General features: G+C 43.9%; 50 protein-coding genes and 2 tRNA genes. 9 read left to right on the forward strand and 43 right to left on the reverse strand.

Annotated features, from left to right (window positions below; translation table 11 throughout):
* Positions 1 to 577 precede the first annotated feature (577 nt).
* The 27 genes from OCV77_RS06625 to OCV77_RS06755 all read right to left on the reverse strand — a co-directional run bounded on the left by OCV77_RS06625 (position 578) and on the right by OCV77_RS06755 (position 26,143).
* Positions 578 to 665: transfer RNA gene (locus tag OCV77_RS06625), tRNA-Ser, on the reverse strand.
* Positions 666 to 852: 187 nt separating this feature from the next.
* Positions 853 to 1,536, reverse strand: coding sequence for an MgtC/SapB family protein (locus OCV77_RS06630; protein ID WP_262574167.1), 684 nt, complete (start codon positions 1,534 to 1,536; stop codon positions 853 to 855).
* A gap of 39 nt (positions 1,537 to 1,575) precedes the next feature.
* A complete protein-coding gene (locus tag OCV77_RS06635) occupies positions 1,576 to 2,652 on the reverse strand; it encodes an ABC transporter ATP-binding protein (RefSeq protein WP_118799491.1) in 1,077 nt (358 codons plus the stop codon).
* 1 nt (position 2,653) lies between these two features.
* The gene (locus tag OCV77_RS06640; RefSeq protein ID WP_118799492.1) at positions 2,654 to 4,366 is read right to left on the reverse strand and encodes an ABC transporter permease; all 1,713 of its coding nucleotides are present in this window, start codon (positions 4,364 to 4,366) and stop codon (positions 2,654 to 2,656) included.
* 65 nt (positions 4,367 to 4,431) lie between these two features.
* Complete coding sequence (locus tag OCV77_RS06645) at positions 4,432 to 5,637, reverse strand: ABC transporter substrate-binding protein (protein WP_262574170.1); 1,206 nt, start codon at positions 5,635 to 5,637, stop codon at positions 4,432 to 4,434.
* 154 nt (positions 5,638 to 5,791) lie between these two features.
* The gene (locus tag OCV77_RS06650; protein ID WP_262574172.1) at positions 5,792 to 6,544 is read right to left on the reverse strand and encodes a response regulator transcription factor; all 753 of its coding nucleotides are present in this window, start codon (positions 6,542 to 6,544) and stop codon (positions 5,792 to 5,794) included.
* Positions 6,537 to 8,306 (reverse strand): cache domain-containing sensor histidine kinase, encoded by a 1,770-nt coding sequence (locus OCV77_RS06655; protein WP_262574173.1) that lies wholly within the window; start codon positions 8,304 to 8,306, stop codon positions 6,537 to 6,539. The genes OCV77_RS06650 and OCV77_RS06655 overlap by 8 nt, the downstream gene beginning before the upstream one ends.
* 2 nt (positions 8,307 to 8,308) lie before the next feature.
* A complete protein-coding gene (locus OCV77_RS06660; RefSeq protein WP_118799500.1) occupies positions 8,309 to 8,860 on the reverse strand; it encodes a Fe-S-containing hydro-lyase in 552 nt (183 codons plus the stop codon).
* Between the two features lie 20 nt (positions 8,861 to 8,880).
* A complete protein-coding gene (locus tag OCV77_RS06665) occupies positions 8,881 to 9,723 on the reverse strand; it encodes a fumarate hydratase (RefSeq protein ID WP_331488788.1) in 843 nt (280 codons plus the stop codon).
* Positions 9,724 to 9,777: 54 nt separating this feature from the next.
* Entirely contained in the window at positions 9,778 to 10,188 is a 411-nt protein-coding gene (locus OCV77_RS06670; protein ID WP_262574174.1) for an HIT family protein, read from the reverse strand.
* A 65-nt stretch (positions 10,189 to 10,253) separates the two neighbouring features.
* A complete protein-coding gene (locus OCV77_RS06675) occupies positions 10,254 to 11,261 on the reverse strand; it encodes an SCP2 sterol-binding domain-containing protein (RefSeq protein ID WP_262574176.1) in 1,008 nt (335 codons plus the stop codon).
* A gap of 77 nt (positions 11,262 to 11,338) precedes the next feature.
* A complete protein-coding gene (locus OCV77_RS06680) occupies positions 11,339 to 11,830 on the reverse strand; it encodes an FHA domain-containing protein (RefSeq protein WP_262574177.1) in 492 nt (163 codons plus the stop codon).
* Between the two features lie 75 nt (positions 11,831 to 11,905).
* The gene (locus OCV77_RS06685; protein ID WP_262574179.1) at positions 11,906 to 12,628 is read right to left on the reverse strand and encodes a DUF6382 domain-containing protein; all 723 of its coding nucleotides are present in this window, start codon (positions 12,626 to 12,628) and stop codon (positions 11,906 to 11,908) included.
* Positions 12,625 to 13,056 carry a hypothetical protein gene (locus OCV77_RS06690; RefSeq protein WP_118799510.1) on the reverse strand — a complete coding sequence of 144 codons (432 nt, stop codon included), beginning with the start codon at positions 13,054 to 13,056 and terminating at the stop codon, positions 12,625 to 12,627. Before OCV77_RS06690 ends, OCV77_RS06685 begins: the two co-directional genes overlap by 4 nt.
* A complete protein-coding gene (locus tag OCV77_RS06695; RefSeq protein WP_262574180.1) occupies positions 13,046 to 13,480 on the reverse strand; it encodes a hypothetical protein in 435 nt (144 codons plus the stop codon). The genes OCV77_RS06690 and OCV77_RS06695 overlap by 11 nt, the downstream gene beginning before the upstream one ends.
* A gap of 8 nt (positions 13,481 to 13,488) precedes the next feature.
* Positions 13,489 to 14,220: a hypothetical protein gene (locus OCV77_RS06700; RefSeq protein ID WP_262574182.1), complete on the reverse strand. Its 732-nt coding sequence runs from the start codon at positions 14,218 to 14,220 to the stop codon at positions 13,489 to 13,491.
* Between the two features lie 134 nt (positions 14,221 to 14,354).
* Positions 14,355 to 15,743 carry a DUF5702 domain-containing protein gene (locus OCV77_RS06705; RefSeq protein ID WP_262574183.1) on the reverse strand — a complete coding sequence of 463 codons (1,389 nt, stop codon included), beginning with the start codon at positions 15,741 to 15,743 and terminating at the stop codon, positions 14,355 to 14,357.
* Positions 15,740 to 15,928: a Flp1 family type IVb pilin gene (locus tag OCV77_RS06710; RefSeq protein WP_262574487.1), complete on the reverse strand. Its 189-nt coding sequence runs from the start codon at positions 15,926 to 15,928 to the stop codon at positions 15,740 to 15,742. The genes OCV77_RS06705 and OCV77_RS06710 overlap by 4 nt, the downstream gene beginning before the upstream one ends.
* A 44-nt stretch (positions 15,929 to 15,972) precedes the next feature.
* The gene (locus OCV77_RS06715) at positions 15,973 to 17,271 is read right to left on the reverse strand and encodes an immunoglobulin-like domain-containing protein (protein ID WP_262574184.1); all 1,299 of its coding nucleotides are present in this window, start codon (positions 17,269 to 17,271) and stop codon (positions 15,973 to 15,975) included.
* The gene (locus tag OCV77_RS06720) at positions 17,272 to 18,069 is read right to left on the reverse strand and encodes a type II secretion system F family protein (RefSeq protein ID WP_262574185.1); all 798 of its coding nucleotides are present in this window, start codon (positions 18,067 to 18,069) and stop codon (positions 17,272 to 17,274) included.
* Positions 18,002 to 19,213 (reverse strand): CpaF family protein, encoded by a 1,212-nt coding sequence (locus OCV77_RS06725; protein ID WP_262574187.1) that lies wholly within the window; start codon positions 19,211 to 19,213, stop codon positions 18,002 to 18,004. The genes OCV77_RS06720 and OCV77_RS06725 overlap by 68 nt, the downstream gene beginning before the upstream one ends.
* A complete protein-coding gene (locus OCV77_RS06730) occupies positions 19,203 to 20,225 on the reverse strand; it encodes a P-loop NTPase family protein (RefSeq protein WP_262574188.1) in 1,023 nt (340 codons plus the stop codon). Before OCV77_RS06730 ends, OCV77_RS06725 begins: the two co-directional genes overlap by 11 nt.
* Before the next feature lie 332 nt (positions 20,226 to 20,557).
* Positions 20,558 to 21,745, reverse strand: coding sequence for a Gfo/Idh/MocA family protein (locus tag OCV77_RS06735; protein ID WP_262574190.1), 1,188 nt, complete (start codon positions 21,743 to 21,745; stop codon positions 20,558 to 20,560).
* A 13-nt stretch (positions 21,746 to 21,758) separates the two neighbouring features.
* A complete protein-coding gene (locus OCV77_RS06740; protein WP_262574192.1) occupies positions 21,759 to 22,949 on the reverse strand; it encodes a glycoside hydrolase family 172 protein in 1,191 nt (396 codons plus the stop codon).
* 31 nt (positions 22,950 to 22,980) lie between these two features.
* On the reverse strand, positions 22,981 to 23,796 hold the full coding sequence (locus OCV77_RS06745; RefSeq protein WP_262574194.1) for a carbohydrate ABC transporter permease: 816 nt from the start codon (positions 23,794 to 23,796) through the stop codon (positions 22,981 to 22,983).
* A 9-nt stretch (positions 23,797 to 23,805) separates the two neighbouring features.
* Positions 23,806 to 24,687 carry a carbohydrate ABC transporter permease gene (locus OCV77_RS06750; RefSeq protein ID WP_262574196.1) on the reverse strand — a complete coding sequence of 294 codons (882 nt, stop codon included), beginning with the start codon at positions 24,685 to 24,687 and terminating at the stop codon, positions 23,806 to 23,808.
* A gap of 94 nt (positions 24,688 to 24,781) precedes the next feature.
* Complete coding sequence (locus OCV77_RS06755) at positions 24,782 to 26,143, reverse strand: ABC transporter substrate-binding protein (protein WP_262574197.1); 1,362 nt, start codon at positions 26,141 to 26,143, stop codon at positions 24,782 to 24,784.
* Between the two features lie 224 nt (positions 26,144 to 26,367).
* Between OCV77_RS06755 and OCV77_RS06760 the strand changes: the two genes are divergently transcribed.
* Together OCV77_RS06760 and OCV77_RS06765 are read left to right on the forward strand one after the other, a co-directional pair.
* Positions 26,368 to 28,110, forward strand: a complete 1,743-nt coding sequence (locus OCV77_RS06760; RefSeq protein ID WP_262574199.1) for a sensor histidine kinase — start codon at positions 26,368 to 26,370, stop codon at positions 28,108 to 28,110.
* Between the two features lie 9 nt (positions 28,111 to 28,119).
* Positions 28,120 to 29,640 (forward strand): response regulator transcription factor, encoded by a 1,521-nt coding sequence (locus OCV77_RS06765; RefSeq protein WP_262574201.1) that lies wholly within the window; start codon positions 28,120 to 28,122, stop codon positions 29,638 to 29,640.
* Between the two features lie 66 nt (positions 29,641 to 29,706).
* Here the strand turns inward: OCV77_RS06765 and OCV77_RS06770 are convergent, their stop codons facing one another.
* The 3 genes from OCV77_RS06770 to OCV77_RS06780 all read right to left on the reverse strand — a co-directional run bounded on the left by OCV77_RS06770 (position 29,707) and on the right by OCV77_RS06780 (position 34,191).
* The gene (locus OCV77_RS06770) at positions 29,707 to 31,635 is read right to left on the reverse strand and encodes a glycoside hydrolase family 127 protein (RefSeq protein WP_262574202.1); all 1,929 of its coding nucleotides are present in this window, start codon (positions 31,633 to 31,635) and stop codon (positions 29,707 to 29,709) included.
* A 179-nt stretch (positions 31,636 to 31,814) separates the two neighbouring features.
* Complete coding sequence (locus OCV77_RS06775) at positions 31,815 to 32,672, reverse strand: helix-turn-helix transcriptional regulator (RefSeq protein WP_262574204.1); 858 nt, start codon at positions 32,670 to 32,672, stop codon at positions 31,815 to 31,817.
* A 307-nt stretch (positions 32,673 to 32,979) separates the two neighbouring features.
* The gene (locus OCV77_RS06780; RefSeq protein WP_262574205.1) at positions 32,980 to 34,191 is read right to left on the reverse strand and encodes an ROK family protein; all 1,212 of its coding nucleotides are present in this window, start codon (positions 34,189 to 34,191) and stop codon (positions 32,980 to 32,982) included.
* Between the two features lie 233 nt (positions 34,192 to 34,424).
* Here OCV77_RS06780 and OCV77_RS06785 point away from each other — a divergent pair, with 233 nt between their 5' ends.
* Complete coding sequence (locus OCV77_RS06785; RefSeq protein ID WP_262574206.1) at positions 34,425 to 35,717, forward strand: glycoside hydrolase family 125 protein; 1,293 nt, start codon at positions 34,425 to 34,427, stop codon at positions 35,715 to 35,717.
* A gap of 7 nt (positions 35,718 to 35,724) precedes the next feature.
* On the opposite strand, the gene OCV77_RS06790 is transcribed toward OCV77_RS06785, so the two are convergent.
* Positions 35,725 to 35,928 carry a pro-sigmaK processing inhibitor BofA family protein gene (locus tag OCV77_RS06790; RefSeq protein ID WP_317246627.1) on the reverse strand — a complete coding sequence of 68 codons (204 nt, stop codon included), beginning with the start codon at positions 35,926 to 35,928 and terminating at the stop codon, positions 35,725 to 35,727.
* A 162-nt stretch (positions 35,929 to 36,090) separates the two neighbouring features.
* Here OCV77_RS06790 and OCV77_RS06795 point away from each other — a divergent pair, with 162 nt between their 5' ends.
* Entirely contained in the window at positions 36,091 to 36,393 is a 303-nt protein-coding gene (locus OCV77_RS06795) for a YaaL family protein (protein ID WP_118798760.1), read from the forward strand.
* Here the strand turns inward: OCV77_RS06795 and fliS are convergent.
* The 6 genes from fliS to OCV77_RS06825 form a co-directional block, all read right to left on the reverse strand.
* Entirely contained in the window at positions 36,355 to 36,831 is a 477-nt protein-coding gene (fliS, locus tag OCV77_RS06800; protein WP_262574207.1) for a flagellar export chaperone FliS, read from the reverse strand. The genes OCV77_RS06795 and fliS overlap by 39 nt on opposite strands.
* Positions 36,832 to 36,863: 32 nt before the next feature.
* Positions 36,864 to 37,991: a flagellin N-terminal helical domain-containing protein gene (locus OCV77_RS06805; protein WP_262574208.1), complete on the reverse strand. Its 1,128-nt coding sequence runs from the start codon at positions 37,989 to 37,991 to the stop codon at positions 36,864 to 36,866.
* Between the two features lies 1 nt (position 37,992).
* Positions 37,993 to 41,103: a DUF6240 domain-containing protein gene (locus OCV77_RS06810; RefSeq protein ID WP_262574209.1), complete on the reverse strand. Its 3,111-nt coding sequence runs from the start codon at positions 41,101 to 41,103 to the stop codon at positions 37,993 to 37,995.
* Between the two features lie 95 nt (positions 41,104 to 41,198).
* Positions 41,199 to 43,115, reverse strand: coding sequence for a 1,4-alpha-glucan branching protein GlgB (gene glgB / locus OCV77_RS06815; RefSeq protein WP_262574210.1), 1,917 nt, complete (start codon positions 43,113 to 43,115; stop codon positions 41,199 to 41,201).
* A 21-nt stretch (positions 43,116 to 43,136) separates the two neighbouring features.
* Positions 43,137 to 45,875 carry a tetratricopeptide repeat protein gene (locus OCV77_RS06820; RefSeq protein ID WP_262574211.1) on the reverse strand — a complete coding sequence of 913 codons (2,739 nt, stop codon included), beginning with the start codon at positions 45,873 to 45,875 and terminating at the stop codon, positions 43,137 to 43,139.
* 147 nt (positions 45,876 to 46,022) lie between these two features.
* Positions 46,023 to 46,095: transfer RNA gene (locus tag OCV77_RS06825), tRNA-Lys, on the reverse strand.
* 120 nt (positions 46,096 to 46,215) lie between these two features.
* Between OCV77_RS06825 and OCV77_RS06830 the strand changes: the two genes are divergently transcribed.
* Genes OCV77_RS06830 through hydE form a run of 3 tightly spaced genes read left to right on the forward strand, consistent with a single transcriptional unit; the run spans position 46,216 to position 48,934 of the window.
* Entirely contained in the window at positions 46,216 to 47,013 is a 798-nt protein-coding gene (locus OCV77_RS06830; protein ID WP_262574212.1) for a TatD family hydrolase, read from the forward strand.
* A gap of 13 nt (positions 47,014 to 47,026) precedes the next feature.
* Positions 47,027 to 47,896, forward strand: a complete 870-nt coding sequence (gene rsmA / locus OCV77_RS06835; protein WP_262574213.1) for a 16S rRNA (adenine(1518)-N(6)/adenine(1519)-N(6))-dimethyltransferase RsmA — start codon at positions 47,027 to 47,029, stop codon at positions 47,894 to 47,896.
* 6 nt (positions 47,897 to 47,902) lie between these two features.
* On the forward strand, positions 47,903 to 48,934 hold the full coding sequence (gene hydE, locus OCV77_RS06840; protein ID WP_262574214.1) for a [FeFe] hydrogenase H-cluster radical SAM maturase HydE: 1,032 nt from the start codon (positions 47,903 to 47,905) through the stop codon (positions 48,932 to 48,934).
* Here hydE and OCV77_RS06845 read toward each other — a convergent pair.
* Positions 48,898 to 49,809, reverse strand: coding sequence for an AraC family transcriptional regulator (locus OCV77_RS06845; RefSeq protein WP_262574215.1), 912 nt, complete (start codon positions 49,807 to 49,809; stop codon positions 48,898 to 48,900). The two genes, hydE and OCV77_RS06845, sit on opposite strands and share 37 nt — an antisense overlap.
* 133 nt (positions 49,810 to 49,942) lie before the next feature.
* On the opposite strand from OCV77_RS06845, the gene OCV77_RS06850 reads away from it, so the two are divergent.
* Both OCV77_RS06850 and OCV77_RS06855 read left to right on the forward strand, forming a co-directional pair.
* Complete coding sequence (locus OCV77_RS06850) at positions 49,943 to 50,875, forward strand: glycoside hydrolase family 113 (protein WP_262574489.1); 933 nt, start codon at positions 49,943 to 49,945, stop codon at positions 50,873 to 50,875.
* 1 nt (position 50,876) lies between these two features.
* Positions 50,877 to 52,679: an ABC transporter ATP-binding protein gene (locus OCV77_RS06855; RefSeq protein ID WP_262574216.1), complete on the forward strand. Its 1,803-nt coding sequence runs from the start codon at positions 50,877 to 50,879 to the stop codon at positions 52,677 to 52,679.
* 31 nt (positions 52,680 to 52,710) lie between these two features.
* On the opposite strand, the gene OCV77_RS06860 is transcribed toward OCV77_RS06855, so the two are convergent.
* From OCV77_RS06860 to OCV77_RS06880, 5 genes are all read right to left on the reverse strand, one after another.
* Complete coding sequence (locus OCV77_RS06860) at positions 52,711 to 53,577, reverse strand: putative manganese transporter (RefSeq protein WP_262574218.1); 867 nt, start codon at positions 53,575 to 53,577, stop codon at positions 52,711 to 52,713.
* A 23-nt stretch (positions 53,578 to 53,600) separates the two neighbouring features.
* Positions 53,601 to 54,164: a zinc-ribbon domain-containing protein gene (locus OCV77_RS06865; RefSeq protein ID WP_262574220.1), complete on the reverse strand. Its 564-nt coding sequence runs from the start codon at positions 54,162 to 54,164 to the stop codon at positions 53,601 to 53,603.
* A 103-nt stretch (positions 54,165 to 54,267) separates the two neighbouring features.
* On the reverse strand, positions 54,268 to 55,434 hold the full coding sequence (locus OCV77_RS06870; RefSeq protein ID WP_262574222.1) for a M20 metallopeptidase family protein: 1,167 nt from the start codon (positions 55,432 to 55,434) through the stop codon (positions 54,268 to 54,270).
* A 32-nt stretch (positions 55,435 to 55,466) separates the two neighbouring features.
* Positions 55,467 to 56,807, reverse strand: coding sequence for an NCS2 family permease (locus tag OCV77_RS06875; protein WP_262574231.1), 1,341 nt, complete (start codon positions 56,805 to 56,807; stop codon positions 55,467 to 55,469).
* A 56-nt stretch (positions 56,808 to 56,863) separates the two neighbouring features.
* Positions 56,864 to 57,637 (reverse strand): TatD family hydrolase, encoded by a 774-nt coding sequence (locus OCV77_RS06880; RefSeq protein WP_262574232.1) that lies wholly within the window; start codon positions 57,635 to 57,637, stop codon positions 56,864 to 56,866.
* Positions 57,638 to 57,671 lie beyond the last annotated feature (34 nt).

Consider the following 57,671-nt stretch of genomic DNA (forward strand, 5'->3'; position numbering starts at 1 on the left):
ATCCTGAGCCAGGATCAAACTCTCAATTAATAGTTTTCTCCTTAACCCGGATCAACATCTGGTTGATCCTATCCGTCTATCTGATCTTAAATCAGATGACTTACTGTTAGGTTTGCTTTCGCTTGTTTTCGACTATTTCTAGTCCTCTGAATCTTCTTCAGAGCTTTGTCCTCTCGGACTTTCTCATTTAGAATTTTCAGGGTTGCATTACTGTTTATTTGTCAAGGTACGTGCAAAGCGGGATTTTGTATGAAGCATTTCCCAAAAACCTGCATCGCAGGTCTGCTTCGCATTCGTTGCTGTGTCTCTCAGACGCAACTCTGATATAATATCATGTGTTTCTGTCTGTGTCAACACCTTTTTGAGATTTTTTATTTTTGTTTTTCTTCTCAGAAAAACCTCCCTTCCGTCACGCCGGATCTCTTACCAGCTCTTTCAGACGGTGGAATTTGATTATAGCACCTGTCCCAAGTTCTTGTCAACAAATATTTACATAAAATATAGGTTGTTTTTACAAGTCCGGGCGAAAAATTTGGAAGCACCAACTCTGGCACTTCCAGGACTATTGGTAGCTAAACGGAGAAAGAGGGATTTGAACCCTCGCGCCGCGTGAACGACCTACACCCTTAGCAGGGGCGCCTCTTCAGCCTCTTGAGTATTTCTCCATAATCTGAATTGCTTCCCACTACCAATATTTTATTGTGCATCTTTACGACGCAAAAGTTATTATACCTAAGCCACTATCGTTTGTCAACTTCTTTATCTAGTGTTTTTTGAGAAAAAAATACTAGATAAAGTAGAGAGCGGAATGCACAGGAAATATACTCCTGTGCACCGCTTCTTTTTCCATTTCTATTGAATAATTTCAAAAGATTCCACCTCATCCAGACCAGCAAACAAATTCACAATCTCTTCCTTACTGTATCTGGCGGGAATCAGCACCTGACAGCGGACCTGAAAAACATTTTTTCCTTTACGTTCCCACTTGAACTGACTTATGGATATATTATAACCATTCAATTCACTACTAATTTTACCAAAAGCATCTTTTTCATTAGACACCAGAAATACAACCCTGGCTCTCGTAGCCTGCTTTACTACCCAAAGATCCTTATGGCATACAGTCTGGATCAGAACAACAAGCAATGTAGTTCCAATGCTGATTGGATACATACCGGCTCCTACAGCCATTCCCACACCTACTGTAACCCAGGCACCAGCCGCTGTGGTAATTCCGCTTACATAGCCCTGCTTTCCAATAAAGATAAGGCCACCACCCAGTATACCAATTCCAGTGATAATACCTGCCGCAACACGGGAAACGTCCCAGGAAGCCCCATCAATCCCAATAACATCCATAAATCCATATTTTGATATGATCATCATCAGTGCCGATGCCAGTGCAATCATAATATGAGTTCTGGTTCCGGCCACTTTGGTACGAAGCTGCCTTTCCAGTCCTATAATACCACCGCACAGACAGGCAAGAATGATCCTGACAAAGAAAGGTAGCTGCTCCATCAGAAAATTACCCATTCGTTACCCCTCCTTTATCCAGATACCTGATTTCTTCTATTATATAATGTGTACATCACAGGTATCAAATCTGACAAAGGCTTCTTCTCCAACCCGATAAATCCTCTTATGCTTGGGGTTAAAGTCTGTGATCTTAACAAGAGTATCTCCTGCCATTACATGGTAATTCTGATATTCACCCATAAAGCAGCTCATCACAACCTTGCAGGGAAGCTGTCCTTCCGGTGCAAGTACAGCTGCTTCCGGCCGCAATACAACAGTACAGTCACTTCCAACCTCAAAGCTTCCTATATCATCTACCTCTACGTCATGATTATCAATAGACAGCACTCCCTTTTCACCGTCCTTCTGTACAAGCCTGCCTCGCAGGAAGTTCGCTTCTCCGATAAAGTCTGCTACAAACTCATCGGCAGGGTGATAGTAAATCTCCTGTGGTGTACCGATCTGTGAAACAACTCCCTTATTCATAATAATGATCTGATCTGAGAGAGCCATGGCTTCACTCTGATCATGAGTAACATAAACCGCTGTAATCCCCACTCTCTGCTGGATATTTCTGATCTCTGTTCTCATGGATACACGAAGCTTGGCATCCAGATTGGAAAGAGGCTCATCAAAAAGCAGAACACTCGGCTCTACTACCAGCGCTCTTGCCAGTGCAACTCTCTGCTGCTGTCCACCGGAAAGCTGGTTTGTCATACGTCCTTCCATACCACTCAGTTCTACAAGATCCAGGATCTCCATAACCTTGTCATGGATCACCTTTTTATCCAGCTTACGAAGCTTCAGACCATATGCTACATTGTCAAATACATTATAGTGAGGAAACAGTGCATAGCTCTGGAATACCATCGCTGTATCACGTTTGTTGGGCGTCAGTTCATTAATAGGCTGATCTCCCAGATAGATTTCTCCCTCATCCGGGCTCTCAAAGCCGGCAATCATTCGAAGGGTTGTAGTCTTTCCACAGCCGGAAGGTCCAAGCAGGGTAACAAAGCTGCCTGGCTCGATCACCAGATTGGCATCATCCACAGCTTTAAAGTCTTTTCCTGTTTTAGGATCCTGATATATTTTGGAAATATGCTCCAGACGGATTCCTTTGGATTCTTTCAGCATATTATTTTTCCTCCTTTATCTTTTTACTTGTGCCAAAGAACCGGATAAACAGGTTCATCAGCAGAACCGACAGATATACAATAGCGATCAGGATTGTCGCGTAGGCGCATGCCACGCCATAGTAACCTTTTTCTGCGAACTCATTGATCTGACAGGTGATCAGCAGGAACTGTGGCGTTACAAGCAGAATGATCGCACTGATCGCAGTAATGCTGCGCACAAATGATGTTACCAGGCCACTGAAAAACGAATCCTTAATCAGTGGAAGCGTTACTGTTGTAAATACTCTTCCGCTTCCCGCTCCCAGATCATAAGCAGATTCCTCAATGGATTTGTCAATCTGTCTCAGGGCGGAAATACCACTTCTTGTTCCAACAGGAAGACTTCTGACGATAAATACAATGATCAGGATAATTCCGGTTCCATAAATACCACTGAGGACACCTGTATGGAAAATTCCATTTGCATAGCCTCTGATATAACCAATACCAAGAACCGTTCCGGGAACCGCCATGGCAAGCATAGAAACAAATTCAATAAATCCCTTGGATCTGAATTTTTTCTTTACTACCAGATAAGAAATCACCATGGAAAGCAGGGCTGTGATCGGCGCCGCGATCACTGAAAGCAGGAAGGAATCCTTAAACGCCTTCAGTCCACTGTATTTAAAGAGATAATCAAACCACTTAAAGGTCAGTGAATAATCCCGTCCCCACAGCTTAAACAGCGCACCAAAAGGAATCATGATATACATGATGATAACAAACAGTGCTACAAGACAGCAGATCAGTGTAAGAGGAATGGTTACACTCTTATCCTCGATCAGCATTCTTGCTCTGGATGCTTTACCCGTCAATGTAGCTGCTGTCTTTCTTTCCAGATAATATTTCTGGATAAAGAAAAGGATCAGTGTCAATGAAAGTAATACAACTGACATCGCTGCAGCACCTGTAGAATCATAGGATCCTGTTACCTGCAGATAGATGGTAGTTGCCAGCGTATCATAATCACCACCGATCAGCATCGGGTTTGCGAAATCCGCAACTGACTCAATAAAGGTTACAAGGAACGCATTTCCAAGACCTGGCAGAAGCAGCGGCAGGGTAACTGTCGTAAATACCTTCATCCGGGAAGCACCTATATCACGGGCAGCTTCTTCCAGCGATGGATCTATATTTTTCAGAAGTCCCTTCAGCATCAGATAACAGACTGGGAAAAAGGTCAGTGTCTGAACGACTACAATTCCTTTTAATCCATATACATTGGAATCATATATGTGAAGGAGCGAACGGGTAATAATTCCACTCCGTCCAAACAACATAATAGTCGATAAGGATAATACAAAAGGCGGTGATACAACCGGAAGCAGTGATACAACATTAAACAGCTTTCCTACTGCTTTGTTTTTTATTTTTACATAAACATCTACATATGCAAAAAGAAGTCCGATTGCCGTAGAAAGAATTCCTGTCAGAAGTCCAAGCACCAGGGTATTGGAAAACGCAGTCCGGAAACGCTTCATGCTGAGAACTCTCTGGAATACGGAAAGCGTGAGCTTTCCTTCAGTATAAATACTGTCAATTAAAAGAACAAACAACGGATATACAATAAATAATACAAGGAAAATGAGCAGAATACTGATCATTCCTACCATAACCGGATCAGAAAACAGTTTTTTTCGATCCAGTTTTGCACTCTTACTTTGGGCAGCCATCTGTTTTCCCCTTTCTGATAAAAAGAGGGAGATGGTACAGACACCATCTCCCCTGATTTTGTTAATTACTCGGTCAGGAATCTGCTGCTGTCGGCATTTTCAGAAGAACCGTTTGTTACTGCATTGAAGAAGTCTTCTACATAGGTAGCTGTGTTCTGTTTCGCATCTTCAAAGTCGTAATCAATCACATTGTCAGGATCAAGTCCGAACTGGGTTGCTTCTTCAGGCTGCTCTGCATTGTCGATAACAAGGAACTGATAGGACTCGTTCTCTTTTGCAATATTTACGCAGTCAGGCGATAATGCATATTCAACCCAGAGCTTTGCAGCATTTTCATTCTTGCAGCCCTTGAAGATTGCTGTTGCACCAATTTCATAGCTGGTACCTGATGCAGGGATGATCAGATCGATATTGTCATATCCGGAAAGGATCTGTGTAATGCCATCATGTAAGAAACCGATTGCGATAACGCATTCGCCAGGTCCTACCATCTTGGATGGGCCAGAGCCGCTCTTAGTATACTGATATATATTCTTATCAAGCTCCTTGAAGTACTCCATTGCCTCATCATGACCCTTCATCTGAACCATGGTGTTAATGACCAGCTTTGCTGTACCTGCTGTGGATGGATTGGACATTCCGATCAGCCCCTTATACTCAGGCTTTAATAGATCATCCCAGTCCTTTGGCTCCTCAAGGCCAAGTCTGTCAAGCTCTTCTTTGTTTACCATAAATCCAAGGATACCCTTGTAAATTCCATACCAGTTTCCATCCGGATCCTTGTATGTATCAGAAATCAGATGGGATGCATTCTGTGCCTGATAAGGCTCAAGCAGTCCTGCTGCTACCGCTTCATTATAAGGATCTGTTGTTCCTCCGAACCATACATCTGCGGAAGGATTTCCTGCTTCCTCTTCAATCTTGGTATAAACCTCGCCGGTAGAAAGTCTCTGATAATCTACCTGAATACCATACATTTCTTCAAATTTCTGACATGCTGCTGAAAGATAAGCTTCCTCGCAGGAACCATATACAGTAAGCTTTCCTTCTGCCTTAGCTGCTTCAATCAAAGCATCCATTCCGGAATCACTGCTCTCTGTGGTTTCCTCTGCCGCAGTATCTGTTGTTTCTGCCGCAGCAGTCTCCTGTGTCTCTTCTGCCGGCTTCTCCTCTGTTGCCGCGCTGCCTGAGCTTCCGCATGCCATCAGTGACATGGTCATCGCTGCTGTCAGGATTGCGGCCAGCGCCTTTTTGCCCTTTAACTGTTTCATAAATGAATCCTCCTTTTCCGGGAGCTGTTCTTTAGGCCGCTCCCACTTTTGTTCATATGTAACAAAAAATTCATTGATTGTATTTATATTATATAAATACTACACAAAACTGTATACTGGACAAAACGCATATCCTTTTAATTATTCTGACATTTTAATCTCTGTATCTGTCCTGATATTCTGATGGGGATACTCCTATCAGCTTTTTAAAGGTGACACTGAAATAAGTGATATCCTTATATCCCACCATTTCCGCTACCTCATAAATCTTATATCTATGATCCTTCAGGAGCTTCTTTGCCGCCCGCATACGACACTGCGTCAGATAAGACAGGAAGGTAAAGTCTGTTTCCTTCCTGAATAAATGGCTCAGATGTCCCTCACTGATCGCGAGGCTCTCTGCCACAGACCTGACAGAAATATTGGGATTAGCATAATTCTCATCAATATAAGAGACTGCATCCATGATATATTTGCTCTTATCCCCCTTGATCAGACTGCATTTCGGATTTTTTTCCTCTGTTTCTGTTCTTTCTTTATTCTGCTTCAGGATACGCTCTACTGCAGCTTCCAGCTCTCCGTCTGAAAACGGCTTCAGCAGATAATCTGCAGCTCCCAGCTTTATCGCTTGCTGAGCATAGGAAAACTCTCCATAAGCTGTCAGAAAAATAACCACTGCATGATTTCCCTCCTTCCGCAGGCTTTCCACCATTTCAATCCCGCTCTTTTTGGGCATACAGATATCTGTCACGATCACATCCGGGTGATATTTATGTACTGCTTCAATTCCTTCTTCCCCATCTCCGGCCGCACCTGCTACCATACAGTCGATCCGGGACCATTCTGTTCCGTGTACAATCCCTTCCCGTACAAGCTTCTCATCTTCAACTACAACTACTTTATACATCCTTCTCCCCTTTTCTGACCGGCAATGTCATGTAAATACAGGTTCCTGCCCCTTCTTCAGACTCTGTATACAAGCCATAACCATCCCCATAATTCAGCCTTATGATCTCATTGACATTATAATACCCGATACTGTGTCTTTCTTCTCCCATTCTGTGCTGCTCTGAAGTATCTTCCTCGCAGTGATTCAGCTTCCACACCTGTTCCCTGCTCATTCCAACACCGTCATCATGGATCCGGATCTGGAGAATTTCTTCCCCTGTCTGTCTTGCCTGTACCATAACCCTTCCATTTTCTCTTCCTCCAAGACCATGGATGATCGCATTCTCTATAATTGGCTGCAGAATCTGCTTAGGCACCAGAAGAGCTGCCAATTCATCCGGCAGATCCACAATAAATTCAAATTTATCTGCAAATCGGATTTCCTGAATCTGGACATATGCCTCAGCCAGTTCCACTTCCTTCGCCAGTGGTACCTCCGGGCTTGCAGAAATACTCATCCGCAGGATCTTGGCAAGATCAGCAGATATCGTGGCGATCTCCGGGATCTGATTAGCCTTTCCCAGCCATTTCATGGTATCCAGCGTATTATACAAAAAGTGTGGATTCAACTGTGCCTGCATCATTTTGATCTGTACCTCGCTCAGCTCCCTCTCTCTGGCAAGAAGACGTTCCATGTTATCAGTCAGATGCTCTGCCATCATATTAAAGCTCTCCGAAAGCTGCCCAAGCTCATCCTGACTGTCAACCTTGATCCTTGCTTTGAAATTTCCCTGCCGGATCTCTGCGATCGCATCCTGCATCCTCTTAATCGGCTGATAAATAAAGCTGCTGACCGATTTTGACAAGAAAATACAGATTATAAGTCCAAGAGCTGCTGACATCACTGCTATGGTAAATGCACGGTTTTTTAACTGATTTAATGCCGCAACCGGCTGCTGGTAAAACAGATAAAGACCACTTGTCTCTTCGTAATCTACGTAATAAAAATATTTCTTATCTGCACTCACGCAGGCATTCTGACTGTCGCTGTCAGCAGCCTCGTCCCGGAGCATTTCCCGTCTGATCCGGCGCATTTCATCTTCGTCATAGGAATCCGTTGAGCAGTATACCATCTCCTGGAAGCTGTCCATAGCATAAATAACACCCTGATCCTCGCTGACGAGTCCCCACTTCATATTATCAAAAAGTCCGTCATTTACAGTTGCTACAATATATCCTGTGATTTCTCCCTTTTCTGAACGGACTGCCATAGCTGCCCTGAGAAACTCAACTCTTTTCTCCCCCTCATATAATCTGGCGTTCCGTACAACCACTTTGCCCGGATTCTGTCCTGCTTCATATAATACGCTCCAGTCTAATGGCAGCTTTTCTTTGATATAAGTATTCTCCGTCACAGAAACCAGCTTGTTCCCTTCTGCATCATAAATGGAAAAATAAGCGTACTTACTGTATTTGGAGCTGACTGCGTACAGCTCCCGGTATACGGAGGTTCCTGCTCCATCTCCATTTTCCAGATTTTTGCGAATGATTTCTTCCTCTGCCAGCTGGCGGATCCCATCATAAATATTTGAAAAAGCCGAGTCAAAAGACCCGGCTACTGCGTTCAGAATCGTTTCCGCCTCCTGGTTCAGACTTCTCCGGTAGGTAATATTAAACATCTGAAGCATGATAAAGTATCCGATCAGCATCGGAATTCCTGCTGCCAGAAGCATACCGGCAAATGTTTTTTTGCGGAAAGAATAATTCTTCAATATTTTCATCGCTACTCTTCTCTATATGCTGCAATTGCGGTTTCATACAGATTATTTCCTTCAGGATCGATCACTACGATCACTGGAAAATCTTTAACCTCCAGTTTACGGATTGCCTCTGTCCCAAGATCGTCATAAGCAATCACCTCAGAACGTAATATGGACTTTGATAAAAGAGCTCCTGCCCCGCCAACTGCAGCAAAATAAACCGCCTTATTGCGGACAATCGCTTCTTTTACATCCTCGCTTCTCCTGCCCTTTCCGATCATTCCCCGAAGTCCAAGATCAAGCAGCGCAGGCGCATATTTATCCATTCTGCTAGCAGTCGTAGGGCCTGCAGATCCGATAGGTCTTCCTTCCCTGGCAGGAGATGGTCCCATATAATAGATAAGATTATCCTTCAGATCGAACGGCAGGCTCTCTCCTCTTTGCAACGCCTCATACATTCTTTTATGTGCCGCATCTCTTGCAGTATAGATGGTACCTGTAAGATATACGTAATCTCCACTTTTCAGCCCGGATGTTTCCTTTTCCCCAAAGGGAACTGTCATATGTCGTTCCATATCCTGTCCTCTCTTCCCTGTCAGATTTCCCTGACTGCATGTCTGTTTACATGACAGCAGATATTCACTGCTACAGGCAGCCCTGCAATATGTGTGGGAAAAGTATTAATGTTCACGGCCAGTGCAGTGGTACTGCCCCCAAGTCCTCCCGGTCCGATCCCTGTTTTATTGATCTTTTCAAGAAGCTCTTCCTCCATTTCCTTTACATAAGGAATGAGAGAATGCTCATTCACCGGTCTTGTCAGTGCCTGCTTGGCCATCAGCGCACACTTCTCAAAGGTACCACCAATTCCCACGCCAACTACCATAGGCGGGCATGCATTGGGTCCAGCATCCTTTACTGCTGTAAGTATGGCATTTTTCACACCTTCAATTCCATCTGCCGGTTTCAGCATAAAGATCCGGCTCATATTTTCACTCCCAAACCCCTTAGGAGCCAATGTCAATCTGATCTTATCTCCGGATGTAATCGTATAATGGATAACCGCCGGTGTATTATCCTTTGTATTTTCCCTGATCAGTGGATCCTTTACCACAGATTTACGCAGAAACCCTTCTGTATATCCTCTGCGCACACCCTCCTGTATGGCATCTTCCAGAAGACCACCTTCTATATGAACATCCTGTCCAACTTCTGCAAATACCACTGCCATTCCGGTATCCTGACAGATCGGGATCATATCCTCTCCTGCAATCTGCAGATTTTCCTGAAGCTGCTGCAGAATCTGTTTTCCAAGAGGCGCTTTTTCAGACTCTCTTGCCCTGTCCAATGCTTCTGTCATATCTCCTGTCAGAAAATGGTTGGCTTCAATGCACATTTCCCTGATATTTTCTGTGATCTGTTTGGTCTTTACTGTTCTCAATGGTCTGCTCCGCCTTTCTCTGTCTGTTCCTTCTTTCCAGATTTTCCAGACAGATCATCCAAGAATCTGCTGCTTTACTTCTTCCAGTTCTTCCTGGGACGGACTTCCAGGATTCCAGGAAAGGATATGTCCATCTCCTTCATATCTGGGAATCAGGTGGATATGGAAATGGAATACACTCTGTCCCGACACCTCACCATTATTCTGAACAATGTTAAAGCCATCTGCTTTCAGCTTTTCTGTCATAACAGCTGCCATCTTTTTAGCAACCTTCATGGCTTCCCCGGCAGTCTCTTCAGGTATCTCATAGAGATCTGCATAATGCTCCTTCGGGATCACAAGTGCATGTCCTCTGGTAGCCGGACCAAGATCAAGGATCACGCGGAATTTTTCATCCTCATACAATGTTTTTGACGGGATTTCTCCAGCTGCAATTTTACAGAAAATACAATTATCATTCTTCATATTTCTTTCCTTCCCTCCTGTATTTCACAGGAACCTGTTATCATTATCTGTTGTTACCATATGCTTTACAATTTCTGATCCATAAACTGAAAGATCTGATCCAGTGTACGTAATACTTTAAAATCACCTTTCATTTTCATGAGCCCCCCCATAAAGGCTCTCTGAAATGTCATCCTGCCATGGATAATATCATCTACTGCACTGCGTCCGATCTGAATCTCCACATCTGCACTGTTCACATTCCCGTAATATACCCGGATCTCTGTTCCGTTTACTTCAATGATCAGTGGCTTCTTTTTCTCTTCAAGCTGGAGCTTATAAACAGCCTTAAAACCTGCCTGTGGCACAAAATGGCTCTGCAGCTCCTTGCAGTACTCATCCTCTGTATTTTCCTGCTCCTCTGTTCCCATCAGATCCCGGAACAGGCTGGTAAGCTCCTGAATATCCTCCTTTTTCCGCTTTACATAGCTGTCATCTGCTGCATACTGGGAAAGCTGTTCTGTTTCCTGCGGTGTCAGATCTGTATTTCTGGTGCTGGAAACAAGCTGCTTCACAGCCTGGTTACTGGCCGGGAAGCTAGCCATCTTCTGATTTACTGTCCGATAAATATTCTCTGTTTTCTTTTCAATGATACTATTATACTCCTCGTTACCTTCCAGATCTGCAATATCGGCAATATAGCCGCAGAGACCACTGCATGGCTTACCGCCCAGGATTTCCCAGGCATTTTCAAGATTCAGCTTGCCCTCCCGCTCTCCATAGGTCGTAGACATGACCACTGGACACATATAAATGCTGGCAATCTTTTCCTTATCTCCATACAGCCAGCAGGCATCCAGAAACTGCTGCATATAACCGCCAATACCAAACCATTCTATGGTCGTAGCCAGAATGATACCGTCTACTTCCTTTAGGGTCTTAGGCAGCGTAGTGATCGTGTTCTTCAGTTCATACAGGTGGTACCTCTCTACTGTTACATGCAGTTCCTCCAGAACCTCCTGCATTTTATTGATCACATATAATGTGGGATCATCGATCAGTCCGCGGCCACCATAATAAATTGCTATTTTCATTCTGATTATCCAACCCTTTCGGTTAATGTCTGCCCTGTTTTTTAATTATACCATGGACGCCGGATTATGCAATCTTCTTAACGATATACAAATTTCAGCTTTCCAAGACGAATCTCGTCACCGGGTTCCAGGATCTCAGAAGTATTAGGCGTCAGACGCAGTCCATTCTTGAAAGTCCCATTAGTAGAATTCAGATCTGTCATGCAGATTCTTGTTCCTTCTCTGGTGAACCGGGCATGTACCCGGCTGATGCTCTGATTATCGATCACCATATCCACGCTCCCTGCCAGCTTTCCCACTGTGATCGGCAGCCGGTTCAGGTCAATATGGAATTTATTATCCTTCCCTACTCCGTACAGCTTGTTTTCGCTGTTTGCTGTCCATGGAATATAGACGGTATCCCCATATTCCTTCCGCTGACCTTGTACTCTTTCAGAACAGGCCTCTTCATAGATTCCATGTGAAAACATTTCCTCTTCCGTTTCCCTGAATGACAGATTTTCCGTTTCTCTCTTTTGCTTTCTGCCAGAAAGCTTCCTGACTATAACTGCCCCCAATGAAAGAATCACCAGCAGCCCTGCCAGAAAAAATCCTGCGTAACTGAAGACAAGCAATTTTTCCGAAAGCTCATATGTATATGTCAGTTAACCAAGTACCACACTCAGAAAAACCGCACAGACCAGATAGACTTTTGCTGCCTGTGTACTGATCAACCTTTGAATTGCCGGATTCTCTGCCGGTTCCTGCTCTTCATAGCAGGGATATGGTTCTTCCATTTGCATCTCATGTATTTCTTTTTCCGGTTCTGGAACGTTCTCTGGCTGTTCTTCTTCACCAAACCACTCCACGATTTCATCCAGTACAAACTGTTCCTTTTCTGCCAGATCCAGCATATGATATACCGCCTGCAGGGCAGCATTATCTTCTCCGTCCACATGATCTGCCAGAAATTCCAAAAGAGTGATCAGTGTCTGTGCCCCTCTGATCTCCGAAAAAGGATCATAGACAAAATAAAATTCATCTTTTTCCAACTCTGTAAAGATCATATCCGGTTCTATCAGCAGTCCATCCTCCGGCAGCAGAAAAGAAGCTGTCTCCTCCATCACCATTTTCAAGCTGATGAATAAGCCCTTCAGTTCTTTCATAGTAAGGTGCTTTCCTTCAAACAGACCTTTCACACTCTGTTTTGATGTGATTTCATAATAAAGCAGCGTTTCCCCGTTAATATACCGGATCTGACAGGGCAGCAGCCCTCTGATCCGGTTTTCCGTGATCATTTTTCTCTGATAGTCATCTCCTGTCATTTCATCCTCACGGATGATCAGATAATTATGACGATAATCCTTATAATAACTGATCTCTCTCATTTACTCTGTCTCACCTTTCGTATTTCTTCCCTGATATTCAATCGTTCCAGCCGTTTGCTTACTGTCAGTGCACCATCATAACCACTGGTACCAATTTCAACATCCCCATATATTCCATCTGTATGGAGCTCACTTTCCTGCTGATCATAAAACGGATAATACTGCAGCCTGTCTGCCAGCGTTTCCCTCAGATAATCCGTATCTGTGCCTTTTTCTGCCATATCTCCATAAATCACTTCCCCGTAAAAGGAGCCATGGTCCGTAAACCTGCTGCCACGCAGTGCCAGAATATAAAGATCCTGGGAGATGACACATCTGTTATAAAGAAAAAAGGCCAGAAGAATTACCAGCAGATAGAGAAACAGTACTATCGGCATTACAAAGGATGCTTCCACCGTCAGATATCCATTTACCTTTTTATTCCACAAGCAGTACCACCTCCAGCGCTCCCAGTAAAAAGGGCAGAAACGGAACCGGTTCTTCCTTTTTCAGGCATATTTTTCCTGTAGTAAAAAGACCGGACAGCATAAAGGCCGTCCCACATACGGCTGCACATTTCCCTGCCCCCAGAAAACAGCCAAGGATAAGAACTGCCAGGCCATCCCCATATCCCACCTGTTCACTGGTAAGATATGCCAGCAAAAGCAGGAATAATCCCGGCAGCATCCGGTAAGGCAATTTTCCATCATCTAAGCCTCCAGTCAACGTAAGATATAGCATTCCAAGCAGAAGACTGCCTAAAAGCTCTGTCAGAGACAGCCTCCTGTCCCGGATATCTTCTGCTGAAAACCAGGCAAGAAACAGCAGTGCCAAACATTCTCCTGCATAATCGTTTATCATAAATCTGTTCATTCCCCATCTCACCCACACTTACTGCAGGCACTCCTGCTGCCAGCCTCTGACTGCGGCACCATGTATACAGTTCTCTGCAATGCGCTGCAGTCGGACTCCCCATGATAGCGGTTTCCCCATGCTGTCAGATAAACAAGCCCGCCTTTTACCGGTTTACATCGTTCGCATGCTGTATACTTTTCTCCGGAGCCATTCCGCATATTTTCTGTTTCCTCTGCAGAAACTGCCTGAACCTTCACCCGCAGATAGGTACACTGATCTGACAGATGGTATCTGGTTCCATTTTCTGTGATATACACATAGATTTCTGTTCCACCTTCTGGTTTTCCACAATTCCCGGGAACATATCCGGTAAAACCGTGCCCGAAGATCCCATCTTCTATCTTCAGAGTCCCTATCGGGAGGAAGTAAATAAACGGCTTTATGTCGTAATCTATTTTTACAGATATATTTTCATAAGCATCTGCTTCTGCCTGAACTTTCATTCCCATCTCTCCACCCTTTACGCAAAGATAAGGAAACGGTTCCTGATCCAGTGTCTCTCTGACCATTTTGCACAAATCTCCTTCCTGTTCACCTGAGCCACCATATTTTTCATAAGCAAGAAAGCACGATTTGCTGATGGCACGGTGCATGGAACTAAAAGCATTATTTTGAAAACGAACCACTTCCATGCCATACAGCAGTGTGCTCATGAAAAACAGAAACAATGGAAGAACCAGACATCCCTCCAGTGCCATTCCCCCTTTCAGGAAAAAAGAGGAAGAGAGAGATGCTCTCCTTTTTTCAGATATGATGAGAGAAGGGATCTTTGAATTTAGTTTGCATAGTTGTATTCTTTTAAATCTGGAGAGCACCTTTCTCTTCCTCCTTTTCAATAGTATCCATAGGTTCTGTCGATCAGATAGTTTCCCCGAACGGATCCTGCTGCCTGGATCTGTGCCCGGAACCGTTCCACACAGCAGTCCATGGCAAATCCGGTATTTCCTGTCAGCATCCGGATATCCATTTCCATGATATCTATCGCCCTATAGTTTCGTTCCTTCTCCGGCAGTGCTGAAATCATACCTGCTAGGTACTGCTCATAGCTGATCCCGGAAGATATGTTCTGGCCTCCCTGTATTCCCGCTTCTGCAATCATAGCCGGGCGGATCACCCAGCGTTCTTTCCTCAGACTCACTCTCCCACCTTCCAGTAACACTTTTACCTCTGACAATGCTTCCAGATAAGCACAGGCATACAGAATACTTTCTGTCACAGGCTTCAAAAACGCAGGGTTCAGGGACACTGCCTGTAGGCCTTCTGCAAGTCCTGCCGCCTCTGATACCAGATCACCGTCAGAAAATACAGCCTCTGCATTCACCGCAAAGCGGATCCCTGTCAGCTTCTCCACCACTGCCTGCAGATTTTCATAATCAGACCCCTTTCCCTCTGCTATATACTCAAGCTGATACTTTAGAAGTCCATCCTCCCTGCCACTGCGGTAATTTCCCATCATTTCAAACAGATAAGCTATAAACTGACCGGTATCTGCCTCTTTTTGCCCTTGCAGGTCACTCCTGTCACCGCTATCTCGTCCTGACAGATAATCTTCTTTTCGGATCTTTCCCACCGGAATGCGATCTATAGGTGCCCCAACCAGAAACAGTACATCACTTCCTGTAAATCCATATGCCCTGTCTGCCGGATTTGACAGAGGCACTTCTTCCCACTCTCCCTTATCATTCTGGATCAAAGGCAGCTCTATACCGGCTATCTCTTCCATTAAGGCACACCACGCTCCCATGGCATCCTCCTGCCCTGTGCCTAAGATACTGTCACCACTTGATAGTATCTCTGTCTCCTCTCTGTGGATTCCACAGTCTTCTATAAACTGCACTGCCTGATTTTTCATAGACCCTCCATGTCCGTCTGCAGCTGTCTGCACATCATTGACCACTACATTTTTCAATGCAAGATTACCCCACAGGTCACTATTCTGAAACAATGCAATATTTTCCGAAAGATAATACTGCAGCCGCCGTTCCATATTCTGAAGGGAAGGCTTCGCCTCCTGATAAGAAAGATCTACATAGAAAAGCCCATATCTGTCATGTAATGTCTTCTCAAATTCTGCCAGCGTAGAATTCATACTGATATCTGCTATGCACTCCATTCTGAGCCGTTGTCCGTTTCTGATGGCAAGCGCCGTCAGTGTCAGAATTACACCGGAAAGAATCGACAGGGAAAGAGACAGAAATACTGTCAGATATCCCTTCATCATGCCAGGATTGCAGAGCTGTCTGCCGCAATCTTTTGAAAAATACTTTCTGTCAGTTCCATGATCTGGGTTTTAAAGATCAGTACCAGACCGATCAGCACCACGATGATCAGGATCATTTCCACCGTTCCCATTCCCCTGTTGTCAAAGCTGCTGCCTGACACTTTTTTCTCATTTACCTCTGTCATTATTTTGTTTTCCATATATAGTTTCCTCCCATCAAATTCATATATTATCCCTTTTTGAAGCTCCCCATCGCCGGCAGCAGGATCAGGAACATGACCACCAGAAGCATGATAAGCATAGGAAATAAAAGCTTCGTCCCCGCTTCCTCCCCGTATTTTCTTGCCCGGTATCTCTGCTCCAAAAGCACTGTCTCTGCTTCTTCTGCAAGAAGTGACAGCAGCTTCTCATTTCCCTGCCTCAGATTTGCTGCCAGAATAAAGGAAAGTCTGCTGCACTCTCTTTCCCTGCATCTTCTTCCAAAGCTCCTGTAAACCTCTGTTTCTGCTTTTCCATTCTGAAAAGCGAAGCCAGCCAGTACAACCTCCTCATAAAGATATTGTCTTTTTCCTCCTTCCCTGCGCTTTCTCTCATACTCTCTCCCGATCCGGATAAAGGCAGCTCTTGGTGTCATGCCTGCCCCGATCAAAAGCTGCAGCTTTGATACAAACTGCGGATATGCTCTTCTGATCTCCTTTTCTCTTTTTCTTTCCTTTTCGTAAAGCTGCCTGTCCAGTGAAAACGAAAGCAGAATCATCCCCATGACCAGAAATGGGATCACAATGAATATTGTTTTGTCTAATTCTTCCTGCCAACAGATGGGCTGGCCATCCATTTCTTCCGGAAGCCATATTTCCTTCTCTTCAGGGTTTTCTCTGTCAGTTTTTAAGAGCAGCTCCTGCAATTCCTTCCGGTAAGCCTCCTCTTCAGTCATTCTCTCTGGATATACCCACAGCGGTATTTCTTCTGTAAAGGAGCTTTCCTCATAGGAAAGACTGGCATAGAGGCTGACAGACAGTCCATCCTCCGGGATCTCCTCTGCGGTAATTTCACCCCGGCTGTTTATAATCTGAGCATTACTGCTTTTCCATGAAATCTGAAAGGGCAGCCCATCCAGATACCCCGGAAGCAGCAGCCTGTGAGTAACCCGCTTAAGACTTCCGTTTCCATTCAGGATCTCTGATGTCAGCCTTTGCACTGCTTCTGTTTTCAGCGCTTCCAGCTCTTCCTGCGTCAGCCTTCTCTCCGTAACAGTAAGGACCATCCGTTCTTTTCCATATATACCGTTCCCCTGCAGGATAACCTCATAGGATCCTTCATTCCATTCCTTCCGCTGCAATGTTCCCTCTTCTGACAGATTCCTTTTTTCTTCTCTGCTGATACAAAGAAGAAGAATGACTACTATACAAGCTGCTCCCATAAGGATCAACAGCCGCCATTTTCTGCGATAAAATGACTCATATTTCTGTTCTGCCTTTTCCCGCGGAAACAGCTGCGAAAAAAGGAACATTCTCTGTTTATCTATCACCTATACTTCCACCTCCACCAGCCGGCAGCCCAGGAAATAAGCAAACAGATAAAGGGAAAGACATCCTGTCATTAATATATTCCCGGCTGCACTGCTGTAGCAGGCATCAAAATATCCAGGCGATGTAACCGTAATATACAGAATGATGAGATACGGCATTCCATTCATAATTTTCTGTTCCAGTATCCTGGCACTAAGCATTACAGCAATCTCCTTTTTCGTTTCTGCCCTGCCCTCGATCACACCACAGACCTGCTCCATGACCGACACCATATTGCCGCCGCTTTCCTTCGCTACCGAAAACACCTCTGCAAAGTCAGTGATCTCTTCTATCTGACAGATTTTCCCAATCTCCTGCCACAATCCGGAAAGGCTTCTGTTATTCTGAAGCCCTGTCTTTAAAAGTCCCAGTATCCTGCAGATCTCACTTTCCTCTCCGAAAAGCTCCGCCATATCCTCCCTGCCTTTCAAAAAAGCATTTTCTGCTGAATATCCCGCTTTCAGGGAAGCTACTGTAAGCTGCAGTAGTTCCTTAAACTGCTGTAACAGGTCATCCTTCTTCTTTCCAAGCAAAAGTCTCCTCTCCCGGCAGTAATACATAATCCCGACAGGCAGCAGGAGCATGGCTGCTCCTGCTCTCCGGTAAAAGCAGTATGTCAGCAGTACCACAGCTGCCACACTCTTTCCAGTCAGGATCCAATGTTCCTTTGCTGAAATCCGGTAAAAGCCATCAGACGCAGATCCCGGCTGCCCGGAGCTTTTCTTTCTGCATAAGCTCTCCCACCTTTTCCAGTTCACCAATGATCCTGCCCTCTCTTTCTGCCACCTCCCGAAACCGGTAAAGGCTCCGGAACTGAATTTCTCCTTCTGTAAAAGGAAGCGGCTCCGCTATCTCCAGCACCCGTCTTGTCCCATCCCGGAGCCTCCCAAGATGCACCATCAGATCAAATCCGGCACTGATCTGCCGCCGAACAGCCGGAATGGGAATCTCCATCCCCATCAGTACCAGTGTCTCCAGCCTGCTGACCACATCCCTGATGCTATTGGCATGTATCGTTGTCATCCCACAGTGTCCTACATTCACACTCTGCAGCATGTCGATTGCCTCTTTTCCCCTTACTTCACCAACAATCAAGCGTGTTGGACGCATTCTTAAAGATGTACGGATCAGATCCCGGATGGTAATTTCCTGGCAGCCTTCCACACTGGCCACCCTTGTTTCCAGCCTTACCAGATTTGGCAGTCCCTGAAGCTGCAGCTCCGCAGAATCTTCAATGGTGATCACTCTTTCTTCTGGCGGAATAAACGCCGACAGGGCATTAAGTGCAGTTGTCTTCCCACTTCCGGTACCACCGCTTACCAGGATGTTATATCCGGCTTTTACAAGAGATCCCAGAAGCTCTGCTGCTTCCCGGCTGATTGAAGAAAACCGGATCAGCTGTTCCATGGTTATAGGTTTCTCAGGGAAACGTCTTATAGTGAGTACCGGGCCATTTAATGCCACCGGTGGCAGCACGACATTGACTCTGGATCCGTCCTTAAGCCGTCCATCCATGATCGGCCTGGCTTCATTTACCGTCCGGTTACATCCGGCTGCTATCTGCCAGATCACATGACAGAGTTTTTCTTCCGTTTCAAAGCGTACCGGGATCTGTAATAATCTTCCTCCCTTTTCGATGAAAACAGGGTCTGTCCCATTGACCATGATCTCTGTAATTTCAGGATCCTCCAGAAGCTCCTGCAGCTTACCAAGCTCCCTGATCGCATGATAAATATTTTTCCGCAGGATCGTCATGGAAGAAAGCTCCAGATGTCTTCTTTTTCCCTCTCTCAGAATCTCTGTATCAATCAGTTCACAGACCTCCTCTTCCTTCAGATCCTGCGTCAGATCCATCCGGTTTATGATCTCCTCCTCTACAAGTACCAGTTCATCAGTCCTCATGTTCCTCCTTTCTAAGAAGCTCTGGGAAAACCTCCTTTCGGATATAGGCTGCAAGGTCTCCATATGTCAGTTCCCCAAAATGCATGGGCAGCTTACGGAACAGCGGCAGCATCCATTTCCTCGTTTTTCCTGTGATCTCCTTGTACTTCATTGTTTCCAGTGCCATTTCATACTGACTTGTTTTCGCTTCAGCCAGTGCATCCTCCCTCACAATGGTATAGATCAGATCACAGTTTTTCAGCACCTCCCACAGATCCATCAGACAATCCGACAGATCCAGAATCAGATATTCGTAATCCGTGATCTTCTCGATCTCCTGGAATAGATCGATCCAGTCTGTTCCCCGGATTCCTGACAGGCTTTGATATACATCCGCGGGCGGAATAAAATCCAGTCCTCCTACGCATTCTGTCAGGCTTTTCAGCTGATAAAACAGCTTTTCCCTGGCGCAGCTGAAATAATAGGTCAAATCCGAAAGATCTCCCTCAAATTCCCGGTTCAGCATTTTCCCAAGCCCTGAATATGCCTCAAAATTCAGATAAAGCGTCCTATACTTCCGGGCAAGCATCTGCCCCAGCGTCAATGAGAATGTCGTCTGCAGGCAGCGTCCTACCGGAGTATAAATCCCTATGATCTTCATTTTTCCTCTGCGGCAGGCAGTTACGGCAATTTCCTTTCCATTTCCCCCTGAATACTGCTCCATAACCTCCCGGAGCACCCTGTCGCAGGACTGATATTTATTTACATGATAAAGTGCCTGATTTAAATTGGTTCCATTTTCGCTCAAGATGATAATATGTGGAATTTCCAGAGCTTCGACCTTCTTTTGATATGCGTTCTCTGATACGAGCAAGCATTCTACTTTTTCTTTTTCCAGAAAAGAATAGAATTTGTCATCCCGTGTAAAGACATGGACTTCAAATGGGACATTCCCCTTTGTTGTGATAAAGTCCATAAGGCGATAGGCATAGTTTTCCTCACTATCAAGAATCGCAAGGATTCTTCTGTTCAATGGTATACATTACCCCTTTCTGTAATACTCCCTGTGTGATTATCAAGTTACGTTTGAAACATTTGTTGAATGTTGGAAAGAAGCTTTCCTGTGATCTTCCGGAAAATAACTCTGTTGATCGTTTTGATTCTAGAAAATAAACAACTGCTGTTTGTTTATAGGTCGAATTATATAGAATAAAATTTCGTTTGTAAATAGGTCTTTCAAAAAAATACAAACTTTGGTACATACTTACAAAGAATACCGCTGTATGAAACAGCGGTATTCGAAAACTCCTGATAAATACTGGTGATTCTGGTGTTGTAATTTTTACTAAACAGCCTTCTTATCTGTTAGAGGTATTTTTTGAATTCCGGTATCGGAATAACAGCTCCACCTTCCATTGCCGACTGATGTGCACATATTCCTGTTCCTGTCCAGTAAGCTCCTACAATATCATCTACTACAGGCTTTCTGTCTTCTATAATAGCACGGACAAATTCATGTATCATATGAGGATGGGAACCTCCATGACCGCCTCCCTGCTTAAATGACAGATGAGTATTTTCATCATTATATACTGTCTCTGTCGTAAATCCAGCAATACTGTCCGGCAGTCTATATCCATAATCCGGAACCTTTATTCTTTCCTCGACAATTTCTCCACCTCTGTTATATCTGCCAGGATCACCATCGATATCCAGCATTTCCTGCTGGATATCTCCGGTCCGAGTATAAATAACCGGATCCTCAGAAGCCAGCTGCTGCCATTCAAAGCTCATATCTCTGCCATATATTCTGAAGCATTCTGAATAGCTTCTGGCAACTCCATAAAGAAAGCGTTCCATTTCTATCGCAACATCACTGTGTTCCATTGTCACAAATGCGGCCTCGAATGCAAACGGAGAATGGTATTGTGATACCAGCTCGTCCCTGATCCTTCCTGATCCTTTTGCATACACTTCTTTTGGATAATCATTCAGCAGCATAAGACAAGTGCCTATCGCATGAGTCGGATGCATCAGAGGCGGAAAGCCCTCCCAGTATGAAGGCCAGCCTTCCATATCCTGATAATGCGCACATGTCATATACTGTATCTTACCGAACTTTCCACGATCCAGCAAATCCTTCACATAGAAATATTCTCTCCCAAATACAGTTGTTTCCATAAACATGTACTGCTTTTTACTTTCTATCCTGGCCTTAATGACATCTTCCAGTTCCTGAATGCTCATGCCCATTGGAATTGTACATCCACAATGCTTTCCGGCTCTTAAAGCCTTTACTGAAAAATCCGCATGTGTAGAAGGTGGTGTAACAATATGGATTGCATCTATCTCATCATCCCGAAGCATTTCATCATAGCTGTCATAGCAATCCTTACTGTTGATTCCAAATTTCTCCTGGGCTATTTTGATCAGTTCCGGATTTGTATCAGCAATTGCTATTTCATATACATCCGGATGTTTTAAATATATCGGTATAAACTCCATTCCAAAGCTTATTCCTACCATTCCAACTTTAATCTTATTATTAATCATAGCCATTCACCTGTTAATCAAAAAGTGGCATTTCCTGTGGATATTTCCCCATAAAACCGGGTCTGCCAACTAAATCCTTTGTTCGTTCTGAAGCATCCATCAGTCCCGGAAGCGCACTTTCCGGCTTATCTAAATAAAAATATGTACAGCATGACCAGTCGTCTTCTCTTTCAAACAAAAGAGGTCTTCCATCCAGCATCGGAATATTGGTAAAGTCCACAGCCTCTCCATCCACAGAAATCACCTGATTATCTGCCATCTGGTTCTTATACAGTAGCTGTGCATGATGGAAATAGTCATCTCTGTCAACGCCTCCTATCTGCTGTATAGTTGCTTTGAAATTGCTGTTAAAGTAAATAGGATCCGGAACATGGAAACGATAAAAGCATAATTCCATGTTTGTTTTATCATATACCGGGCAGCCGCAATACAGATCATAATAGTAGTCTTGTCCCCAGGCTGTTCCAATATAATCTTCCACTCCGGTACCACATATGGTAGGGAAATCTGTATCACCATCAATATATGCTTTGAATTCACCCTCTCCCCACCATGTATCAGAATATAATTTTGTATTACACCGAACTCCCATATTTGTACCTAAATATCGTCCTTTTCCTTCAACATAAGGAAGTAACTCGAAATCTTTTTTCATATGTGTAAGATTCTCCCGATTGAAGAAAGCGTGAAAATACATGGTATCTTCCGAGAACTTGTCCCCCAATGTATAATCTATATCATAATAAAAATGTTTAATAGGTGATGAAGATTCATTTGTGATCACAATTTTCATACCAGTTTTAAATGGCATTGGAATATATGTGCTGAAGCTGCGTCCTTCAGGATTGGAAAACAGTGCATTTTTAAATGTTGCAACCTTTCCCAGCCCTACACAGAAGAAATCTCCAAAAGGTACATCTACTGCCGGCTTATCACAATTGTCCCAAAACATCTCAAGCCTCAGTCCTCTTAAGGTATCCGGTGTCTGATCATTGATCGTAATCCAAATACGACGGATAATGCCGCTTGTATTTTCTGCATGCGCTAAAACCCTGCTCTCTCCGGTATTCAATGTAAACCAGGGAGCTCCTTTTCTGCCATTCCTGGCTGTACCTCCTGCGCCTTTTGCGCCATCCGGATTTTCATGGCTTGCCCATCTGGACACAACTCCTTCTTGAAATTTAAACATTTCATTTCCTAACATAAAACTTTCCTCCTTTTTTATTAATACATTTTTAGTCTTTCATTCCGGTTGTCTTAATTCCTTCAAGATAATATCTCTGAAGCACTCCAAAAATTAAAACAGTTGGTATAATTGCAACTACCGATGCTGCCAGAATCTGATTCCACGAAATTCTCAAGGATCCCATCAGTGTTGCAATCTGTATCTGAATCGTATATTTACTTTTGTCCTGAGCAACAATGGTAGACCATAAATATGAATTCCAGTTAGTAACAAAAAACGAAACTCCCAAGGTAATAAACATAGGTTTTGCGAGCGGAACATATATTTTTCTGAATGTCTGGAAAATTGAACATCCATCAATTCTTGCTGACTCATACAAGGAATCCGGCATCTCCACAAAATACTGTCTGAAGAGGAAAACACCGTATGCATGAGGCACCATAGGAAGTATCATGCCCCAAAGCGAGTTTACAAGACCTAAGCTTTTGATTATAAAAAATAATGGAATTATAATTACCGGAAAGGGAATCATCATCGTACTGAGTACCCACATAAAAGCCGCTTTTTTTCCGGGAAATCTTAATCTTGCAAAGGCAAAGGCAGCCATGGAATGTACTAAAAGTGCCAAAATCGTCACCATTGTTGCTACAAATAACGAATTTTTAATTCCCGTAAAAACATCCAGCGTTGTAAACACCTGTTTAAATGCATCAAAGCTGACATGTTTTGGGATAATCCGATAATCAAATACCTCTGTATCTATTTTAAGTGAACTGCTTATAAGCAGAATAATCGGAAAAAGTGCAAAAGCTAAAAATACACAACCGACAACAATTTTTATTAATAATATTCCGTATTTTTTCACTCAAATCACCTACTTAAACTTTAACAGCTTCATCTGTATAACAGTAACCAGCATAATGATTAATGACAATGTTACAGCAATAGTAGAGGCATACCCAAATCTGTATTGTTCAAACGCAAGCTCGAAAATATAATATACTGTTACCTGTGTTGTCTTTCCAGGTCCTCCGGAGGTCATAACTCTGACCTGGTCAAATGCCTGAAAGGATGCAACCAACGATGTAATCAACACAAAAATAGTCGTTCCCTTAATAGACGGAAGTGTTATCCTGAAAAATCTCTGAACCGCATTTGCACCATCTATCTTCGCAGCTTCATAGTATTCACTGGGTACATCCTTTAATGCTGATAAAAATATGATCATATTGTAACCAAATACAATCCATATTCCTACAATTGCAACACATATCAATGCCTGCGTACGGGATCCCAGAAAAAGCTGCCTTCCAATTCCTAATTCTTCCAATATTTTATTAATATATCCGTTTCTGGAATTAAATAAAAACGTCCATAACGTTGCGGCAACAATTGTCGAAACTGTATTTGGCAGATATATTGCTATCCTACACATTTGTTGACGCTTATTCCCTTTGATCGAATTCACGAAAACTGCTGCTGCCAATGAAAGAACATAAACCGCCAGAACATATATAACAGCATATTTTCCGGTAACCACTAAACTATTTTTGAAGGTGGAATCCTTGATCATCCTCAGATAATTAGCAATTCCAACAAAGGTCTTAGTTCCCAGTGCATTCCAGTCATACAGACTTATATAAAACGCATATACTATTGGTATAAAAATGAAGATCAACATCAAAATCATTTCCGGTGCAATCATCAGGTAAGAAATCAATGTTTCCCGCTTTATATGCTTTCGTTTCTTTTTCACATTAACTCAGGCCTCCTTTACCTTACTGTTTGTTTGCTGCAGGATAAGATAAATACCCTGCAGCAGGCAAACAGTTTGGATTTTATCTGTCAGCTTAGCCGCTGAACTTTGCTCCACTCTCTTTCTGATATTGCAGCATACTTTCCTGTGCGTTATCTGCTGCCTCCTGTGCACTTGTATTATAAAGTGCATCCTGAATCATAGTAGCCACAATTTCCTTTGCTTCACCAGACAGTGCAATTTCCGGCTTTGCAGTCTGTAATACTTCTTCGGAGAATACAATCGCATTTTCACTACTCTGATATACGTCCTTACCGGCTTCGATAACAGACTCTCTCATACAATAAGAGAATTTGGCCTTTGTATTAAACTCTGTCACGTGATCCTTATTAAGCCACATCCAGGAGATGAAATCCTTGGCTCCTGCTATTTTTTCTTCACCATTTTGATTGTTTACCATTACATTCCATCCACCTGCGACACTAGCAGTATTTCCATTTGCTGTTGCTGCGGGTAATGGTACAACGCCATATTTCTCAGGATCTGCACGGAAAACTGACCAGCTTCCATTGATCTGCATAGCAGTTTCTCCATTTGTTAAAATAGATATATCTGAAACAGATCTTCCCGGTGTTTCATTACAATTTCCTGAATCCAGTAAATCTCTCCATAACTGAAGAGCATTTACAACCTCTTCAGAATTCAGATTAGCCAGGCCTTCTTCTGTAAACAGGCTTCCACCCTGCATCCAGACAAAAGGGTAAAATGTAAAGCATTGCCAGTCACCTTTGTCAACCTCAAATGTAAATCCTGCATAATCATCTGTATTTAATTTTGCCGCTGCCGTTTTAAGTTCATCCCACGTTGTTGGAGGAGTAACACCATTCTGTTCCAGAATTTCCTTATTGTAGTACAATCCCACTAAATCACCGTCCAATGGAATGCCGTAAATTACACCATCTCTTGACACGCGGTCAAACGCTGCTTCTGTGTAATCCTGTTTTATGTCATCCGTAATAATATCATCCAACGGTTCGCACACGCCGGCATCAAGATACTGGTTAATAATTGCCGGACTGCACTCAAAAATATCCGGAGCCTCATTTGTTGCAAATGCTGTCGCAAGCTTTGTCGTTGTATACTCTTCAAATGGAATAGCCAGAAATGACACATGATACTTGTCCTGAGAATTATTGTATTCTTCTATATATTTCTCTAAAAATGCAATTTCATCTTCCTGTGTCCATTGATTCCAATATACAAGTTCAACAGGAGCACTGCCTTCTTCAGCTTCTGCAGCCACATTACTGTCATTGCCTTCTTCAGCTTCTGCAGCCACACTACTGTCATTGCCTTCTTCGGGCACCTTGTTTTCTTTTCCGCATCCCAGGATCCCTATGCTCATGCTCAAGAGCATGATTCCCATGATGCAGCTCGCTATTCTTTTTTTCATCATACTTTGCAACCTCCCATAATCTTTCTTTTCTCTTAGTTATCTTGCTTTATATCCCGGTACCTGGATTTGTTTTATGACTTTATTCTACTTTTCCAAATTCGACAATAAAATACCACTTTTTTTCAAAGGTGCACTTTTTGCCATATTCTATTTTCCAGCAGAGTATTATATATTATAGGTAATAACAAAGGAACTACATTAAGCTGTATGAGGTAACACAACAGGTGAAAAACATAAGACTTTCTTTACAAAAACAATTATTGATCATCTTTTTATTTATTGCTCTTATTCCAATGACAATTACCGCATTACTGCTTTACCGCACTCAGACTAAAAATACGCTTAACTCTGAAATTACATCCCAGATTCAGGTATTAAAGCTGATTTCCTCCAATATCAATCAGAAGCTAATTTATTTTAATAACCTCACTGCATCCGTTTATTACAATAATGCCATTATAAACTGTCTTGAAAAGGGACAGTCTAAGCAATTGACCTTTTACGAAAAAAAGGAAATCCAGCCTTCTATTAATTCATTAATGAGAACAGATGATATGATTTTATCCCTGTCTCTTATGACAATGTCTGGTGACACTTTATATTGGAATGATGGCTACAGTAACGTTATGCACATAAATTCTCTTGATCCTGAATTTCTTCAAAAAATATACGCAGGGAATGGAACAGGTATCTTATCTAATCCTATTACCCGTACCAATAAGCGTAAATATCCTTCTTCCAATACCTCTATATACTACGGACGGCTTCTTCGCAGTCCCACAAATTATTTTCGTCCAATCGGAATATTGCTGGTTGAGATTGATATAGATTCTTTTGAAGATACAATTATAACTTCAAATTTTAACTCAGATTCCTCTTTTCTTCTGACCACCGAGAATAATACGTTAATATGGGGATATCAGGAAGAGAATTTAGGTTATCATATCGGGGATATTATACCTGCAGAAATATTGGGTACATCTCCATATTCTATTATCAATAATAATGGAAAGAGCTATTACTGCTTTAATACCAGGATCAATTCCATGGAATATAATTGTTATTCTTTCCTTCCATTTTCGATTATTGAAAGCAAAACACGCTTTATCAGAACTTTACTTTTACTGATATGGATAGTATCTTTTGCATGCTTAATCCTGACTTATTTCATGTTCACCAAGCAGTTTATTGTACCAATACGCCGGCTTTCCATTATTATGCAGGAGCAGGACTACTTACATTACTTCCCTTCCCCCGACTATCCTGTTCATGATGAAATCGGTAATCTGTACAACTCATTTCAATCTATGAGCCAGCGTACTCTAGATTTGATCGAGCAATTACAGGAGTACTCAAAAAAAGAGGCAAAACAACAGCTTGCTTTGCTTCATGCACAGTTAAATCCTCATTTTTTATACAACACTTTAGATTCTATCAGCTGGATGTCCTTAAATGGAAATGTAGATAAAATACCATATATTATAAATGCACTGTCAAATATCCTTCGGTATAGTATTATAAAAGAGAATGATTTTGTCACTGTAAATGATGAACTATCCTGGCTGAAAAATTATATGTATATCCAGGAAATCCGATTTCAATATTCCTTTACGATACATTACCACATTAAGCCTGATATGCTCACTTACAAAATACCTCGTTTTATCCTGCAGCCATTTATAGAAAATTCATTACTGCATGGCTTTTCTGAAATACATCAGGGCGGTATTATAATCCTTAGCATTTTTTTAAAGGATAACTCCATTTTTATAACAATAGAAGATAACGGAAAGGGCATGTCGGAGCTTGTCATACATTCTATACTGCATGGCAAAAGTGACGGTATCGGTATCGCAAACTCAAATGCTTATATAAAACAACGCTTTGGAAAATCATATGGAATACAGATCATATCACATATTATGAAAGGTACCAAAATAATTATCACTCTCCCTGTTCAGAAATGAGGAAAGCTTATGAATCGTGTAGTTATCATTGATGACGAAATACAAAGCCGTAATGGAATCGCTGAAATCTTCAGAAATCATTCTCCCCAATGGGAAATAGGTGGTCTGTTTGAAGATGGGAGTCAGGCACTGGAATACCTCCTTCAGCATCCTGAAATTAACCTGATTGTTACTGATATACGTATGCCCAAATTTGATGGTCTGGAGCTGATCAGCAGAATCCGCCAATACAACAAATTAATTCCAATCATTATTATCAGCGGATACTCAGAATTCTCTTATGCCAAAAAGGCTGTTGATTACCAGGTATTCCGTTATATTGTAAAGCCCATTCTTCCATCTGAATTTGATGCTGTGATTACAAGTGTGGAAAACTTTTTCCGATTAGAGGATGATCCTTTTAATGAATATAATCTTACTTCATCAGAATTTGATCAATTTTTGGATCTTCTGTTTTCTGAGTCAGTTTCTTTAAATAAAAGCCAGACAATCCATATACTGGAAAAACAGTGTGGCTTCTCATTTCAAGGTGCCTGGTTCCTGCTAATAGCCGGAAATCATGAATTTAATAATCATATTGACAATCATAGGGCTTTGATACAAAATTTTGCTTCCGAAATATCGCCAGAACACCATGTATTCTTATTCCACGAGAAAATATACTGTATTATCTTACAGAAAACGGATATCGATTATGATGCTTTCAAAAGACATATGCAAAAATTTATCTGGAAATTCACTTCAGATTTATTTGTCCATACAGGAATATATCACAGTTGCAATAATGATACGTTAAAGAATGCATTTTTCAGCGCGCTTTCTACTCTGACACAGTTTTTCTACTCAAAGACTTCTGTGCATATATATCAGGATCAAAAGCTTTGTGATTTTCCATACTCCGTTTACAAAAATCTGCAATTACAGCTCACAAACGGTAACTTACTAAACATAAGAGATGAAATCTATTCCTTTATGGATTACATCAGAGTCAAACAGCCATCCTATTACGAATTACATTCCTGGATAAATAAAATTACCCATATAATCATCCAGTACTGTAACGACAAGAAAGTACCTTCCTCGTACTATATTGATTATACAGAAAACCTTCAATTTCTTTATAATTTTTATTGTCTTGAAGATATTGAAAATACACTCTTAGCTATGATTGATAATATTTTCGAAAAAATTGCTGAACAGACAAACAGCACGAATACTTTTCTTGTTGAACAAATTCAAAACTATCTTTCTGATCATATAAGTGAAAACCTGACTCTTTCAGATTTAGGTGATGTTTTTGGTATAAGCTATTCGTCTCTCAGCAATATTTTCAGTTCTACAACCGGTCAGACCATTATTGAATATTTAACATTTATACGAATACAGCGCGCAAAAGAGTTGCTTATCAATACCAACAAAAAAATATATGAGATCTGTTCTGACATTGGATACTCTGAACCCAAATATTTTCGCTTCCATCAGATCGTTGGTGTTACACCAAAGGAATACCGGAAGATCTATACGAAATAATTCAAGGGATATTATTTTCTCAAATGAAAATAATATCCCTTTTTCTATATCAATTAAATATTTCTGTCAGCTGATGGGAATCCATACCCTCATCTGGTTCAATCCGCGATTACCCCAGCTATAATATGGTACCAAGGTAATCTGACATTCTTTTGTTACCGGTGCATCATAGCTATAAAGGTCATCACTGACGACTTCCCGATAACCTTCTGCATATAATTCCTGAATACCGCATAATTTATCCGGCATATATTCGCTAAGCGTTATTTTTCCGTCTTTTTTCAGGCTTAGCGATAGTACGTCATTTTCGTTATCTACACCCTCAGCACAATAAACAAGCGGTCCCCTCTGCAGTGCTGCTTTTCCTGTATTAGCTGCCACCCGGCTGCTTGTATATACTCTTTTCACTTCCATATCCAGCTCTATTGTTATGATATCTTCTGCCCGGTATTCTCCAAATATATATGCATAGCCCGATTTCATTTCATACTCTGCAGGCTTTCCGTTCAAAAGAATTTTCGTGTTCTTGCTCCATGCCGGAATACGAATTGCTAAAGGTACATACATAGTTTCCTTTACCGGTGCAAATTTATAGCTAATAACATGATTGTACGGGTAGGCTGTCTCTAAGATTATTTTACCACCAAAATTCTCTGTTAAATCTAATGTGCCGTCAATATATAAATTAGAAAACAACGTATCCTGGGTCAAATGCCATGCATATTCAGAAACAGAGGATAACATTCTTGCCACATTAGGCGGGCAGCATGCACAGGCAAACCATTTGGGTCTTACAGGAAGAGCATGCTTGTGGGTCTTTGCTTCCCCTGAAATACCGGGTAAGGTCTCCAATGGATTGACATAGAAAAACCTGGTTCCATCTAACTGCATTCCTGCCAGCACACCATTATATAATGCCCGCTCCATTATATCAGCATATTTTCGATTTCTTTCCAGATAGAGCATTTTATTGGCAAAGAAAATCAAACCGATTGCGGCACAGGTTTCCGCATAAGCTGTATCGTTTGGCAGATGATAGTCTTCAGTAAAAGCTTCACCTTCATAAGCAGAACCGATACCACCTGTTACATACATTCTGCACTGGGTAATATTGTTCCAGAGAGTCTTGCAGGCCTCTGTCAATGTTGTATCGCCAGTTTCCATTGCTGCGTCTGCCATTCCGGTATATAAATATACCGCTCTTACTGCATGCCCGGTAGCTTTCTTCTGTTCCCTGACCGGAGCATTACACTGCATGCATTCTTTGTCCTCCGGATCAGCACCCCATACTGTCCATTTTCTTCTTTCCTTTTCCTTGCAGAAATAATCACTGTCTACACCTCTCACGTTAATAAAATGAAGTGCTAATTCCTTATATTTCTCTTTCTTAGTGCAGCGATACATGCGTAATAATGCCAGCTCTATCTCCGGATGTCCCGGATATCCTTCTGCTCCATCTTCAATAAAACGTTTGTAAATATGGTCTGCCATACCACACATAATATCTAACAATTTAACCTTACCGGTACACTCAGCGTAGGCAACGGCAGCTTCCATCATATGTCCTGCGCAATATAATTCATGTGCTTCCTGCAAATTGGTCCATCTTTGATCTGGAGCCTTTACGGTAAAGTAAGTGTTCAGATATCCGTCTTCCTGCTGTGCCTCGCCAATCAGATCGATAATTTCATCACAGCGTCTTTCCAGTTCAGCATCCGGATACTGTGTCAAAGAGTAGGCCACGCCCTCTAACCATTTTGCTACGTCACTGTCCTGAAATACCATACCATAAAACTCACCATCACACTTTCCGGTCTTCAGCTTCTCTGCAGCCATACGGAAATTCTCAATACAGTGACTTTTGTCCGCACCTTCAATCTGGTCATTAAGTGCCTTCTCCTGATAAGGAAGCACTACATCTTTGACCAGCTTTTCATATCTGCCAAAAAAACCATCATTTACCTTAAACTTCTTTACTAATTGCAAATCACCCATTACATACCCTCCATCTGATTCATGTTTCTTTCAGCAGGCGGCTCTGCCTGCTTCCTATATTATGTATAATAATCCTCTATTACATAATTTAAAATGGAATAAAATCTTTATAATTTGTACTTTTTTCCGATTTTACCATAACATGCCTCAAATTACGGGAGCTTTTCCGACCTGCTTTCCTAGATACCGGGTATATATGTTTTCCGATATTCACCGGGTGGGCATCCCTTCTTTCTATGAAATATTTTGCTAAAGTAAAACACGTCCGAAAATCCTGTCAATTGCGCAATTTCTGTAATGGATTTATTGGTTTCCTTCAGCAGCTGTTCTGCTTTTCGTAATCTTAGTGTGCACTGATATTCCTTAATGGTTTGTCCGGTCACTTCCTTAAACAGGGTTCCTGCATATTTATAGGACAAGCCACAGGCTTCCTGAATCTGTGCAGAGGTAAATCCATCTATATAATGCTGTCTCACATAATTCTGTATCTGCTCCGCATAACCGTTGCTCACCTTATCATCCTGTGCATTTTGTGCACATTCCAGGAAAATCTGCCATAGACGGATGGATGCCTGTGGAATATTCCCATGAATATGAGCTTCTATCATTTTCTCAAAGTTTCTCTTTATTTGTGTCTTCTCTTCACAATTTATTAATTTGGGGAGAGTAATGAAATACCGATCCTTCTCAGAAGGCTTAAGGCTTACCCTTTCATCATAATAAATCCCTCTTGGAAGCTCCTCCATACAGGATGAGGGAGCATCACAATAAAAATGCGCATAATACCAGGATGATCCTATTTCAAATGATCTATTCCCCCAATGATGAATACCACTTTTCAGGAAAAAAATCTGATCCGGCATAATTCTATAAGGAATCCCGTCCTCTATAATCTCCATGCTTCCCTGTAATAAATAAATTGCCACATGAAATGGTGCTGTCCGATCCGCATGGATCATCGGTGCCAACGTCACACTATAATCTGCTTCACTTACAAAAGGCATAGCTGTACAGGGTATCTTCAATAAATGCTCCATCGACAAATCCTCCATTTCATTCTTTTAATGGCTTTCTTCTTATCTGCCTCCAGCGCAGATAATCCACATAGTACCTTCCTTACTTGTATGATCTCTAGCCCTTTACGGCACCGGCAGCTATTCCCTTTACTATATTTTTCTGCATCAGGATATAGAAAAATAGGGATGCTGGAAATAACGAAATTGGCTAAGATCAGGTTCCACTGATTACTGTATGTTCCGTAAAAGTACTGCTGTGAAAGCGGCAGTGTCATAGGCTCTTAGTAAAGTATATTTATATAATTTCCTTGCGAAATACCGCACTTTGTTACACCTTCAGCGAGAGCTTTGGCTTTTCAAAAATGTTACTTAACACATGACAGCATGCCCCTAAGGGATACTCCTCCTGTTTTAATGAGCCAACCCGGATATCAATTTCATTTTCATACCCTCTCATCATATACTGCCTTGCTGTTTCTTTGATCTCTTTTATGAATTCACTGTCCTTAATCTGAGGATATCCACCAATGATCACTGTCGTAACCTCCAGGGTTTTGATCATATTTGCGACAGCAATTCCAATATAAAAAGCAGACTGCTTCAATATCTGGCAGCTGATTTCCTCTCCCTTTTCTGCCTTGTCAATGAAATCCAGCACTGTCCGGTGCCTTTCTTCTTCCGCAATATAAGTTCCCGCCTTAATGCACCGCGCTTTATATTCTTTGTTCATTGCTATCTCACTTGCAAATGCATCCAGACATCCATGTCTGCCGCAGGAGCACAGGGGTCCTTCCGGATTGACCGTCGTATGTCCGATAAAGCCTGCATTGCCCTGACGTCCGTCCAGGGCATGTCCGTGGTAGAAAATAGCACTTCCTATACCAGAGCGAAGTCCAATATAAAGAAAATCCTGTATGTCAGATGACATATATTTTTCACGTTCTGCCTCAGCCAGCAGATGGACATCATTTTTGATATATACGGGCACATGGAATTTCTCCTCTAATATATCCCTGACATGGATATCATCCCAGTTTCTGATACGTTCAATGTGAATAGAAATTCCGTTTGGTTCATCAACATTTCCAGGAAGCCCAAGTCCAATACCTGCCAGCTGATCCATACTGATACCGGTCTGCCTTACCATGCTGTCAATTTCATCTATAAGACTCTTCATGATCATTTCGGCATCTGCATCATCCTCAAAGTGGATTTCTTTAGAACCGACAATTTTTCTGGCTGCATTTGTTACTGCAAGTCTGGCCGTATGGATAGCAAACTCCAGATCCACACCTATTGCATAACAGGCTTCTGCATTGATCAGTATCAGATCCGCAGGTCTTCCACCCGTACTCTTGACTTGTCCTTCCTTGATGATATAATTATTCTCCTGCAGCTCCTTGATCACCTCAAGAACAGTAGGCCGGCTGACCATCGTTCTGCGTACGATCTCTTCTATCGTTAGTGGCTGGTACTGAAGGATGGTCTGCATGATCAGATATTTATTCGCTTCTTTCAGAACCCGTGTCGTATTTTTCATTTACAATTCCCCCTTCTGTTTCTCATCATAACATCACCCCTCTATTTTGTAAAGTATATTTACATAATTATTTTATAAAAGATTTTTACAAAAATAGTTTAAATTATTTTTCGTTTATGTTATACTCGAGGAGTATATAAATGATAATTTTAGAAAGGATACGTTGTTAGCATGAATATGGGATGCCTATGAAAAAATCAAAAAACAATATTATTAAGGAAAGGTGCTTTATTATGATAACTATAAAAGATCATTATCCTGTCATTGACCAGACAATCCAGCAGGTAAAAGACCGGTTTGGTTCTGACAGCAAAATTGCTGTTATGTTTGAAAACTGTATTTCCAATACATTACAGACCACCATAAAAGTACTGGACGACGGTTCCATATTTGTTATTACCGGAGATATTCCAGCCATGTGGCTTCGTGATTCAGCCTGCCAGCTCCGTCCTTTTCTCTTTTTTGCCAAAGAGGATCCGGAGATTGCCGACATCATAAACGGCCTGATCCAGAAGCAGATGCAATGTATCCAGATAGATCCTTATGCCAACGCCTTTAATGAATGTGCAAATGGTAATTGCTGGGAGCACGACAAAACAGATATGAAGCCGGAATTATGGGAAAGAAAATTTGAAATTGATTCTCTTTGTTTTCCTGTCCAGCTCTCTTATCTCTTTTGGAAAAATACCGGTTATACAGCACACTTTACCATGGACTGGTTAAAATCCGCAAAAACGATTATATCCGTATTCCGTACAGAACAGGATCACGAGCATAAATCTCCCTACACCTTTGAACGCATGAACTGCGTTCCCACTGACACATTATCCAGAAATGGAAAGGGCGCACTGGTAAAAAGCAATATTGGGCTGATATGGTCCGGCTTCCGCCCAAGTGATGATTCCTGTACTTATGGATATTTAATTCCTTCCAACATGCTCGCCAGCGTTATTCTTGAAAATATTTCAGAAATAGCTGAGCAGATATATCATGACTCTGTTTTAGCAGCAGAGGCACACCAGTTTTCCTCAGATTTGCGGAAAGCAATAGAATCCCTTTCTATTGTTCCTGGTCAAAGTAAAGAATTTTATGCTTATGAAATAGACGGATTTGGCGAATATAACATCATGGATGACGCCAATCTTCCCAGCCTTCTGTCACTTCCCTATATCGGATACTGCGACAGGAAAGATGGGCGATATCTGAACACAAGAGAGATCATCCTCAGTGACAGAAACCCTTATTATTATGCCGTAGCCTGTGCAAAAGGCATTGGAAGCCCACATACACCAGCCCGTTATATATGGCATATCGGACTCGCCATGCAGGCACTGACTACTACATCTGCCAAAGAGCGTGAGCAGCTCCTTGACACGCTGACTCATACAGATGCAGGCACTGACCTCATGCATGAGGCTTTTCTGGTAGATGACCCTGCACAATATACCCGTCCATGGTTTTCATGGGCCAATTCTGTATTCTGTGAGCTGATCCTGGATTGCTGCGGTTACCATCTGGAAATGTAACATCCATTCACAGCAGCATATAAAACTGCACACCATACAGTGCCAGCACCCCGGGGATCCCAAGAAAACCCGCTATAGAAAATGTGATCAGATTATAGCCAACGTGGATCCCCTCCATGATGCTGCCAAGCACCTGATTCCCCAGATAAAAAAGCAGACAGCCTGCCATGCCCCGCAATATGAAATTCAAAATTTTTTCCATCAATTTCATTATTTTAAATCTTTCTCCGTCCTCTCTCCAGTCCAGCTGCCTGTATGTCCAGGCCAGCCAGACATCTCCTGTAATTATATATGTTTCTTCATGTAATTTATGAATAAAAGCCAGAAACCCGGACTATACTTTTTTCAAAAGGAAATATCTGGGAGGCTGCACATGAAATCATATTTTGGATTTTCTTCCCATACCAACAGAACCCTTTCGGAGGAAGAACTACAGAGAAATGCTCTTCTTTCTGATCTGGAGCAAACAAAAAAAGCCCTGGAGATCGCATATGCGGGCTTTGACAATGTCACAGAACCGGATCTCATCGACTGCTATATCTACGAGGTCAATTCTGTGCTGAAGCGCTATAAATTTTTAATGGAACAGGCAGCACACCTGTGTATGCTGCCTGAAGAAAAAACTACTGCTTCTGTTTTAAACACGGAAGCCCCGGCTGCTACCCTGATCAGCTAAGCTCTCGTTCAGAGCTCCTCTGCCATAGGTAAGTCCTGCATAAACGGCCTGCGTGTTTTCCATAACGGCACCGGAATCATCCTGCTCACTGATAGTCTCATAAGCATCCTTAAGTTTTCTGACCATATCCTCCGGCTCCTTTAGCAGTGCGGCATCCTGTCTGGCATCTGCCTGGATCAGCGTCCTGTCCGCAAAGAGATAGAGCTGCAGCAGGTTTCCGGAAACAGGGTATTCATGATTCAGAGAGTGGCTCAGTTCGTGGATACATGCCCTTGCCCGTTTGATACCGGTATGAAAGGCTGCCTCATCCCTGTTGCCAGCCGCATCTTCTGCTTCCTTCAGATAATCCAGTGTCATTTCATATAAGATCACTACAAGCTGTGTCCGGCTTGCCTGAGATATTTTCAGCGTATACTGCTGTTTCTTTTCATCCGTCATTTCATTTCCCTCTATGTGTCAGAAATCTGTACTTACTGCAGAAGCTGAAGTACCTGGGAAGGTCTTTCATTGGCCTGAGCCAGCATGGAGGTACTTGCCTGGGAAAGTACCTGCAGAGTTGTATATTCTGTCATTTCTTCCGCCATATCTGTATCCATGATCCTGGAATAAGCTGCCGTCATATTCTCTGAAGTAATATCCAGGCTGCTGACTGTGTGCTCCAGACGGTTCTGATAAGCACCGATCCGGCTTCTTGCCTCCGATACATATTTAATAGCTGCATCAACCTGATCGATCGCTTTTGTCGCCCCCTCTGCGGTCGTCAGATCCAGGGATTCGATTCCCATATTAAGGCAGGAAATCCTGGGGATACGGATACCAAGCTGCTGTCCTTCATTAGCACCGATCTGGGTGTCCATAGCGCCAAAGCCTGCAAGCTCCATCTTAAAATTTTTTGTAGTAACATCATCCTTCTGTATGCCGCTCCGGATCTCCAGCTTCAGTTCAAATCCATTGTCTCCGGTGATCGTGGCGATATTACCGTCTATACCACTTACCTTTACTCCGGCAACAGTCTGTCCGCCGGGTCCCGTAATTGTTACAGAGGACTTTGCCGAATCCAGGTCGCCATCCTTATCCGTACCGATCTTCAGGTCTGCCACCTGATATTGTCCCGCCTTAACCTCATCTCCATAATAAGCAACCTTCACATCAACGTTATCGGTATACCCTTTCAGGTCAAAGGATCCATCCAGGATCTTCTGTCCATTAAACTCAGCCTCTCCTGAGATTCTGTCAATTTCCTCTTTCAGCTGCTGGGCTTCATTATTGATGATCTCACGATCCTGTTCCGTCAGGGTTCCTGTACTTGCTTTTACAGAAAGCTCATTCAGACGCTGCAACATATCATGGATCTCTGACATGGTTCCATCTGCGATCTCGATCACAGAAATACCATCGCCTGCATTATCTGTTGCAACAGAAACACCCGCAATCTGTGCATTCATTCTCTTGGCCATGGCAAGTCCTGACGGATTGTCCTTGGCGTGCGTGATCTTATAGCCGGAGGAAAGCTTTCCCAGGGATGCCGCCAGCTTATTGTCGTTTCTTGTCAGTGCATTATTGGCAATTGCTGCGGACGCATTAAAATTAATTTTCATCTTATTCTGATTCCTTTCTGCTTATCTGTCTGATAAAACTGATATATGTTCTGGCAACCCGGTACAGGGCTGCATCCGTCTGTCCTTTTTCCTTACCAGATCCGGCCTTTAACGCATAACCGGCAGGATCCAGGGTTTCTTCTGTAATGAAGTGAATGTCTCCTGCCCGGATCTCTTCCTCAGAGAGCATTTGCCGGAAAAGCTCAGCCTCTCCGGAAAGCTTCTCTGCAGCACGTCTTTCCTGACTGATGCTGCAGCCTGTAAGTCCCATCTTTCCAAAGGAAAACTCCGCTGCATTCTTTCCAAGCGCTTCCGTTTCCAGAGAGATAGTAACCTTACTTTCCGCCCCCTCCTTATGGATCATAGTCAGATTTACCGCTGTCAACTCTCCATTTATCTGAAGCGGCAGGGTATAATTTTCTTCTTTGGCCATAGATCTCAGAAAGCCTACCTGTCTGCAAAGACTGTGCAGATATCTTACGTCCAGGATATCTGTTGTGTTCTCAAAGGCCTGTCTTTCAATCTGCTCTGACAGAACATCTGCCAGGCGGTCATAAGCCTTACCTGCACTCTCCTGTGTCGTAAATCCGGATAATAGCTCTTCTCCAAGGTCTTCTATACTGATCCTGTCTGTACCAGCTTCATCTGATGGCTCCCTGGCTGTCTTGTCTGCATGATCCTTCTTCGCTTTGCCAGTTGTCTGAGTTCCTCTTTCAAAACCCCTGATACCCTTGAACAGTTCTGCAGGTGCCCGCAGCAATTCTCCTGCCACCAGCAGATTATCTGCCGTGATAGGCTGTCCATTGTCTGAAAGATATCGGAAAATCTCTTCTTCGCTGGCGGCCGCTGCACGGAAATTCTCTGCCCCTCCAGCCATTTCTCCTTCTGCCGGTGTCCCTTCTGCCAGCTCATCTGCCGCCGGATCATCATTCTCTGTGAATGCCTGGTGCATTTCTTTTCTTGTATGGATAAATCCCCGCTCGATCTGCGCAATGATGGAATCTGTAAGGTCACCTGCTTCGATAACCTCTTTCCCATCACCAATTTTATAATCCATATGCTTCTTCTTCGCCGTTCTCACAGCTGACAAAAGATTTTCAAGGGTTTCTGACCTGCCAGTATCTGCCACAGCGCCCAGTGCTGCATCATCCCCTTTTTCAATCTGACGGAAAAGCCTGTAAATACCGATATAAGCATCTCTCTCTTCCTGACTGATTTCCTTTTTCTGATCCAGGTGATAAAGAAATTCACTGTAGGAGGCAAGCTCCTCTTCAGGCATCTGCTCCTGCCCCGTCAGATAGGTATAAAGATCCTCCAGCGTCATGGTAAGAGGATTGATCCCCTTCCTGATCATGGAAAGAACCTCTCCCGGTCTTAGATTGTCTGTAATATTCTGCAGCAGTTTTTCTGATGCCCGGATCCTTTCAAAGTTCTTTTCTGTCATATCCATGCTGTTATAGCCAAGGATCCTGATCGTTTTCCTGTTTTCTTCTGTCAGCTCCTTACCCATATCCGCCAGGATATCATCTACATTCTGGAATGCTTTTTTTATGGAATCTCCAAGATCCTTTCTTGGAGCTGTCATCAGCTCTTCGTACTTCTCACCGGCTTTTTCCATGGAGATACGGACAGCTTTGCTCTTCTGTGCAGCTCCCTCCAGTGTATCAGCTGACTCGATCTGCGCGGCCACTGCTGCCGGAGCTCTCCTCAGGCTTTCTGCTGCCTGCAGGGAATCTCTGTACCAGCCTGCCTTTTCCTGTGCTCTTACCGGATCAGTTTCTCCTGTAAGCTCTCTATCCACCTGTATCCCTGCTTCTGACAGCCTGCGGATCAATTCTTCCATCGGAGCTGTCTCAATCTGGAAGCCGCTCCTTAAAAGCTTTAAATTGGCACTGACTGTCATGGAAAGCCGTACCTCTTCAAGATACCTTCTGGCCTGCAGCCTGTCTGCACTCATGCCTGCTCCCTGCAGAGAATCACTGCTGCTCTGATCTGCAGTCTCTTCCAAGCCTGTGCTCTCTGCATGGATTGCAAACAGATTCTTCAGCTGAAAAGGAAGCTCTGATATCAGGATCCTGTCTGCGTCCCGGTCTGTCAGCTCCTTCGTACCTTCCTCTATTCTTACTGCCTGCTGCAGAAGGCTCTCCTTCGCAGTCAGATCAGCATTGCGCACTGCCCTTCCATCAGAAATGGCGATTGCCGCCGCTTTCAGAAAATCCTCTTCCGAAACGGGAAACGTCATTTTCTCCAGCTCATGCAGCTTTGTCAGATTATCTGTGTTAAAGGGTATCCCCCTTTCAATCAGCCATTTGGCATCGGAAACAGATTCTTCATCAACAGAAAGCCCTGCTTCCTGTATCACCTGTTCAATCTGAGGCATGAGACTTTCATACTCCACGGTTTCCGGTTTCTTTACATAATAGCCATCCATTTCACCGGCTCTGTAGTATCCCTGTCCAGTCCTGCCGCTTCCTGCTGCTCCTGCATGAATGGCAAAGTAAATGTTCTCCGGAGTAATGTCAAGCTGATTTTCTACCAGATACCGTATGGTGTCCTCATTCAGAGCGGAAACGGAGGACAGCTGCTCATAGGTCGTTACAGTCTCCTCTATATTCCCCTCTGTCAGAGGAATGTCCTGCTCTGCGAACTGCTTCTGCAGCTCTCTGGCAAAGCTCTCACTTCCTGTGATTCTAGCAAGGCTTTCACAGTCTATGGTATCAGTATAACCAACAACCTGTGTACCTCCCTTTAACAGAGCTGCTTTTATCTTGTCAACAATGGTGACAACCGTATCGATCTCTGTACTGCCCGGATGAAAGCCTTCTTCCTGAAGCTTCGCAAAATCTTCGTCAGATACAGAATTAGACATCACTGCCATATAGTTCCTGCGGGCAGTAATATCCTCCATACCCGCTTTCTGCATAACCTCTTCTGCGGTCCTTCCGTGACCTGCGTAAGCGCTGTTATCCGTAACTGTGCCAGAAATGTCTAATGCAAACCCGGCCGAACATACCTCTCTGGTACTGTCAGCCTTCTGATATCCTGTTGTCGCCCTGTCTTTATTCAAATAGGCCTTGGGATCCTGTCCTGTCCCGTTAAAGATAATATTCATGCTCATTTCCTTTATCCTATTATTTGCAAAAAACAAGGGTGAATGACAATATCATTCACCCTTTATTTCGGTAACATATTCTGTTTTCTTAACCTCTAAAAAAGAAAGATTGCTGCTGTATACGGGGGCAGATCAAATGTAATACTGTACTTCTTGTTATTACACGGCTTTGCTTCTGCTGCAAGCTCTTTCGGGATCACATTTCCATTTCCCGCAAATCTTGTATCGTCACTGTTCAGAAGCAGCTTATATTTCTTTTTCTTCGGTACTCCAACCACGTAATTCTCCCACTTCATGGGAGTCATATTCAGAATAAATAACAGTTCATTCTTTCCATTCTCTGATTTACGGAAGAAGCTGTATACACTCCTGTCCTTGTCATCACAGTTCAGCCACTCAAAGCCTGCCCAGCTGTTATCGTTTTCATACAGGCAGGGATATTTGCGGTAGATCTGCAAAAGCTCTTTCACATAATCATGCATACCCTTATTCAGATCATTCTCCAGAAGGAACCAGTCAAGCTCCCTTGCTTCACTCCATTCTCTTTCCTGTCCAAATTCCTGTCCCATGAAAAGCAGCTTCTTGCCGGAATGTCCAAGCATATAAGTGTAACCCAGTCTTAAATTGGCATATTTGTCTACTTTGTAGCCTGGCATCTTTTCTACCATGGAGCACTTCAGGTGGACTACCTCATCATGGGAAAGCGGCAGGATATAATGCTCACTCTCATTGTAGCTCATGGCAAAGGTCATTGCATAATGGTTATCCTTACGGAAATAAGGATCCAGCTTCATGTATTCACAAAAGTCATGCATCCAGCCCATATTCCATTTAAAGCTGAACCCGAGACCGTCCTCTTCAATAGAATGTGTAACACCAGGCCACGCGGTTGACTCTTCAGCAATCGTCATAAATCCGGGATATGTACCCCTCACTACTGAATTCAGATGCTTAAAGAATTCAATTGCCTCCAGGTTCTTATTCCCGCCATATTTATTCGGCACCCACTGGCCATCCTTCTTGCCATAATCCAGATACAGCATGGATGCCACTGCATCCACACGGATACCATCAATATGGAATTCCTTGATCCAGAATAATGCATTGGCGATCAGGAAATTCTTAACTTCATTCTTTCCATAATTAAAGATCTTGGTACCCCAGTCTGGATGCTCGCCCTTCCTCGGATCCGGATCTTCAAAAATACACTGCCCGTCAAATCTGCCAAGTCCATGTGCATCTGTTGCAAAATGTGCCGGTACCCAGTCCAGGATCACACCGATCTTATTCCTGTGAAGCTTGTTTACCAGATACATGAAGTCCTGTGGATCTCCATATCGTGCTGTAGGTGCATAGTATCCGGTCACCTGATAACCCCAGGAGCCATCGAAGGGATACTCCGCAATACCCATCAGCTCCACATGGGTATATTTCATTTCCTTTAAATATTCTACGATTCTGTCTGCAAATTCACGGTAATTATAAAAGCCCTGCTCTTCCGATCTTGGATGTCTCATCCAGGAACCGATGTGACATTCATAAATTGCCAGCGGCTCTTTATAATAGTCCCTTTCCTCACGTTCCCTGAGCCACAGATCGTCTGTCCATTTATAGCCGGAAATATCAACCGTTTTTGATGCAGTCCCAGGGCGCATTTCTGCGCTGTTGGCAAAAGGATCTGCCTTATATAGCTTCTCGCCGGAAGGTGCCGTAATAAGAAACTTATACAGCTCCCCTGTTCCTACACCCGGAAGAAAAACCGTCCAGATTCCACCCGCACCAAGCTTTGTCATAGGTGCTGCCTCTTCGTTCCAGCCGTTAAAGGTACCAATCACATGTACGCTGGCAGCATTCGGTGCCCATACACCAAAGAAAGTTCCCTTTCTTCCATTCTCCACTGAAGGATGCGCACCCAGCTTTTTATAAATATCATAATGTGTACCCTGAGCAAATAAATACTGGTCTGCTTCTGAAATAAATACGGTTCCCTCGGTCTGTTTTTTCTTTTCCATGCAGAAAAACCCCCTTGATTTTTAGTAATGCATAAAGTCCTTTTCTCTTAAAACAACCATATCCTCATCATCATATCTCTTGCCAAACAGCACATCAAAGAAATGCTTCGGTGTCTTCTTATCTGCATAATAGATCGCTTCATCCACGATCTCTTCAATTTCTGAGAGTGTTACCTCATGGTCACTGGTCTGCATATCTGCAATTCTCGTATGCAGTGCCAGAACACCCAGCTCATCAATCGCATATTCCTGCTCCAGGGCGTACTTTCTTGCGTATTTAACAAGTGTCTGATCATCCAGTGCTTCCACATCTACCCTGAGATTAAAGATTGTTGCCAGTGCCGGATATTTCGTCAGGAACTTTTCTATCGCTTCCTTTTTATCTTCAAGGATAATGATCAGTCCCTTTCCTTCCTGATTCAACTCTCTGATCAGGGATTCCACTGTATTCTTCTTCATGGAAGCTGCACCCTCAATGATCAGCGCCCCTCCAAGGAGGCGGTCCAGGGTTGCTCCAACTTCCTTCTTGTTCATATTGCCCCCGGAAATTTTGGCCACCTTGCCTGAAAAATTATTATCAGAAAGCTGAACCTCCTTCACAAGAAGCTTGGCAAGTGCAGTGGTACCTGTGCCCTCTTCTCCTGTGATCACAACATTTCCTGTGTAAGATGCCAGGCTGATATTATCAATTACCTCTACGATCTGCTTTCTTGTTTTCTTGTGATGGATGAACGGAGCGAACTGCTCTCTCTCACTCCTGCTCATTTCGCGTGCAGTATAGGAATTCCCTGCCTCTGCTGTTCCCTCTTCTTTCGTTTTTTCTTCTTCCGTTTTTTCTTCTTCCGTTTTTTCTTCTTCTATTTTTTCTTCTTCTATTTTTTCCTCTGCTGCTTCTTCCTCAGCAATCTCTTTCTCTGGTACTTCCTCAGCCGGGATTTCTTCGTCTAAAGACGTATCCGCTTCCCCGGTCTCTTCCTCTATGATCTCAGCATCTTCTATGACTTCCGGCTGCTTTTCCGACTGCTCTTCCGGCTGTTCTTCAGCCTTCTCCTCTTCCTTTGCATCAATATCAGAAACCTTTACTACCTTGGGGCGCTCTGCTTCTGCTCTTTTCTTACTTTCCCTCACAGCAGCATCCACCATGGCCTTTTCCAGCTCCTCAAGAAGTCCTGTCTTGGTCGCCTCATCAAAGTCTGAGAACAGGGAATCCGTCTGCTTGTGTACGCGCTCCTTGATCTCCTGCAGCATCTTCTGCTCATTGTCTTTCTTCATCTTTTCCCATTCAGCCATAACATCATCAATACTCAGCTGACCGGTGATCTGCTTCTCTATCTGCTCTTCCTCCGGAATAGCCAGACTGATCTGTCCGTCATATTCCTGGGAAAGGATATCATCAAAACCTGATGGCTTGTGAAATGTACGGATCACACCCGTATTACTGATCGCCGGATTTGGTGACGCCTCCGGAAGTCTTTCTCTGTCCTTCTGCAGAGATTCTGCCCTGTCGGCCACTTTAGAAACAGACTCCTGCATGGCTGCAATATTCCGTGAGGTCTGTGCATCCTTCTCCACCAGCTCAGAGATCACATCTTCTACCTTAACTTCAGAGGTATTGCCAAAGAATACTTCCTCAGATACAGGATCTGCTGCTTCTGAATCACTGTCAGTCAGCATATCCTCACTGATCAGCTGCATTTCATCGGTATCCTGCTTAACAGCAGCCGGTGTTTCCGGTCCGGAAGCTGCAGGAAGTTCCTCCGCAGGCATTTCTGATGCTGTTACCTCATGGATATCTGCTGCTTCAGCCATGTCTGCTGCTTCAGCAGCTTCTGCTTCTTCTTCCACATCCTGTGTTTCCTTCTGTACGGCATTCTCACGTTCCTCTGCATGAGATGATACCCCCAGAAATTCCTTCATGCTTTCCGCAAGCTCTTTCTGCAGATTGATGGTATTATACTGACTTACATCAACTGTCTTGACTTCGATCTCATCCAGACTCTTGCCCGGCAGCTCCTGGGTAGGATCTGTAAGTACATTCTGCTCCCTGCTGAACTCATCATCCTCTTCCTCTTCTGCTGCCGCCTGTCCGGCTTCCTCCTGAATGGCTTTTCCTTCTGTCACAATATCGGCTTCAATAATGCCGCCGGTATGCTTCATCTGCTCATATTTCGCTTCCTGCTCCTCTGTCAGGGGCTGGTGCAGCTTTTTCAGCTCCAGCGCCTTCAGAACATATCTGCCGTCAGAAAACCAAAGGAACATCTCATCACATTCCTCTACACATTTGGACTCAAGTCCTACCCTGTGATAAAGATATGCCAGTTCATAAGCCCACTTCTCACGGTAATCCTTTTTCTTCAGCTCCTCCAGTACTGCAATTCTCTCTTCCAGGCTGACTTCCTGTGCCTCATAAAGCTTATACTGAAGAATGTATCTGCCAGAGTCCTTCGGCGCAAGCTGCACAAATTCCTTATAGTATTCGATTGCCTGCACATATTCTTCCAGCTTAATGGAAAGCTCACAAAGTGAATAAACAATAGGGCGCCTTCCGCCGCCCTTCTCATAGGCAAGCAGGAGAATATCCCTGCTGTCCTCATATCTTCTGTTGATTTTATATAGATCACTGATCGTACAGAGCATCATCACACTTCTGACCCTGCGCCAGTCAATGGTATCTGCAATCTTAGCAGCTTCCGCATATTCGCCGTCAGCGATCAGCGATTTAATCTCTTCTGCACGTACTTTATATTCATACTTATCCAAGGTACTCACCTCATGCTCTCAGATTTATGGACAAAATAACCCGATTTTCATTTTTTAAGTGTACCATAGCATGCCCTTTCTGTCAAAGGACACAAAAAAAAGCACCATCCCCAAGGCTCATATGTCCTCAAAAACGGTACTTGTAAGTGCACCGCCAGGGGCTCGAACCCTGGACACCCTGATTAAGAGTCAGGTGCTCTACCAACTGAGCTAGCGGTGCGTTTCCCTTGCAAAATCTTGTGTATCATTTGCAACGCAAGTGTTATTATAGTATAATGCTTTTTGAATTGCAAGTATTTTTTCAAAAATTTTTAAAAAAATTGAAAATGGAGTTTTTCTTATGATTTTTGATACCCATGCACATTATGATGATGAGGCTTTTCAGGAGGACAGGGACAGTCTTCTCATGAGCCTTAAGGACAATGACATCGGCGCTGTGATCAATGTTGCTGCCGATATGGAAAGCGTAGAGACTACCCTTGCCCTGTCACAGAAGTACTCTTTTGTCTATGCAGCTCTTGGCGTCCATCCTTCTGGCACTGCTGCCCTTACAGAAGAAGACATGCAGCACATCCTGACTCTTGCCACCGGGCACTCCGTGAAAAGGGGTGGTAAAGTAGTGGCTATCGGTGAGATCGGTCTTGATTATTATTATGAAGGGAATGGGGATCCGGAACGTACCATTCAAAAGAAATGGTTTGAGCGCCAGCTCTTTCTGGCAAAAGAAGCCGCCCTTCCTGTTATCATCCATTCCAGAGACGCTGCCAGAGATACTTATGATATCATGAAATCCGCTGATGCCGGAAATATTGGCGGTGTTGTCCACTGCTACTCCTATTCTCTGGAAATGGCAAAGGAATTCCTTTCCCTCGGCTTTTCTTTTGGGATCGGCGGCGTACTTACCTTTAAAAATGCCAGAAAGCTCTTTGATGTGGTAGAATATCTTCCGATGGATAAAATCCTTCTGGAAACAGACTGTCCTTATCTTGCCCCTGTGCCAAACAGAGGAAAAAGGAACAGTTCCCTGAATCTTCCTTATGTGATAAAAGCAATCAGTGAGATCAAGAAGCTTCCAGAAGAACAGATCACAGCAGCCACAGAGCAGAATGCCAGAAAGCTCTTTGGCATAAAAGAGTAAGGAGGATACCCATATGCCAACTCTCGGAAATCCGGCAGGAACGCTGGAAATACTGAAAAAATATAACTTTAACTTCCAGAAACGCTTCGGGCAGAACTTTCTGATCGATGGAAATATCCTGAATAAGATCATTTCCTCCGCAGGGATCACCAGGGATGATTTTGTACTTGAGATCGGTCCCGGCATTGGAACCATGACCCAGTATCTGGCTGAAAGTGCCAGGGAAGTGGTATCTGTAGAAATTGACAGGGCACTGATCCCCATTCTTGCAGACACCCTTTCTCCCTATAATAATGTCACTATTATCAACGAAGATATCCTGAAGGTGGACATTGCCGCTCTTGCCAGAGAAAGAAACAACAGCAGACCGATCAAGGTCGTTGCCAACCTTCCCTACTATATTACAACCCCTATCATTATGGGACTTTTTGAAAGCCATGTCCCTTTAAAAAGCATTACTATCATGGTACAGAAGGAAGTGGCACAGCGCATGCAGGTTGGTCCCGGCACGAAAGATTACGGTGCCCTGTCCCTGGCTGTCCAGTATTATGCAAAGCCGGAAATCGTAGCTACCGTTTCTCCGGAATGCTTTATCCCAAAGCCAAATGTCGGCAGTGCCGTGATCCGGCTCACCTGCCATGATAAGCCTTCCGTGACCGTTCCTGATGAGAGATTTCTGTTTGACGTGATCCGTGCCTCCTTCCAGCAGCGCAGGAAAACACTGACTAACAGCCTTTCTCATGCAGGTCTTCCCGGTATTACCAGGGAGGCTGTAGAGCAGGCTCTCCTGGAAATGGAGCTTTCTCCCTCCATCCGGGGAGAAGCCCTTTCACTGGAGGAATTTGCCGCCCTCAGCAGTATTCTTTATACAAACAGGAAATAAATAAAGATGTCATTGATCGAAGAAATCAGAACCAGACAAAATATTACAAAGGATCAGCTTGTCCACCTCCTTACTACAGAAGATGAATCACTTCTGACCCGTTTAAAAATAACCGCCAGGGCAGTCGCAGACTCCGTTTACGGAAACCAGATCTTTATCCGCGGACTGATCGAATTTACCAATTATTGCAAAAATGACTGCTATTACTGCGGCATCCGGAGAAGCAATACGCGCTCTGACCGCTACCGCCTCACAGAGGATCAGATCCTCTCCTGCTGCCAGAATGGCTACGAGCTTGGCTTCCGTACCTTTGTCCTGCAGGGCGGAGAAGATCCATGGTATAGCGATGATAAGATCTGTGCGGTCGTATCCCGGATCCGTTCCTCCTACCCGGACTGTGCGGTCACACTTTCTATTGGTGAAAAGTCAGAGGAAAGCTACCAGCGCTTCTTTGACGCCGGCGCTGACCGGTATCTGCTCCGGCATGAAACTGCCGATGAAACGCATTACAGAAAGCTCCATCCTGAGGAAATGTCTCTTTCCCACAGAAAAAACTGTCTCAGGACACTGAAAAGAATCGGCTACCAGACCGGATGTGGCTTTATGGTAGGATCTCCTTTCCAGACCATGGACAGTCTTTATGAGGATCTTATGTTTATTCTGGAATTGCAGCCGGAAATGACAGGCATCGGTCCCTTCATTCCCCATAAGGATACCCCATTTGCAGACCGCCCCGCCGGCACACTCGACAGAACGCTGCGGCTTCTGTCCATTATAAGGCTCCTGCACCCCCATGTGCTGCTGCCTGCCACCACTGCCCTTGGCACCATTCATCCTCTGGGAAGGGAAATGGGCATACAGGCCGGTGCCAATGTGGTCATGCCAAATCTTTCCCCCACAGATGTACGGGGCAAATATCTTCTCTATGATAACAAGATCTGCACCGGTGATGAAGCTGCTGAATGCCGCTGCTGTATGCAGCGGCGCATGGAAGGCATTGGCTATGAGGTCGTCACAGACAGAGGAGATTTCCGCTGATATCCCTTTTCGTGCTGCTGCTTGTACTGCTTCGGCGTCATCCCCTTCCACTTCCGAAAGGTCTTGATCAGGTGGCTGCTATCTGAAAACCCGGTCTCCTGGCTGATATAGCTTAAGTCAAAATCTGTGAACAGCAGCATATCTGCCACCTTACTGATCCGGATCAGCTCAATATACTCCTTGCAGGAACGTCCATAATACTGCTTGAAATTTTTAGCAAAATAAGAATAGCTCATATTGCACCGGTCTGCCAGTTCTTCCACCCGGATAGGCTCACCGGCATGTGCATCTATGTAAGTCGTGATATCACGGAAGGAATTGATCTCCCTTGGCTGTCCGGCCAGTTTATCCGTATCAAAACCATTTTCTCTCCAGATACGGATCAGTCCTACCATCAGATCACAGATCCTGTCATGGACAATAATCCCATAACCATAATCTCTTTTCTCAAGTTCTTCCCTGCATCGTTCAAAAACAGAGGCCACTGGCAGATGCCGGAGCTGACTTTCCTGAAAAAAAACATTTGCATGCTCATCCTTGCTCGCACTGCGCAGGATCATGGGAAGACTCGGCGCATAGCTTTTCTCTGTATACAGCCTGTTAGTATCAAATTTCAGCACCTCATATTTCAGTGGTCCATTGGTAACTGCATAGATCCCATGCACCGCCTCCGGATGAAAAATGATCAGATCCCCCGGCTCCAGAATATAATTGCAGCCATCACACTCTATCAGCGCCGTTCCCTCTTTCATATAGATCAGCTCCATAAAATAGTGCCAGTGGGATCGTATGGGAAATGCCATCTGTGAGGTATCATATAAAAATGCCTCATAAGGTGAATCCAGTGTATCATGATATTCAAATAAATACTGCATTTCTTTGCTCTTTTCCAAAATAGATTTATACAATTTTCACATGACTATATTATACCGGACAGACAAGGAAAGTGCTATATTTTTACTGTTTCAGAAAGTATAATTTTGTAAAAAGGAGTCCGATATGGAACTGATGCAGATGATCAAGGGCATTACCTTTGCCCCCTTTTCCCGCAGAGGAAAGCTGGATACCAAAGCCGCAAGAGCAAGTCTTCGCAATCTGAAAAAGCTGACAGGTGCCAACTTGATCATTCTTGTTCCAAACGGACTTCAGGAAACCCCTCAGTCAGAAACCATTGCTCGTGAAACGCAGGCCAATGCCACTGATGAAGAGTTTCTTTCTATCATTGAATATGCTCACAGCCTTGGTCTTTCAGTAGCCTTAAAGCCCACTGTCAACTGCATGAACGGAACCTGGCGGGCCCACATCAGCTTTTTCGACAAGGATGTTCCCTGTGAACCTAAGTGGAGTAACTGGTTTGCCTCCTACACCGCATTTCAGCTTCATTATGCAGCCCTTGCTGAAAAAAGTGGCTGCGCAATGTTTATCGCAGGCTGCGAGATGGTCATGAGTGAGCACCGGGATGCTGAGTGGCGAAAGCTGATATCTGATATCAAAGAGGTCTATCACGGACCGGTTTCTTATAATACAGACAAATATCAGGAAGACAATGTTACCTGGTGGGACTGCGTGGATGTGATCTCTTCAAGCGGCTATTACCCTGTAAATGACTGGGAAAATCAGCTTGACCGGATTGAAAGGGTCGTAAAAAAATTTAACAAGCCCTTTTTCTTCGCAGAGTGCGGCTGCATGTCTACCAAAGGCTCCTTTCTCGTTCCCAACGACTGGTGCATCCGTGGGGAGGCTGCTCCTGACGAACAGGCTTCGTGGTACAAGGCCATGTTTGAGGCCTGCAAAAAGCGCCCCTTTGTCAGAGGCTTCTGTATATGGGACTGGGCTGCAAAGCAATATCCTCTATCAGGAGCTGCAGCCAATACCGGCTATGAAATTTACGGAAAGCCTGCTTTGGAAGTCGTACATCACTATTATAAGGAAATGAACTGACATGATTGACTTTACAAGACCAGAGGACATCGACCTGGATGCTTCTGAAAAAGCACTTTTGGAGACTTTTAAAAGAAACGAAGGCAACAGCCTGAAAATACTTCTCAGCATTTATAAGGGATATTACGGAAAGCTGTTTCTTTCCATTGTATTTTTTGCCATCAAGCATTCGCCTGTCTGGGTTCTTCCCATTGTAACGGCAAATATCATCAATATAGCAACAGAAAGACCTGACAACGCAGGTATGAAAATCCTGGTTAATGCGCTGTTCATGTCTTTCTTTATGATACAGAACATTTTTACTAATTATCTGCATACCTGGCTATATGCCAAAACTGTCAGGAGCGTAGAACAGGAGCTGAGAAGCTCTCTGGTCAGGAAGCTGCAGCAGCTTTCCATTTCCTACCATAATGAAATGCAGTCCGGCCGTCTTCAGTCCAAGATCATGCGTGACGTGGAGCAGATCGAAACCCTGTCTTCGCAGATCTTTATCAGTGTACTCAGCATTCTGCTTAATATTATTGTGGCCTTTGGCGTTGTCATCTTTAAAAGCCTGACGGTCTTCCTGTTCTTCCTGGCTACGATCCCGGTTGCTGTCCTTCTGATGGTTTCCTTCAAAAGCAGGATCAAGCAGTACAACTCCGATTTCCGTAAGGAAATGGAGGAAACCTCTGTCAGGGTCATGGAAATGGTGGAGCTGATCCCGGTTACCAGAGCCCACGCCCTGGAAAAGCAGGAAACCTCCAAGATCGACCATCAGCTCAGCAATGTAGCACAGAAAGGGCTGAAGCTGGACATGATCCAGACCTACTTTTCTTCAATAAGCTGGGTTGCATTCCAGCTGTTCCAGGTACTGTGCCTTGCGTTTACCGGTTATCTTGCTTCCAGGGGAAGTATTTCCGTCGGTGAAGTAGTTATGTACCAGACCTACTTTTCCTCTATTGTCAATCAGGTATCCGGGATCATTACATTGCTTCCCATTATTTCCAAGGGACTTGAGTCCGTCAATTCTGTCGGTGATATCCTGCTCTGTCATGACGTGGAGGATAACCGGAATAAACAGAAGATCCAGGAGCTTACCGGTGACATCACCTTTGACCATGTGGCCTTCCAGTATTACGATGCCGAATCACCTGTCCTTAAGGATGTCAGCTTCCATATCAGACCCGGTGAGACAGTTGCCTTCGTAGGTGGCTCCGGTGCCGGAAAAACTACGATCCTGAATCTTGTTATCGGCTTTATCAAAACTACAGAAGGCCGGATCCTGATTGACGGTATGGATCTGAATACCTTAAACCTCCAAAGCTACCGTTCCCATATTGCTGTCGTACCACAGCAGTCGATCCTGTTCTCCGGGACGATCCGGGATAACATCACCTATGGTATGAACCATATTTCTGATGAGCTGATGAACCAGGTGGTTAAGGCAGCCAACCTGGAGGAGCTGATCGCTTCTCTTCCAGAAGGACTGGATACTCAGATCACAGAGCATGGCAACAGCCTTTCAGGCGGTCAGAGACAGCGGATCTCCATCGCCAGAGCCTTTGTACGGAATCCCAGGATCCTGATTCTGGACGAAGCCACCTCTGCACTTGATACGATCTCTGAAAAAAAGATCCAGGAGGCAATCCACAATCTGGTGCAGAACCGCACGACTCTGATCGTGGCACACAGACTATCGACAATCCGTGATGCTGACCGGATCGCTGTTGTAGGAAACGGTGGTATTAAAGAATTCGGAACCTATGAAGAATTAATGGCTCTGAAGGGCGAATTTTACCGCCTGAAGAACTTACAGATTTGATTTTGCTTACTTCTTAAATCTGCAGCCGGTCTTAAAAGGTAAGACCGGCTGTTTCTATCAGAATTCCTGATACTACTCCAATGATATAGAGCAGCAACGTAATTCTTAGATTCTCTTTAACATTTTCATTAACACGGAACAGCACGAGAAGCCCTACCCCGGCTCCTGCCAGAAGTCCTGCCATCATGGCACCGCCATTTATCATTCCTTCCAGATACAACTGTGTCAGTACCACCGATGCCGCACAGTTTGGGATCAGTCCCACAAGACCTGCGATCACAGGGCCAAGCACCGGTCTGCTGCTGAGCAGCGTTGAAAGACTGTCCTCCCCGATATAACTGATCAGCAGATTCAGGATAAAAGAAACAACCACGATGAAAAACAGGATCTGCAGCGTATGGGAAATGGCTGCCTTCCAGATATTTCCCTGCCCGCAATGACAGTGCTGGTGATCGCACATCTCATCAATCTTCAGGTGCTCCGTTTCTCCCGTTTCCTTATGCTTCTTCTGTAGTACAAGATCGATCACAAAGCCGGCTGCCATACCGATCAGAACCTTAATAGACAGGATCTTAAGTATCGTTCCGATAGCTACCTGATTGGAAATAAATACCGGAAGCATTTCATCTGATGTGGAAAGAAAAATAGATATAAGGGTTCCCAGCGTAATGATCCTTCCTGCATACAGATTAGACGCCGCAGCGGAAAATCCGCATTGCGGCACCATACCAAGAACGCTTCCGATCAGAGGTCCAAAGCCGCCTGCCTTTTCTACCAGCTCCTCCGCCTTATCTCCTGCCTTGTGTTCAATATATTCCATAGCCAGATAGGTCAGGAACAGAAAGGGCAGGAGCTTTAACGCATCTACAAGTGTATCTTCAATAACATCTAATAACATAAAAACTCCTTACTCACAGACTCCTATTTCAGCAGTCTGTATTTACCAATGACCGGCAGCTCCTTGGCCCTGCCATTTGCTGCATTTACAATACCAATGATCATCAATACAAAGAAAGCAATGCTGACTGCGCTGAGAATCGTTCCGATAAACGCAAGTCTCCAGCTGATCGCATACAGGATCGCATTCACGATACGGAGCGCGATATTGTATGCTGCAGAAGCGATCAGAAGCAGCAGTCCCTGATTTGCATGATATCTGGCAAATTTGGAATCCTTTGCCCCCAGGATCGGTACCAGCACCAGAATCCCGATATAGGAAAGCACTGCCATAACCTTGTTCTGTTGTATATCTTCCGGGTCAAACTGATCCGTGGTATCCTCGGTATCATTCAGATCCTGGATCGTTTCCTCAAAATTTTTCTTTTCGTTTGTGGATCCACTGGTCTGTGTACCTGATGTACGTGTACTGTCTGCTCCGGCTGTACCATTTTTTCCTGCTGTATTTCCTTCTACTGCAGATCCACAGTTGGGACAGAACCTCACTCCTTCTTCCAGTTTTGCTCCGCAATTCTGACAAAAAGCCATACCTGCTTCCTCCTTTTTACACCTGTCTGTTTCCCAAAAACAGGTTCGCTCCCAAGTATATCACAGATACACCTGAGAGCGCAAATTTTTACTATTAAAACCTCTATGCCCGAAGACGGTCAAATATCGTTGCCAGCAGATAGGAAAGTCCATAGCGCAGCCCTTCCTCGTCCATCCGGTAGTTAGGATTGTGGTGCGGAAATGTGGTGTGCTTCTCTTCATCTGCTGTTCCGATCTCTACAAAGCAGGCCGGACAGTTCTTCTGCAGGGCAGAGAAATCTTCGCCCGGCATAATGGGATTGATGTGCAGAATCGACTCTTCACCCCACAGCTTCTTCAGCTGCTGCTCAACATTTTCGGTCAATTCCTTATCATTAATCACGCTGGAATAGCCTCTTTCAAACTTAAACTCATAAGAAGCTCCCGCTGATTTCGTGATGCCACTGATGATCTCTTCGATCATGGCTTCCATTTTCCCACGCATCTCTTCGGAAAAGGTTCTGGTAGAACCGGTCAGTGTCATTTCACCAGGTATGATATTGTAGGCATCACCTGCATTTACCTGGCATACTGACAGCACTGCCGGCTCGAAAGCTGCCACCCTGCGGGAAAGAATGGACTGCAGTGCCACAATGATCTCCGCTCCTGTCACGATCGGATCAATGCTCTGCTCCGGCATGGAGGAATGGCCTCCCTTGCCGATCACACGGATATCAAAACGGTCTGTTGCTGAGGTCAGAGCCCCTGCCCGGACGCCATAAGTCCCTGTCGGGAAATTGGAAGACAGATGCAGTCCATACAGCTCGTCTACACCCTCCATAACACCTGCCTCATACAGCTCCTGTGCACCTCCCGGCGGCACTTCCTCTGCATGCTGGAAGATACATACGATACTGCCATGCAGCTCGTCCTTATGCTGTTCAAAAATCCTGGCTGCCGCAAGCAGCATAGCCGCATGACCATCATGTCCGCAGGCATGCATGACACCATCATTGACAGAGCAGAATTCCAGCTCATTTTTTTCCTGGATCGGAAGGGCATCAATATCGGCACGGATAGCAACCGTCTTTCCCGGATATACTCCGTGGATAACAGCCACAACACCAGTTTTCACAGGTCTTCTGATGTCCTCTATCCCTGCCGCTTCCAGTTCCCTGCAGAGAAATTCTGTCGTCTGATATTCCTCAAATGACAGTTCGGGATGTTTATGAAGATGACGCCTGTCAGAGATCATCTGCGGCATGACATCATCTACGATCTTTTTTATCATAGACACTTCCATTTTCTGTTTCTGTCCTTTTCCTAGAAAATATAATACAGGCTCATCAATGCTGTCATGACCCATACAGGAAGTGACGGAATGTACTTCTTGTCACGTTCAAACAGGGCACGGAAAATATTGATAAACATATATACGAACATACCAATCACAATACCGCCTACATAATCTGACATATATACGGTGGTCAGCCACATAGCTGCAACTGGCAGGAACTCAATCGGCTCAAAGTCCAGATCCTTTACAGTCTCCAGCATGGAAATACCAACGACTACCAGTGCTGCACCGGTTGCTGCGCCGGGGATCATCAGGAACAGAGGGCTTACGAAGCAGCAAAGCAGAAACAGAAAAGAGGTTGCTACATTGCTCAAACCTGTACGGCTTCCGGATTCAATACCAGATGCTGACTCTGCAAAACAGCTTACCGTGGAAATACCAAAAATAGAACCTACCAGTGTGGAGCAGGAGTCTACCAGGAAGACACGACCAAATGCAGGGAAGTTTCCATCCTCATCCAGCAGGTTTGCCTTACCGGCAAGCGCAAATCCGGAACCCATGGTTCCAAAGAAGTCGTTGATCAGAAGCATCATGATCAACGGTACGAAGCTCAGCTTCAGTGCACCAAAAATATCTACCTGGAATGCTACATCTTTAATAGCACTGAATCCACCAATAGTGAAAATAGATTCCGGAAGAACAGTAACACCCATGGGGATTCCGATAATAGTGGTCAGGATGATACCGATCAGAAGTGCACCACGGATCTTGTACTCACGTCCGTTGATATTGAACTTTACATAAGTAAGCACAAAGCAGATTGCGATACCGATCACACCAAGGATCGTGCTCTTTGCATGATAATCGCCATAAGTAAGTCCTGATTCTGTTGCTGCGTAAAGACCGCAGGAATTCATACCTACACGGGCGATCAGGAAACCTACAGAAGCTGCCAGACCGATCTTGAGGTTCTTTGGCAGACATCTTGCAAAAAGCTCTCTTAAGTTAAATAAGGAAACCAGAATAAATACAATACCTGAAATAGCTACAATACCAAATGCCTGTGCATAGGTAGCAGTACCATCTGCAACCCATCCTGCGATCAGACCGGGAATGACAAGTACCGGTGCAAGGCAGATCGGGGTATTGGAATACAATCCCATAGCCAGACAGGCTGCTGCTGTTACAAGTGCGGTACAGATCAGTACACCCGTCAGGTTGATTCCGGGAATCGCTGACATTGACCAGGTCATATATGCGAGGATATATGCCATTGTTGCAAAGGTTGTTGCGCCACCGATCAGCTCAGTACTGATAGATGAACCACGCTCTGTGATTTTGAAAAAATCATCCAGTTTTTTCTTCATGTTTTTGTCCTCTCTCATTTTGTCTATCTCACAAATCTCCTTGTTTTATCCCGAGATCAGCAAGCAATGTGATAAAGTCTGGCTGCATTTTCCCTTGCGGTATCCACAACCTCCTGAGGAGTCATGTCTCCTCTGATCTCTGAAATGGTTTCTGCCACTTTGGCGATCATATCCGGTGTCGCCGGCATCTCCATTCCATAGTTTGGTAAAAATGGTGCATCCGTTTCCAAGAGGATCAGTTCCTTCGGGCACTCTCTGGCAAGCTGCACAAGACAGTCACTTCCAGGGTAAGTGATCTGGGGACCAAATCCCATATAGATTCCCATTTTGATAAATTCTCTTGCATATTCAATCGGTGAAAAGATACGATGGATTGCTCCTCTGATATGATAATCCTTCAGAATACGCAGTGTGTCTTCATCTGCCTCACGGTTGTGGATCACAACCGGCAGATCCAGCTCTTCTGCCAGAACAAGCTGTTCTCTGAAACATTTCTCCTGAATGGCCGGATCCGGATGCTCTTCATATCCGTAGTCCATTCCGATCTCGCCAATAGCCACTACCTTCCTGCGCTTCGCATACCCTCGCAGTGTCTCAATATAATCTTCAGGAAGACTCGCTGTCTCATTAGGGTAAATACCAACAGATGCATATACCATGTCATATTTCTCTGCCATCTCACAGGAACGGAGACTTGAAGGAAGCTCTGAGCCTGAGTTCATGATCGCCACAACACCTGCTGCCTGCTGCTCTTCCAGCACCTGATCCAGTCTGTCTGCAAAGCAGGGATCGTCCATATGACAGTGAGTATCAATGATTCCTTTTAACATAATTTCCTCCATAATCGGATAATCATTCTCTAAT

It is taken from the genome of Suilimivivens aceti (assembly GCF_025567405.1).
Classification (GTDB): Bacteria; Bacillota; Clostridia; order Lachnospirales; family Lachnospiraceae; genus Suilimivivens; species Suilimivivens aceti.

Bases quoted from the DNA above. Each gene is read 5' to 3' on its own strand.
- OCV77_RS06655 (WP_262574173.1), bottom strand. From the start codon at position 8,306: ATGAAAATATTGAAGAATTATTCTTTCCGCAAAAAAACATTTGCCGGT.
- OCV77_RS06700 (WP_262574182.1), bottom strand. From the start codon at position 14,220: ATGGCACTGGAGGGATGTCTGGTTCTTCCATTGTTTCTGTTTTTCATG.
- OCV77_RS06765 (WP_262574201.1), top strand. From the start codon at position 28,120: ATGAATCGTGTAGTTATCATTGATGACGAAATACAAAGCCGTAATGGA.
- OCV77_RS06875 (WP_262574231.1), bottom strand. From the start codon at position 56,807: ATGAAGAAAAAACTGGATGATTTTTTCAAAATCACAGAGCGTGGTTCA.
- OCV77_RS06770 (WP_262574202.1), bottom strand. From the start codon at position 31,635: ATGGGTGATTTGCAATTAGTAAAGAAGTTTAAGGTAAATGATGGTTTT.
- OCV77_RS06795 (WP_118798760.1), top strand. From the start codon at position 36,091: ATGAAATCATATTTTGGATTTTCTTCCCATACCAACAGAACCCTTTCG.
- OCV77_RS06775 (WP_262574204.1), bottom strand. From the start codon at position 32,672: ATGGAGCATTTATTGAAGATACCCTGTACAGCTATGCCTTTTGTAAGT.
- OCV77_RS06705 (WP_262574183.1), bottom strand. From the start codon at position 15,743: ATGATGAAGGGATATCTGACAGTATTTCTGTCTCTTTCCCTGTCGATT.
- OCV77_RS06640 (WP_118799492.1), bottom strand. From the start codon at position 4,366: ATGGCTGCCCAAAGTAAGAGTGCAAAACTGGATCGAAAAAAACTGTTT.
- glgB (WP_262574210.1), bottom strand. From the start codon at position 43,115: ATGGAAAAGAAAAAACAGACCGAGGGAACCGTATTTATTTCAGAAGCA.
- OCV77_RS06805 (WP_262574208.1), bottom strand. From the start codon at position 37,991: ATGAAAATTAATTTTAATGCGTCCGCAGCAATTGCCAATAATGCACTG.
- OCV77_RS06865 (WP_262574220.1), bottom strand. From the start codon at position 54,164: ATGGCTTTTTGTCAGAATTGCGGAGCAAAACTGGAAGAAGGAGTGAGG.
- OCV77_RS06860 (WP_262574218.1), bottom strand. From the start codon at position 53,577: ATGTTATTAGATGTTATTGAAGATACACTTGTAGATGCGTTAAAGCTC.
- OCV77_RS06710 (WP_262574487.1), bottom strand. From the start codon at position 15,928: ATGACAGAGGTAAATGAGAAAAAAGTGTCAGGCAGCAGCTTTGACAAC.
- OCV77_RS06675 (WP_262574176.1), bottom strand. From the start codon at position 11,261: ATGAAAATAGCAATTTATTATGGTGGCCGCGGACTGATCGATGATCCC.
- OCV77_RS06780 (WP_262574205.1), bottom strand. From the start codon at position 34,191: ATGAAAAATACGACACGGGTTCTGAAAGAAGCGAATAAATATCTGATC.
- OCV77_RS06785 (WP_262574206.1), top strand. From the start codon at position 34,425: ATGATAACTATAAAAGATCATTATCCTGTCATTGACCAGACAATCCAG.
- OCV77_RS06755 (WP_262574197.1), bottom strand. From the start codon at position 26,143: ATGATGAAAAAAAGAATAGCGAGCTGCATCATGGGAATCATGCTCTTG.
- OCV77_RS06735 (WP_262574190.1), bottom strand. From the start codon at position 21,745: ATGATTAATAATAAGATTAAAGTTGGAATGGTAGGAATAAGCTTTGGA.
- OCV77_RS06635 (WP_118799491.1), bottom strand. From the start codon at position 2,652: ATGCTGAAAGAATCCAAAGGAATCCGTCTGGAGCATATTTCCAAAATA.
- OCV77_RS06855 (WP_262574216.1), top strand. From the start codon at position 50,877: ATGATTGACTTTACAAGACCAGAGGACATCGACCTGGATGCTTCTGAA.
- OCV77_RS06850 (WP_262574489.1), top strand. From the start codon at position 49,943: ATGCAGATGATCAAGGGCATTACCTTTGCCCCCTTTTCCCGCAGAGGA.
- OCV77_RS06870 (WP_262574222.1), bottom strand. From the start codon at position 55,434: ATGATAAAAAAGATCGTAGATGATGTCATGCCGCAGATGATCTCTGAC.
- OCV77_RS06650 (WP_262574172.1), bottom strand. From the start codon at position 6,544: ATGTATAAAGTAGTTGTAGTTGAAGATGAGAAGCTTGTACGGGAAGGG.
- OCV77_RS06685 (WP_262574179.1), bottom strand. From the start codon at position 12,628: ATGAGAGAGATCAGTTATTATAAGGATTATCGTCATAATTATCTGATC.
- OCV77_RS06880 (WP_262574232.1), bottom strand. From the start codon at position 57,637: ATGTTAAAAGGAATCATTGATACTCACTGTCATATGGACGATCCCTGC.
- OCV77_RS06695 (WP_262574180.1), bottom strand. From the start codon at position 13,480: ATGAACAGATTTATGATAAACGATTATGCAGGAGAATGTTTGGCACTG.
- OCV77_RS06670 (WP_262574174.1), bottom strand. From the start codon at position 10,188: ATGAAGAATGATAATTGTATTTTCTGTAAAATTGCAGCTGGAGAAATC.
- OCV77_RS06740 (WP_262574192.1), bottom strand. From the start codon at position 22,949: ATGTTAGGAAATGAAATGTTTAAATTTCAAGAAGGAGTTGTGTCCAGA.
- OCV77_RS06845 (WP_262574215.1), bottom strand. From the start codon at position 49,809: ATGCAGTATTTATTTGAATATCATGATACACTGGATTCACCTTATGAG.
- OCV77_RS06790 (WP_317246627.1), bottom strand. From the start codon at position 35,928: ATGAAATTGATGGAAAAAATTTTGAATTTCATATTGCGGGGCATGGCA.
- rsmA (WP_262574213.1), top strand. From the start codon at position 47,027: ATGCCAACTCTCGGAAATCCGGCAGGAACGCTGGAAATACTGAAAAAA.
- OCV77_RS06830 (WP_262574212.1), top strand. From the start codon at position 46,216: ATGATTTTTGATACCCATGCACATTATGATGATGAGGCTTTTCAGGAG.
- OCV77_RS06725 (WP_262574187.1), bottom strand. From the start codon at position 19,213: ATGAGGACTGATGAACTGGTACTTGTAGAGGAGGAGATCATAAACCGG.
- fliS (WP_262574207.1), bottom strand. From the start codon at position 36,831: ATGACGGATGAAAAGAAACAGCAGTATACGCTGAAAATATCTCAGGCA.
- OCV77_RS06660 (WP_118799500.1), bottom strand. From the start codon at position 8,860: ATGGAACGACATATGACAGTTCCCTTTGGGGAAAAGGAAACATCCGGG.
- hydE (WP_262574214.1), top strand. From the start codon at position 47,903: ATGTCATTGATCGAAGAAATCAGAACCAGACAAAATATTACAAAGGAT.
- OCV77_RS06645 (WP_262574170.1), bottom strand. From the start codon at position 5,637: ATGAAACAGTTAAAGGGCAAAAAGGCGCTGGCCGCAATCCTGACAGCA.
- OCV77_RS06630 (WP_262574167.1), bottom strand. From the start codon at position 1,536: ATGGGTAATTTTCTGATGGAGCAGCTACCTTTCTTTGTCAGGATCATT.
- OCV77_RS06810 (WP_262574209.1), bottom strand. From the start codon at position 41,103: ATGAATATTATCTTTAACGGGACAGGACAGGATCCCAAGGCCTATTTG.